59 protein-coding genes (2 of these 59 running past the window's edge) are annotated in these 56,452 nt (G+C 53.6%); 21 read left to right on the forward strand and 38 right to left on the reverse strand.

The window, feature by feature from the left end; translation table 11 throughout:
- From fliO to fliF, 10 genes are all read right to left on the reverse strand, one after another.
- Nucleotides 1-159, reverse strand: the 5' end (the start) of a protein-coding gene (fliO, locus tag Q5705_17250; GenBank protein WLI76308.1) for a flagellar biosynthetic protein FliO. Its footprint begins 246 nt before the window's first position; only the first 159 of its 405 coding nucleotides appear in the window; it begins with the start codon at nt 157-159; the stop codon falls past the left edge of the window.
- Nucleotides 159-560 (reverse strand): flagellar motor switch protein FliN, encoded by a 402-nt coding sequence (gene fliN / locus Q5705_17255; GenBank protein WLI76309.1) that lies wholly within the window; start codon nt 558-560, stop codon nt 159-161. Before fliN ends, fliO begins: the two co-directional genes overlap by 1 nt.
- A 7-nt stretch (nt 561-567) precedes the next feature.
- On the reverse strand, nt 568-1,572 hold the full coding sequence (gene fliM, locus Q5705_17260) for a flagellar motor switch protein FliM (protein WLI76310.1): 1,005 nt from the start codon (nt 1,570-1,572) through the stop codon (nt 568-570).
- Between the two features lie 5 nt (nt 1,573-1,577).
- Entirely contained in the window at nt 1,578-2,081 is a 504-nt protein-coding gene (gene fliL / locus Q5705_17265) for a flagellar basal body-associated protein FliL (protein ID WLI76311.1), read from the reverse strand.
- 154 nt (nt 2,082-2,235) lie between these two features.
- Complete coding sequence (locus Q5705_17270) at nt 2,236-3,474, reverse strand: flagellar hook-length control protein FliK (GenBank protein WLI76312.1); 1,239 nt, start codon at nt 3,472-3,474, stop codon at nt 2,236-2,238.
- Nucleotide 3,475: 1 nt separating this feature from the next.
- Entirely contained in the window at nt 3,476-3,919 is a 444-nt protein-coding gene (fliJ, locus tag Q5705_17275; protein WLI76313.1) for a flagellar export protein FliJ, read from the reverse strand.
- A 15-nt stretch (nt 3,920-3,934) separates the two neighbouring features.
- Nucleotides 3,935-5,302, reverse strand: coding sequence for a flagellar protein export ATPase FliI (gene fliI / locus Q5705_17280; protein WLI76314.1), 1,368 nt, complete (start codon nt 5,300-5,302; stop codon nt 3,935-3,937).
- Nucleotides 5,299-6,012, reverse strand: coding sequence for a flagellar assembly protein FliH (locus Q5705_17285; GenBank protein WLI76315.1), 714 nt, complete (start codon nt 6,010-6,012; stop codon nt 5,299-5,301). Before Q5705_17285 ends, fliI begins: the two co-directional genes overlap by 4 nt.
- A complete protein-coding gene (gene fliG / locus Q5705_17290; protein ID WLI76316.1) occupies nt 5,999-6,985 on the reverse strand; it encodes a flagellar motor switch protein FliG in 987 nt (328 codons plus the stop codon). Before fliG ends, Q5705_17285 begins: the two co-directional genes overlap by 14 nt.
- Complete coding sequence (fliF, locus tag Q5705_17295) at nt 6,982-8,679, reverse strand: flagellar basal-body MS-ring/collar protein FliF (protein WLI76317.1); 1,698 nt, start codon at nt 8,677-8,679, stop codon at nt 6,982-6,984. Before fliF ends, fliG begins: the two co-directional genes overlap by 4 nt.
- Before the next feature lie 242 nt (nt 8,680-8,921).
- On the opposite strand from fliF, the gene fliE reads away from it, so the two are divergent.
- From fliE to Q5705_17335, 8 genes are all read left to right on the forward strand, one after another.
- Complete coding sequence (gene fliE, locus Q5705_17300) at nt 8,922-9,257, forward strand: flagellar hook-basal body complex protein FliE (GenBank protein ID WLI76318.1); 336 nt, start codon at nt 8,922-8,924, stop codon at nt 9,255-9,257.
- 197 nt (nt 9,258-9,454) lie between these two features.
- Nucleotides 9,455-10,291: a CheR family methyltransferase gene (locus Q5705_17305; GenBank protein WLI76319.1), complete on the forward strand. Its 837-nt coding sequence runs from the start codon at nt 9,455-9,457 to the stop codon at nt 10,289-10,291.
- Between the two features lie 5 nt (nt 10,292-10,296).
- On the forward strand, nt 10,297-11,343 hold the full coding sequence (locus Q5705_17310; GenBank protein ID WLI76320.1) for a chemotaxis response regulator protein-glutamate methylesterase: 1,047 nt from the start codon (nt 10,297-10,299) through the stop codon (nt 11,341-11,343).
- A gap of 42 nt (nt 11,344-11,385) precedes the next feature.
- Complete coding sequence (gene cheY / locus Q5705_17315) at nt 11,386-11,775, forward strand: chemotaxis response regulator CheY (GenBank protein ID WLI76321.1); 390 nt, start codon at nt 11,386-11,388, stop codon at nt 11,773-11,775.
- Nucleotides 11,776-11,778: 3 nt separating this feature from the next.
- A complete protein-coding gene (gene cheZ / locus Q5705_17320; protein ID WLI76322.1) occupies nt 11,779-12,426 on the forward strand; it encodes a protein phosphatase CheZ in 648 nt (215 codons plus the stop codon).
- Nucleotides 12,427-12,459: 33 nt separating this feature from the next.
- Entirely contained in the window at nt 12,460-13,605 is a 1,146-nt protein-coding gene (gene flhB, locus Q5705_17325; GenBank protein WLI76323.1) for a flagellar biosynthesis protein FlhB, read from the forward strand.
- Nucleotides 13,605-15,707, forward strand: a complete 2,103-nt coding sequence (gene flhA, locus Q5705_17330) for a flagellar biosynthesis protein FlhA (GenBank protein ID WLI76324.1) — start codon at nt 13,605-13,607, stop codon at nt 15,705-15,707. The genes flhB and flhA overlap by 1 nt, the downstream gene beginning before the upstream one ends.
- Nucleotides 15,708-15,710: 3 nt before the next feature.
- Nucleotides 15,711-16,115 carry a flagellar protein FlhE gene (locus Q5705_17335; GenBank protein ID WLI76325.1) on the forward strand — a complete coding sequence of 135 codons (405 nt, stop codon included), beginning with the start codon at nt 15,711-15,713 and terminating at the stop codon, nt 16,113-16,115.
- Between the two features lie 53 nt (nt 16,116-16,168).
- Here the strand turns inward: Q5705_17335 and fliT are convergent, their stop codons facing one another.
- Genes fliT through fliD form a run of 3 tightly spaced genes read right to left on the reverse strand, consistent with a single transcriptional unit; the run spans nt 16,169 to nt 18,432 of the window.
- Nucleotides 16,169-16,507 carry a flagellar protein FliT gene (fliT, locus tag Q5705_17340; GenBank protein ID WLI76326.1) on the reverse strand — a complete coding sequence of 113 codons (339 nt, stop codon included), beginning with the start codon at nt 16,505-16,507 and terminating at the stop codon, nt 16,169-16,171.
- Complete coding sequence (gene fliS / locus Q5705_17345) at nt 16,500-16,907, reverse strand: flagellar export chaperone FliS (protein WLI76327.1); 408 nt, start codon at nt 16,905-16,907, stop codon at nt 16,500-16,502. Before fliS ends, fliT begins: the two co-directional genes overlap by 8 nt.
- A 46-nt stretch (nt 16,908-16,953) precedes the next feature.
- Nucleotides 16,954-18,432, reverse strand: a complete 1,479-nt coding sequence (gene fliD / locus Q5705_17350) for a flagellar filament capping protein FliD (protein ID WLI76328.1) — start codon at nt 18,430-18,432, stop codon at nt 16,954-16,956.
- A gap of 515 nt (nt 18,433-18,947) precedes the next feature.
- Here fliD and Q5705_17355 point away from each other — a divergent pair.
- Nucleotides 18,948-20,198 (forward strand): FliC/FljB family flagellin, encoded by a 1,251-nt coding sequence (locus tag Q5705_17355; GenBank protein WLI76329.1) that lies wholly within the window; start codon nt 18,948-18,950, stop codon nt 20,196-20,198.
- 743 nt (nt 20,199-20,941) lie between these two features.
- On the opposite strand, the gene cheW is transcribed toward Q5705_17355, so the two are convergent.
- From cheW to flgB, 19 genes are all read right to left on the reverse strand, one after another.
- Nucleotides 20,942-21,448 carry a chemotaxis protein CheW gene (cheW, locus tag Q5705_17360; GenBank protein ID WLI76330.1) on the reverse strand — a complete coding sequence of 169 codons (507 nt, stop codon included), beginning with the start codon at nt 21,446-21,448 and terminating at the stop codon, nt 20,942-20,944.
- A 38-nt stretch (nt 21,449-21,486) separates the two neighbouring features.
- Nucleotides 21,487-23,463, reverse strand: coding sequence for a chemotaxis protein CheA (cheA, locus tag Q5705_17365; GenBank protein WLI76331.1), 1,977 nt, complete (start codon nt 23,461-23,463; stop codon nt 21,487-21,489).
- Nucleotides 23,463-24,422 carry a flagellar motor protein MotB gene (gene motB, locus Q5705_17370; protein ID WLI76332.1) on the reverse strand — a complete coding sequence of 320 codons (960 nt, stop codon included), beginning with the start codon at nt 24,420-24,422 and terminating at the stop codon, nt 23,463-23,465. Before motB ends, cheA begins: the two co-directional genes overlap by 1 nt.
- Nucleotides 24,419-25,312: a flagellar motor stator protein MotA gene (gene motA / locus Q5705_17375; GenBank protein ID WLI76333.1), complete on the reverse strand. Its 894-nt coding sequence runs from the start codon at nt 25,310-25,312 to the stop codon at nt 24,419-24,421. The genes motB and motA overlap by 4 nt, the downstream gene beginning before the upstream one ends.
- Before the next feature lie 72 nt (nt 25,313-25,384).
- Nucleotides 25,385-25,933, reverse strand: a complete 549-nt coding sequence (gene flhC / locus Q5705_17380; protein WLI76334.1) for a flagellar transcriptional regulator FlhC — start codon at nt 25,931-25,933, stop codon at nt 25,385-25,387.
- A gap of 14 nt (nt 25,934-25,947) precedes the next feature.
- Complete coding sequence (flhD, locus tag Q5705_17385; GenBank protein WLI76335.1) at nt 25,948-26,295, reverse strand: flagellar transcriptional regulator FlhD; 348 nt, start codon at nt 26,293-26,295, stop codon at nt 25,948-25,950.
- A gap of 91 nt (nt 26,296-26,386) precedes the next feature.
- On the reverse strand, nt 26,387-27,115 hold the full coding sequence (locus Q5705_17390; protein ID WLI76336.1) for an RNA polymerase sigma factor FliA: 729 nt from the start codon (nt 27,113-27,115) through the stop codon (nt 26,387-26,389).
- 128 nt (nt 27,116-27,243) lie between these two features.
- The gene (locus Q5705_17395; GenBank protein ID WLI76337.1) at nt 27,244-28,905 is read right to left on the reverse strand and encodes a methyl-accepting chemotaxis protein; all 1,662 of its coding nucleotides are present in this window, start codon (nt 28,903-28,905) and stop codon (nt 27,244-27,246) included.
- A gap of 121 nt (nt 28,906-29,026) precedes the next feature.
- Nucleotides 29,027-29,950 (reverse strand): flagellar hook-associated protein FlgL, encoded by a 924-nt coding sequence (gene flgL / locus Q5705_17400; GenBank protein WLI76338.1) that lies wholly within the window; start codon nt 29,948-29,950, stop codon nt 29,027-29,029.
- A 48-nt stretch (nt 29,951-29,998) separates the two neighbouring features.
- A complete protein-coding gene (gene flgK, locus Q5705_17405; GenBank protein WLI76339.1) occupies nt 29,999-31,639 on the reverse strand; it encodes a flagellar hook-associated protein FlgK in 1,641 nt (546 codons plus the stop codon).
- Between the two features lie 103 nt (nt 31,640-31,742).
- A complete protein-coding gene (gene flgJ, locus Q5705_17410; GenBank protein ID WLI76340.1) occupies nt 31,743-32,702 on the reverse strand; it encodes a flagellar assembly peptidoglycan hydrolase FlgJ in 960 nt (319 codons plus the stop codon).
- Nucleotides 32,702-33,820 carry a flagellar basal body P-ring protein FlgI gene (locus Q5705_17415; GenBank protein WLI76341.1) on the reverse strand — a complete coding sequence of 373 codons (1,119 nt, stop codon included), beginning with the start codon at nt 33,818-33,820 and terminating at the stop codon, nt 32,702-32,704. Before Q5705_17415 ends, flgJ begins: the two co-directional genes overlap by 1 nt.
- Nucleotides 33,821-33,827: 7 nt before the next feature.
- Nucleotides 33,828-34,487 (reverse strand): flagellar basal body L-ring protein FlgH, encoded by a 660-nt coding sequence (locus Q5705_17420; protein ID WLI79056.1) that lies wholly within the window; start codon nt 34,485-34,487, stop codon nt 33,828-33,830.
- A gap of 103 nt (nt 34,488-34,590) precedes the next feature.
- Nucleotides 34,591-35,373, reverse strand: coding sequence for a flagellar basal-body rod protein FlgG (gene flgG / locus Q5705_17425; GenBank protein ID WLI76342.1), 783 nt, complete (start codon nt 35,371-35,373; stop codon nt 34,591-34,593).
- A gap of 23 nt (nt 35,374-35,396) precedes the next feature.
- Nucleotides 35,397-36,143, reverse strand: coding sequence for a flagellar basal body rod protein FlgF (locus Q5705_17430; GenBank protein ID WLI76343.1), 747 nt, complete (start codon nt 36,141-36,143; stop codon nt 35,397-35,399).
- Nucleotides 36,144-36,149: 6 nt separating this feature from the next.
- A complete protein-coding gene (gene flgE / locus Q5705_17435; protein ID WLI76344.1) occupies nt 36,150-37,349 on the reverse strand; it encodes a flagellar hook protein FlgE in 1,200 nt (399 codons plus the stop codon).
- 44 nt (nt 37,350-37,393) lie between these two features.
- Nucleotides 37,394-38,110 carry a flagellar hook capping FlgD N-terminal domain-containing protein gene (locus Q5705_17440; protein WLI76345.1) on the reverse strand — a complete coding sequence of 239 codons (717 nt, stop codon included), beginning with the start codon at nt 38,108-38,110 and terminating at the stop codon, nt 37,394-37,396.
- Nucleotides 38,111-38,120: 10 nt separating this feature from the next.
- Nucleotides 38,121-38,525 (reverse strand): flagellar basal body rod protein FlgC, encoded by a 405-nt coding sequence (gene flgC / locus Q5705_17445; protein ID WLI76346.1) that lies wholly within the window; start codon nt 38,523-38,525, stop codon nt 38,121-38,123.
- Between the two features lie 8 nt (nt 38,526-38,533).
- On the reverse strand, nt 38,534-38,947 hold the full coding sequence (flgB, locus tag Q5705_17450) for a flagellar basal body rod protein FlgB (protein ID WLI76347.1): 414 nt from the start codon (nt 38,945-38,947) through the stop codon (nt 38,534-38,536).
- A gap of 283 nt (nt 38,948-39,230) precedes the next feature.
- On the opposite strand from flgB, the gene flgA reads away from it, so the two are divergent.
- From flgA to Q5705_17470, 4 genes are all read left to right on the forward strand, one after another.
- On the forward strand, nt 39,231-39,935 hold the full coding sequence (gene flgA / locus Q5705_17455) for a flagellar basal body P-ring formation chaperone FlgA (GenBank protein ID WLI76348.1): 705 nt from the start codon (nt 39,231-39,233) through the stop codon (nt 39,933-39,935).
- 72 nt (nt 39,936-40,007) lie between these two features.
- Nucleotides 40,008-40,301 carry a flagellar biosynthesis anti-sigma factor FlgM gene (flgM, locus tag Q5705_17460; protein ID WLI76349.1) on the forward strand — a complete coding sequence of 98 codons (294 nt, stop codon included), beginning with the start codon at nt 40,008-40,010 and terminating at the stop codon, nt 40,299-40,301.
- 19 nt (nt 40,302-40,320) lie between these two features.
- Complete coding sequence (flgN, locus tag Q5705_17465) at nt 40,321-40,764, forward strand: flagellar export chaperone FlgN (protein WLI76350.1); 444 nt, start codon at nt 40,321-40,323, stop codon at nt 40,762-40,764.
- Nucleotides 40,765-41,009: 245 nt separating this feature from the next.
- Nucleotides 41,010-41,231, forward strand: coding sequence for a hypothetical protein (locus Q5705_17470; GenBank protein WLI76351.1), 222 nt, complete (start codon nt 41,010-41,012; stop codon nt 41,229-41,231).
- Between the two features lie 373 nt (nt 41,232-41,604).
- On the opposite strand, the gene Q5705_17475 is transcribed toward Q5705_17470, so the two are convergent.
- Complete coding sequence (locus tag Q5705_17475; protein ID WLI76352.1) at nt 41,605-43,254, reverse strand: SgrR family transcriptional regulator; 1,650 nt, start codon at nt 43,252-43,254, stop codon at nt 41,605-41,607.
- 218 nt (nt 43,255-43,472) lie between these two features.
- On the opposite strand from Q5705_17475, the gene Q5705_17480 reads away from it, so the two are divergent.
- Genes Q5705_17480 through Q5705_17495 form a run of 4 tightly spaced genes read left to right on the forward strand, consistent with a single transcriptional unit; the run spans nt 43,473 to nt 46,452 of the window.
- Nucleotides 43,473-44,024: a peroxiredoxin gene (locus tag Q5705_17480; protein ID WLI76353.1), complete on the forward strand. Its 552-nt coding sequence runs from the start codon at nt 43,473-43,475 to the stop codon at nt 44,022-44,024.
- Nucleotides 44,025-44,051: 27 nt separating this feature from the next.
- Entirely contained in the window at nt 44,052-45,272 is a 1,221-nt protein-coding gene (locus tag Q5705_17485) for a cytochrome c biogenesis protein CcdA (GenBank protein WLI76354.1), read from the forward strand.
- 9 nt (nt 45,273-45,281) lie between these two features.
- Entirely contained in the window at nt 45,282-45,833 is a 552-nt protein-coding gene (locus tag Q5705_17490) for a sigma-70 family RNA polymerase sigma factor (protein ID WLI76355.1), read from the forward strand.
- Nucleotides 45,820-46,452 (forward strand): NrsF family protein, encoded by a 633-nt coding sequence (locus Q5705_17495; protein ID WLI76356.1) that lies wholly within the window; start codon nt 45,820-45,822, stop codon nt 46,450-46,452. Before Q5705_17490 ends, Q5705_17495 begins: the two co-directional genes overlap by 14 nt.
- On the opposite strand, the gene Q5705_17500 is transcribed toward Q5705_17495, so the two are convergent.
- From Q5705_17500 to tssI, 5 genes are all read right to left on the reverse strand, one after another.
- The gene (locus Q5705_17500) at nt 46,453-47,526 is read right to left on the reverse strand and encodes an ABC transporter ATP-binding protein (GenBank protein ID WLI76357.1); all 1,074 of its coding nucleotides are present in this window, start codon (nt 47,524-47,526) and stop codon (nt 46,453-46,455) included.
- Nucleotides 47,519-49,288, reverse strand: coding sequence for an iron ABC transporter permease (locus tag Q5705_17505; GenBank protein WLI76358.1), 1,770 nt, complete (start codon nt 49,286-49,288; stop codon nt 47,519-47,521). Before Q5705_17505 ends, Q5705_17500 begins: the two co-directional genes overlap by 8 nt.
- Before the next feature lie 83 nt (nt 49,289-49,371).
- Nucleotides 49,372-50,460 (reverse strand): ABC transporter substrate-binding protein, encoded by a 1,089-nt coding sequence (locus tag Q5705_17510; protein WLI76359.1) that lies wholly within the window; start codon nt 50,458-50,460, stop codon nt 49,372-49,374.
- 246 nt (nt 50,461-50,706) lie between these two features.
- On the reverse strand, nt 50,707-51,090 hold the full coding sequence (locus tag Q5705_17515; GenBank protein ID WLI76360.1) for a DUF3592 domain-containing protein: 384 nt from the start codon (nt 51,088-51,090) through the stop codon (nt 50,707-50,709).
- Nucleotides 51,091-51,105: 15 nt separating this feature from the next.
- On the reverse strand, nt 51,106-53,367 hold the full coding sequence (gene tssI, locus Q5705_17520; GenBank protein WLI76361.1) for a type VI secretion system tip protein TssI/VgrG: 2,262 nt from the start codon (nt 53,365-53,367) through the stop codon (nt 51,106-51,108).
- Nucleotides 53,368-53,574: 207 nt separating this feature from the next.
- Here tssI and phnC point away from each other — a divergent pair, with 207 nt between their 5' ends.
- The 4 genes from phnC to phnE (Q5705_17540) all read left to right on the forward strand — a co-directional run.
- A complete protein-coding gene (phnC, locus tag Q5705_17525; protein ID WLI76362.1) occupies nt 53,575-54,417 on the forward strand; it encodes a phosphonate ABC transporter ATP-binding protein in 843 nt (280 codons plus the stop codon).
- A 32-nt stretch (nt 54,418-54,449) separates the two neighbouring features.
- Complete coding sequence (gene phnD, locus Q5705_17530; GenBank protein WLI76363.1) at nt 54,450-55,391, forward strand: phosphonate ABC transporter substrate-binding protein; 942 nt, start codon at nt 54,450-54,452, stop codon at nt 55,389-55,391.
- A gap of 66 nt (nt 55,392-55,457) precedes the next feature.
- The gene (phnE, locus tag Q5705_17535) at nt 55,458-56,330 is read left to right on the forward strand and encodes a phosphonate ABC transporter, permease protein PhnE (GenBank protein ID WLI76364.1); all 873 of its coding nucleotides are present in this window, start codon (nt 55,458-55,460) and stop codon (nt 56,328-56,330) included.
- Nucleotides 56,327-56,452, forward strand: partial view of a phosphonate ABC transporter, permease protein PhnE gene (gene phnE, locus Q5705_17540; GenBank protein WLI76365.1) — the beginning only. The gene runs 756 nt beyond the window's last position; the window shows 126 of its 882 coding nt (coding positions 1-126); it begins with the start codon at nt 56,327-56,329; its stop codon lies beyond the right edge, outside the window. Before phnE (Q5705_17535) ends, phnE (Q5705_17540) begins: the two co-directional genes overlap by 4 nt.

Here is a 56,452-nt window from a genome sequence, read left to right on the forward strand (position 1 = left end):
CATTCGTGTAGCAACACCAGTACGGCGGAAAACCCACGCGACGGCCACAATCATCAGGAGCACCAGCGCCAGTGCGCCGACAATATTGCTCATTGAGACTGGGGCCATCGCTGGCCCGCCGGATACTGGTTGAACAGTATTAAGCGACTGCGTATTCATTATCTGCTCAGGCGATGCATGCGCTCAGACGGCGTAATAATATCGGTAATTCGAATGCCGAATTTATCGGAAACGACCACCACTTCGCCCTGCGCAATTAAATAACCGTTGATCAAAATATCGAGCGGCTCACCCGCCAGGCCATCAAGAGAAACAATGGAGCCTGGGCTAAGTCTTAACAGCTCTTTGATCGTCATTTTGGTGCGACCTAATTCCACGGTCATTTTGACCGGGATATCAAGCACCAGATTTAAATCTTCAGACAAATTAACCATCACATCTTCCGCCGTAGATTGCATCTCGGCATTACTATCACTGGACAACTGTTCACTCATTGCGTCGCCCCAAAGGTCGCCGAGCGAAGACTTATTTGAGCCTGAATCCTGTTCCATATCGCTCATACGACAGTTACTCCTTCTTTAAACCTAATAATGTTGAGTTCTTTAAATCATCTACCTGGATGGCATATTGATTATTCGCGCTACCGTATTTACCTGTCATAACAGGCACATCGTTGACAAAGCCACCGATCTGGTCGGGCCTATCCAGCGGAATCACATCATCCGGTTTCAAATTCATAATTCTGGAAAGACGGGTAGAAATTTCTGCAAATTTAACCACCAGCTCCAGTTCGGTATCGCGCATCTGTGTCGCCAACGAATTGCGCCACTGATTATTTTCATGCTGGGAATTTTCCAGCGGCGGATTCGTCAGCAGTTCACGAATCGGTTCGATAATGCTAAACGGAATACAGATCTGTAATTCACCGCTGTGCGAACCAATATCCACCTGAAAAGGGGTGGTGATCACAATGTCATTCGGTGACGAGGTGATATTGGTAAATTTCACCTGTAATTCAGAGCGCACAAATTCCGTTCTGATCTTATAAATTGTTGTCCAGGCATAATCGTAAGCCTCACGGGCCATTGATAACATGCGCTGGATAATGCGCTGTTCTGTTGGCGTAAACTCGCGCCCGTCGGCTTTGGTCGGGAATCGACCATCGCCACCAAACAGGTTATCCACTGCGGTAAACACCAGGTTCGGCGAAAAAACAAATAACGCCGTGCCGCGCAGCGGATTCATGTTGATCAGGTTCAGTCTGGTCATCACCGGCAGATTGCGGGCAAATTCGTGATACGGCTGAATTTTAATATTTCCCGCAGTCACATCCGGGCTACGGCGCAAAATATTAAATAAGCCGATTCGAAACTGGCGCGCAAAACGCTCGTTAATCATTTCTAACGAATATAAACGTTCACGGACAACCCGACGCTGCGTATTAGGATCGTAAGGCTTAATATTATCTTCTGCCGAAGCGGGTATTACCGTTGCAGAACTTTCGCTACTGCTATTGGAGCCACCATTAAGAAGATTATCAATCTCATCCTGGGATAAAATGCTGTCCGACATTATGATTACCGTAAGATAAATGCATTAAACAGGACGTTTGTCACCATCGGTTTACGCTGACCAGGCAGTGATGCATTAACATCATCTTTAATTTTCGCGGCAAGCATGGCCTTCGCATCATCGCCGGTTAATGCCGCTGCCGTTTGCTGAGAAAAAAGCACTAATAAATGGCTACGGACTTCCGGGAGATGTTCTTCCAGCAACGTTTTCGTTGCCGCGTCCTGCACTTTTAAAGTCAGGCCAATATAAAGAATGCGATCGCTGTCGTGTTCATCCGGCTTCAGGCTGACAGTAAACGTATCGAGATCTAAATATACCGGCACCGCATTAACAACCGGTGCGGAAACAGGTTTGCCATCACTAATATGCGTAACCTGATTCTTCAGTTTGCTGATTTCCACATAGGCATATGCGCCAATTGCGCAGACGCCAAGAACCATTAACAGGATAAGTAAAACCAACAGCGGGCTTTTTTTCCCGCTTTGCGCTGCTTGTTTCTTCTTCGGCATTTGATGAATAACTCTGTAATAAAAATTAAATCATGAATCATGCGTTTTGCGGATGACCTGATGGAATGCCGTTATTTTAATACAGCACCCATCCAGGACAATTCATTGATAAACTGAAATTACTGTCAGCACCTTGCCAGTTCGCCCTTTGTCATCAGGCGAACGTGTTGATTCCGCGTGAATAATGCATAACGCGGGTCAATGTCGGGCGCGCTTCCTCTGCCGAAATAGTGCCTTCACCGTGTGCATTATCAGACTTTCCTTGTCCGGAGGCGTTGCCAGATTGCGTATCGCCCGCCGAAGAGGAGGTGTCTGCGCCTACGCTGCTCTGCCCCAGTTCAATCCCGGACTCCTGCAACATGGTGCGCAAGTTCGGCAGCGCCGATTCCAGCGCCGCGCGTACCTGATGGCTCTCTGCGACAAAGTGCACCTGCGCCTGATCGTTATTCACACGCAGGCTAACCTGCAATGCGCCTAAATCTTCAGGGTGCAGGTGCAGCTCCGCATGGTGAACCCCATTACGGGTAAAGACGGCGATCTGCTGGCCCAGTGACTGCTGCCATGCAGGCGTGCCCACTTCCGCCTGCAAGGTGGCCGTTGCCATTGCTGGCGTTGAAACGACCGGCGTAGTTGCCGCCGCCGTCACTGGCGCAGCCTGGGCAACACCGTTCGGCGTGACAACCGGCTCGGCGGCTTTCAGCGTGTGCAACGCGTTGGTGAAACTTTCACTGACCGGCGCGGTTTGCGCGTTTGCCGTTAGCGTCGCGGCATCACTGGCCGGTAACGGAGATTGTGTCCCGCTAACGGTTTTATCCGCTAAAGGTGCGGCGGCGGTCGCCGTCTGGAATTTCACGCCATCCGTCGCGCCCTCTTTAGTGGCTGTTGCCGGGGTGACTTCCTTGTCATTATTCAGCACGGCGGCGAAAGACGCCTGCGTTAAGGGATCGACACCCTGTGCAGCCACTGGCAATGCGCTGGTCGGCAGCCCGTTAGCCGGCGCGGCGGCGAGAGCCGGATCCGTCGTTACCTGCGGCAGTGCCGCCAGTTCAGCCACGCCTGGCTGCGCGGTCTGTATGCCCTGCGCCAGCAGCGCATCTGCGGTGGTGACATCCGTTGGCATCACCAGCGTTTTGGCGAGGTCGGCCAGCGGATCGGCGGGTAACGGCGTGGCGGCAACCTGGGTGGTGGCGTCAGCCGGTTCTTCTTTCTTGTCGGCAGGTTTCTTCGGTTTTTCCTGCGGCGCAAGGCTCTCTTCTGCTTTCTGCGTTTGTCCTGATGACATCTGCTTTTTCAGTTCGGAAGAAAATTGCCCCTCTTCCTGCGCGGACGACGTCGAGGCCGTCTGGCGTCCAGCATCACTGGTGGCTGCCGGGATTGAATGTCTGATAATCATCTTATGTATTCCTTTGACTGGCGCGACGGGCAAATTCATCCATCAACTTTTGTTCCAGCCGGTTCTCTTTTAACAATCGCTGTACGTCGGCACGGTTTTTCAGTGCTTCGAAAGCATTCAGCCTCTGCTTGTCTTTTTTCCATGCTTCCTGCACGTCATCCACCGTGTACTGACTGGCAGATACTCTCCTGACTTGTTGTGCCACGACGCCATCCAGCGAGGTAAGAAAATGCTGGTGCGTCTGTAAGGCCATAATTGATACGCCGCTGTCCATAATGGTTGACTGGAGCTGCTGGCGGTACTCTTGCGCATAGGTCTTGAGCTGATCCAGGCGCGTGGTTTCGTGAGCATGTACCTGACGGGCCGAACCGAGACGGGTAGTGGTGTCGTTGAGTTTCTTTTCTGCCAACTCGCGCAGCACATCCATGGGGTTTTGGCTGGCCATCAGTACATGCTCACATTAGTTCGCTTCGGTTGCCGGGAACAGCGCCGACAGCGCGGTGTAGGAGTCGTTATATTCACAGGACTCATGTATGCCCTGATGCAGATAACCCTCCATTTTGGGGTACAGCACAATCGCCTGATCCAACAGCGGATCGCTGCCTGCGGCATAGGCACCCACGCTGACCAGATCGCGGTTACGCTGGTAAGACGAGAGCATCTGCTTAAAGCGCTGCACCTTCTTGTAATGCGCAGGATCGATAAGCTCGGTCATGGCACGGCTGATCGACGCTTCAATATCAATTGCCGGATAGTGGCCCGATTCCGCCAGACGACGGGAAAGCACCACGTGACCATCGAGGATCGCGCGCGCCGAGTCGGCGATCGGATCCTGCTGATCGTCACCTTCCGTCAGCACGGTATAGAACGCGGTGATCGAACCGCCGCCTTTCATGCCGTTACCGGCACGTTCCACCAGCGCAGGCAGTTTCGCAAACACCGACGGCGGATAGCCTTTGGTTGCGGGCGGCTCGCCGATGGCAAGGGCAATCTCACGCTGCGCCATTGCGTAGCGGGTTAACGAATCCATAATCAGCAGCACATTCATCCCGCGATCGCGGAAATCTTCCGCCAGACGGGTGGCGTACACCGCCCCTTGCATACGCAAAATAGGCGAAACATCGGCTGGCGCGGCAATGACCACGGAGCGCTTCAGGCCGTCTTTACCGAGAATGTTTTCAATAAAGTCTTTTACTTCGCGGCCACGTTCACCAATCAGCCCGACGACAATCACGTCTGCTTTGGTGAAACGCGCCATCATCCCCAGCAGCACACTTTTACCGACGCCGGAACCGGCAAACAGCCCCATACGCTGCCCGCGACCGACAGTCAGCAAACCGTTGATGGCGCGAACGCCAACATCCAGCACGTTTTTAATCGGGTCACGCTGTAAGGGGTTAAACGGCGCGGTAAAGAGCGGCCCACGATCGGCGGTCGTCGGCGGCGGCAGACCGTCCAGCGGACGCGCGCTGGCATCCAGCACGCGCCCCAGCAGCTCCGGCCCAAGCGGCAGCAGTTTGCCTTTGGTGTTATTGCCGAGGGCATAAACGCGCGCGCCTGGCAGCACGCCTTCGACGTTCTCAAGGGGCATCAGGTAGAGAATTTCACCGTTGAAACCGACCACTTCACTCTCGACCCGCTGAATGCCCTCGTCGCTTTCGCGCTCGACAATACAGAGCGTACCGATGGGCAACTTCAGGCCGACGGCTTCCATTACCAGCCCGGTGGCGCGCGTCAGGCGGCCGTAGCGGCGGAACAGCGGCAGTGCCGCTATTCTTTTTTCGCGCACATCAACACCATCAAGCCACTTTTTCAGCCGGGCGGTCATAACGTGAAGTCCTCACGACTCAGGATACAAAGTTCGTTCCAGCGGGTTTCGGTGGTCGCGTCCAGTTCACCGCCATCGGTGGTTAAACGGCAGCCGCCCGGTAACATTTGCGCATCGGTGCACAGTTCCCAACCGCGGGTATGCAGCACTTCGCCGAGTTGCTCCTGCACCGCCTCGGACTCTTCCGGACTGACCCACAGTTTCACCTGACCCAGTTGCTTCGTATCTTCCTGCAAGAGTTGCTGGATACGCGTCAGCAGCCAGGCGTTAGTCGCCGTTGAGACCACGCTTTCGCCCAGCAAGCTGCGCGCCGCCATCAGGGCGACCTGCACCAGACGGGCAGGCATCACGCTGTCGAGGCTATCAAGGGTGATTTTGACGTTATCAATCAGTTGCGCGAAATCTTCGGCCTGCTTCTGCTGTAACTGGCGGTACTCGGCCACCCCTTTCTCGATGCCCTCTTCACGCCCCTCTTCAAAACCTTTCGCGTAGCCGAGCTTTTTGCCCTCTTCGACGCCACGCGTCTGGCCCTGAGCGAAGCCTTTTTGCTCCGCTTGCTGGCGAAGACGAGAGAGTTCGACCTGCAACGCGGCTTCGCTTGCCGGGTCGCTTGCCGGCACGGCAGCACGAATTTCTCGCTCCGTGCTGAACGTATCATCAAGCAGATTTTCAGGCCGCCAGGACTGCCACCGGGAATTAGACGTAGGCATCGTCGCCTCCACCAATCACAATCTCGCCAGTTTCCGCCAGACGACGGACTATCAGCAGAATTGCTTTCTGTTCGTTTTCGACCTGCGACATACGCACAGGGCCGCGGGAGTTCAAATCGTCGCGCATAATATCGGCCTGACGTTTGGACATATTGCGGAAGAACTTATCGCGCAGCGCTTCATCAACGCCTTTCAGGGCGACAATCAACGATTCGTTGTCGATATCCTGCAAGATGCGCTGGATGCTGCGATCTTCCATCTCGACAAGGTTTTCGAACAGGAACATCTCGTCGATAATTTTCTGTGCCAGCTCCTGGTCGTATTCGCGTACGGCTTCGATAGCCGCGTCTTCCTGGTGAGATTTCATCAGGTTGAGGATCTCCGCCGCAGGACGAACACCGCCCATCTTGTTGCGTTTGATGTTCTGGCCGTGCAGCAGGTTGTTCAGTACTTCGGTCAGTTCCTGCAATGCAACCGGCTGGACACCGCCGAAGGTGGCGATACGCAGCATGATGTCGTTACGTTCACGCTCTTCGAATTTCGCCAGCAGATCGGCAGCCTGGCTGCGTTTCAGATGCACAAGGATGGTGGCAATAATCTGCGGATGCTCATCACGGATGAGATCGAAGACCATCTGCGGTTCCATAAAGTTGAGCGTTTCGATACCGTTGCGCTCATCGTTGGCATCCAGCAGATCTTCCAGCAACGTGTTGGCGCGCTCTTCGCCCAACGCTTTCACCAGCACACTGCGCAGGTATTCGTTGGTATTGACGTCCAGTACCGCAAACTCACCGGAGTCACGGCGGAACTCTTTCATCACCACGGACAACTGGTCGTGGGTGTAAGTCCCGATATGAACCATCGCGCTACTGATCTTCGTCACTTCATGGGTATTCAAATGTTTAAAGACTTCGGCTGCACGCTCGTCACCGAGCGTCAGCATGACTATGGCGCTTTTCTCGGCGGCGTTCATGACGACTTCTGCTCCTTATTTAACCATTGACGAATAACCAGAGCGATAACCTGCGGCTCCTGATCGGCCATTTCACGCAGGTGCTGGGCCTCTTGTTCCGTCTCGACACGCTGCTGCGCTTTGGCGGTTTCCGCGCTCTGCCGCTTACGAATTTGCTCATCAAGCTCTGCCTGACGCGCCTCTTTTTCCATCTCCATACGCTGGATAATCATTTCCTGATGGCGCGTCCAGAACGGTTGCACCGCTTTACGCCACAAGATCCAGGCAACCAGCAAGACGAACAGATAACGCGCGGCGGACATCCCCAACTTGATAACTTCAGGCTGCTTCCACAGCGGAATCGGCGCCTCTTCTTCCTGATCGGTAAACGGCGTGTTCACGACATTCAGCGTATCGCCGCGTGTGTCGGAATAGCCCATCACCTCTTTCACCAGCGCATTAATCTGGTCGAGTTGCGCTTTGCTCAGTGCCGCCGTTTTGCCGTCTTTACCCGGTACGTAATTCACTACCACCGCAACGGACAGGCGTTCGAGCGTGCCGGTATTGCGCTTGATATGGGTCAGCGTTTTATCCACTTCGTAGTTCGTGGTTTCTTCGCTTTGTTTGTTATACGGCGTCAGCGTTTGGGTTGCGGTTTGCGTCGGCGCCTGGGTTGCGTTCGCATTGGCTGTACCACGGGCATTCGCCTGCTGGGCAGCCGGATCCTCAATCGGCGTGGAAACCGCTGCTGGCGGCTGGTTGCTTAACGCACCCGGTACGCCACCCACTGCATTCTTACCGCCCTGCTCATTGTTGCTGCTCTGGCGGCTACGAATAGCCCGATTTTCCGGACGGTTATTAGGCTGATACTGCTCCGCCGTCTGCTCGTGCTGCGTGAAGTCAACCTGCGCGGTGACCTGCGTTCTGACGTTCTGCGTACCAACAATCGGGGCCAGAATGGCCTGAATACGGCTCTGGTAATCGGACTCCACTTTGCGGACATATTGCAGTTGCGTTGTCTGCGTCGCCTGCGCGCCGTTTTGCGAAATCATATGGCCGCTCTGATCGACGATAGTCACGCGATCGGCGCTCAAACCCGGTACTGCGCTGGAGATCATAAAAGCGATAGCGCTCACCTGGCCGGAATCCAGCGTTCTGCCGCTGATCAGATTCAACGTCACCGAGGCAGAAGGCTCTTTGCGATCCTGCAAAAAGAGCGACGGTTTTGGCATCGCCAGATGGACACGTGCGGAGCGCACCGGCCCCAGCGTTTCGATAGTGCGCGACAGTTCGCCTTCCAGCGCACGCTGGAAGTTCACCTGCTCATTGAACTGGCTGATACCAAACTTTTCCTGGTCCAGCAGTTCAAAGCCTACCGCGCCACCTTTCGGCAGCCCCTGCTGGGCCAGCTTGAGGCGCACTTCATACACCTGCTCGGCAGGGATCTCGATAGAACCGTCATGCTCGGCAAAACGGTACGGGACCTGCATCTGTTTGAGCTGGGTAACAACGGCTCCGCCATCCTCTTCGCTAATATTGCTGTACAGCACGCGGTAGTCTGGTTCTTTCGCCCAGAACAACAACGCGATAACAATGGAAATAACTGCCGCTGCGGCGACAAAAAATATTATACGGGGGTTAGTCCGAATATTTTCGAGCACTGCCTTTACATCGACAATGCCTTTCTTTTTACTACCGGTGTTTGTGGCAGTCATGCCAATGTCCTGTAAAAGTGAACGCCGCAATTAAAAGTAAAAGCGATTACGGCTCGGCTCATCTGGTATCGAATTAATAAACTCAAATGTATTTCTCAGGGGAAATCCCGGTTGCGTATTATCTACATAAAGCCCGTTTTTCTAAGTGGTAAAAAGGTGAAATTTGTGTCAGCTATTCACGTTATGCTGTTTTTCGCGCCACATGTTAAGCTTGCGGCCAATAACTATTAAGGTCATTTTTTATGTCTATGAATACAGTAGGCGGGGTTCTGGATCAGATTCAGTCCCAGGCCAGACAAGTCTCAGATGTGTCGGCGCTGAATCCCTTCACCGCGACACGTAAAACAGAAAGCAATTCACAATTCTCTAATATATTGCTTAATAGCATTAACAATATTAGCGATATGCAAACACACGCAAAGAATCAGTCACAAGCGTATCTTTCCGGTGTTGAAGGCATTGGCTTAAATGATGTGATGGTTTCCCTACAGAAATCCTCAGTGGCATTAAATCTTGGTGTACAAGTGCGGAATAAATTAGTTAGCGCTTACCAGGAAATTATGAATATGCCGGTATAACACCTAAGCATTATCTTATTATCGCTCTGAACAGCAATTTGGCTGCTATTTTTCACGGCTGGTTACGTCGGGTGTTTTATTTTCATTAATAAAACACCCGGTATAACGCCGGTGATTCATTCCAGCATCACCTGCAATATGCGTTCAAAAAAACCTGTAGGTTTAAGTCAACCTTTATGACGAATAGCCAGAAAAATATGTTTTCAGTTACCGAACAGCCTCAGCCAGTTCAGGGTGCACTGACCGCAAATGAATTAGAAAAAATCAGCGAATTGATTTATCAGCGCGCGGGTATTGTGCTCACGCCGCAGAAAAAAGACATGGTTTATAACCGTTTATCCCGCCGCCTGCGTGAACTTAACCTGCGCCGGTTCGATGAGTATATCGCCCTGCTGATCAACAACCCGACCAGTAAAGAGTGGCAGGAGTTTATTAACGCGCTGACCACTAACCTGACCTCCTTTTTCCGCGAAGCGTATCACTTCCCGACGCTTGCGAAACATGCTCAGTCCAGAGGGGGGATGTACAACGTCTGGTGCGCGGCAGCCTCTACCGGCGAAGAGCCCTGGTCGATTGCCATGACGCTGGAAGCGGCGCTGGGCCGCAGTATTACCGGCCCGCGGGTGATAGCGACCGATATCGATACCGATGTGCTGGAAAAAGCCACCCAGGGCGTTTACCGCCTGGCGGATCTCGACACTCTGACCGAGCAGCAAAAGAAAACCTGGTTTTTGCGCGGCACCGGCGAGCAGGCGAGCATGGTGAAAATCAAAAGTGAATACCGCAACACCGTGCAGTTTCGCCAGCTGAATCTCATCGAATCCCAGTGGGATATTCCCGCCCCTTTCGATGCCATTTTTTGCCGTAACGTCATGATTTATTTCGATCAGAACACCCAGGAGAAGCTGCTAAAGCGTTTTGCGAAGATGCTCAAGCCCGGCGGGATATTGTTCGTTGGCCACTCGGAGCATTTTCAAAATATGAACAGTCCATTTCGTTTGCTCGGACAGTCTGTCTACCGCCTCGCGGAGTAAAAACGATGAAAAAGATTAAGGTGCTGTGCATTGATGACTCGTCGCTGATTCGCAAAATCATGACGCATATCGTCAACGAACAACCAGATATGGAAATGGTGGCAACGGCACTCGATCCCATCATCGCCCGCGATCTCATCAAGCAGCACAATCCGGATGTGTTGACTCTTGATGTAGAAATGCCGCGGATGGATGGGCTGCAATTCCTTGAACACCTGATGCGCCTGCGCCCGATGCCGGTGGTGATGCTTTCGTCGCTCACCAAAAGAGGCTCAGACATCACGCTCAGCGCGCTGGAACTGGGTGCGGTGGACTTTATCACCAAACCCGAAACGGGATTGCAGGAAGGTATGTCGCACTATAGCGAGATGATCGTCGACAAAATCCGCATGGCGGCAAAAGCGAGGGTGCGTCGCCATGAACGCCAGCCGGTAGTGCCACGCGTGACCCATTTTCCGCTTATCGGCAGCGAAAAAATTATTGCTATTGGTTCCTCTACGGGAGGAACCGAGGCGCTGCGCCAGTTGCTGGTGCCGATGCCGCCCACCAGCCCCGGCATCGTGATTGCTCAACATATGCCGCCGGGTTTTACCAACTCGTTCGCGAAACGCCTGGATCATCTGTGTCAGATGTCCGTCAAAGAGGCCGAAGAAGGTGACCGGGTTTTGCCCGGTCATGTCTATATCGCACCGGGCGGTTTTCATATGGAGCTGACGCGCAGCGGGGCGAACTATCACGTCAAACTGAGTGATGAGTCGCCGATTAACCGCCACCGCCCGTCGGTGGATGCGCTGTTTCATTCCGTCGCGCGCTACGCCGGGAAAAACGCTGTTGGTGCCATTTTAACGGGCATGGGCAGCGACGGTGCCGCCGGCATGCTGGCGATGCGACAAGCAGGAGCCTGGACGATTGCGCAAAGCGAACGTAGCTGCGTGGTCTTCGGTATGCCGCGTGAAGCAATTGCGCTCGGGGGAGCCTGTGAAACGGTCGACCTTGAGCACATCAGCCAGCACATACTCACCCATTCTGCCGGACAGGCCCGCAGGATTTAAACATTACCCAATACACCGTTACCACTGATTTAGGAAATAACCATGGCCGATAAGAATTTACGTTTTTTAGTTGTCGATGACTTCGCCACCATGCGACGCATCGTACGCAATCTGTTGAAAGACCTGGGCTTTAACCGTGTGGAAGAAGCTGAAGATGGTCAGGATGCGCTGAATAAACTGCGCTCTGACGCCTTCGATTTCGTTATCAGTGACTGGAATATGCCCAACATGGATGGCCTGCAACTGCTGACGGAAATCCGCAACGATATCAATCTGAAAACCATGCCGGTGCTGATGGTTACGGCCGAAGCGAAGAAAGAGAACATTATTGCCGCCGCGCAGGCGGGTGCCAGCGGTTATGTAGTGAAGCCGTTCACCGCCGCCACGCTTGAAGAGAAGCTGAATAAAATCTTTGAAAAAATCGGCTGGTAACCCATGACGACCCCGGAAAATACGCAACCTGAAGAAGACTTTAAAGGCATTTTTTCCCGCGTTGGGCACCTGACTCGCCTGCTGCGCGATAGCCTGGTCGACTTAGGTCTGGATCGCACCATCGTTGAAGCGGCGGATGCCATCCCTGACACGCGCGAACGGTTGAACTACGTGGTCGGGAAAACCGCGCAGGCTGCCGAGCGGGTGCTGACCTGTGTAGAAGAAGCGCGTCCGATGCAGGAATCCGTCGTCACTCAGGGTGAAAGCTTAGCAACCCGCTGGGATGCATGGTTTGCCGCGCCTGTTGAATTAGCCGACGCCCGCGAGCTGGTCACAGATACCCGTCAGTACCTGACGCAAGCCCCGAAAATGGCGCGCCAGACCGACGAACATCTGATGGAAATCATGATGGCGCAGGACTTCCAGGATCTGACCGGGCAGGTGATTCGCCGCATGATGTCGCTGATTGAAACGGTCGAGAAAGAGCTGATTCAGGTGCTGCTGGCTTACGTCCCGGACGACGTCCAGGAGCCGGAGCCTAAAGAGCCTGAAGTGGCGCTGATGAATGGCCCGCAAGTGGATAGCAGCAAAGCCGGCGTGGTCGCAACGCAAGACCAGGTCGATGACCTGCTCGACAGCCTGGGTTTTTAATGTGGCGCGCATTGCCGTACCGCCGAGCCAATCATGTCTGAAGAAAGTGATGTAGAGAAAACAGAAGAACCCACACCCCACCGAAAGCAAAAAGCACGTGAAGAGGGGCAGATCCCCCGATCCAAAGAGCTTAGCTCCATGTTGATGCTGCTGGCTGGCTGGGCTCTGCTGCTCTCGGGCGGTAACCAGTTCGCGCACAACCTGATGCAACTGCTGCAAACCGGGCTGGTGTTAAACCGGCTTTCGGTGATGGATCCGCAGTCGATGTTCCATCAGGCGAGCTATTTGCTGGACATGATGGGTTCAGCGCTGCTGCCCATTTTGCTGGGTCTTTTCGTAACGGGGATTGCCTCGCCCATGTTACTGGGCGGTGTGAATTTAAGCGGCAAGTCGCTGAAAGTCGATCTGAAGCGACTGTCGCTGCTACAAGGGCTGAAAAAGCTGTTTTCCGCCCAGGTTTTATCAGAAATGCTCAAAGGCTGCCTGAAGGTAGCGCTGGTAGCGTGCGCCTTCGCCGTCTACCTCTACAACAATAAAGCGCATTTCATTCAACTGGTTAACGAAGCACTGCCGATGGCCGTCGCCCACGCGATGAGCATGATTTTTGATTGCCTGCTGATGGTCATCTTTTTCCTGCTGCCGGTTGTCGGCTACGACGTGTTTTACCAGATAACGAGCAACCTGAAAAAGCTGCGCATGAGCCGTCAGGAAATTCGTGATGAATTTAAACAACAAGAAGGCGATCCGCACATTAAGAGCCGCATTAAGCAGATGCAACGCGCGGCGGCTCGTAGCCGGATGATGGCCGATATTCCGCAAGCGGATGTCATCGTCAACAACCCGACGCACTACTCCGTGGCCCTCTCTTATAAAGAAGGCGGCATGGGTGCGCCGACGGTCGTGGCAAAAGGTGCCGGAGATATCGCCTTAAAAATTCGTGAGCTGGGGGCACTGCATCGCATCCCGATGCTCGAAGCACCTCCGCTTGCCCGCGCGCTCTATCGCCACTGCGACATTGGCGAACAGATCCCGGGTGAGCTTTATAGCGCCGTCGCAGAAGTTCTGGCCTGGGTTTATGGCCTGCGACGCTGGCGCAATAGTGGCGGCGTTCCGCCTACAAAGCCCAGGGATCTCGCGGTTCCTGAGTCGATGGATTTCGTACATGAGAGTTCAAACTGATGGCTAATCTCGCCAGCAAACTACGCTTACCGGCGTTTAAAGATACACAGTGGCAAATTATGGCAGGCCCGGTGCTGATCATGCTGATTCTGGCCATGATGGTGCTGCCGCTGCCGGCATTTTTGCTCGATACCCTGTTCACCTTCAATATCGTGCTGTCATTGATGATATTGCTGGTGGCGATGTTCACGCAGAAGACCCTTGAGTTTTCCGCCTTCCCGACGGTGCTGCTGTTCTCCACCCTGTTGCGACTGGCACTGAACATTGCCTCCACGCGTATTATTTTAATGGAAGGCCACACAGGTGCCGCTGCGGCGGGCAAGGTGGTTGAAGCGTTCGGTCACTTCCTGGTGGGCGGCAACTTCGCAATTGGTATTGTGGTGTTCGCCATTCTTATCATCATTAACTTTATGGTCATCACCAAAGGTGCGGGGCGTATCGCCGAAGTGGGCGCTCGCTTTGTGCTGGACGGGATGCCCGGTAAGCAGATGGCGATCGATGCCGATCTGAATGCCGGGATCATTGGCGAAGCCGAAGCCAAACGCCGCCGTAGCGAAGTGACCCAGGAGTCGGATTTTTACGGCTCGATGGACGGTGCCAGTAAATTCGTGCGCGGGGATGCCATCGCCGGTCTGTTGATCATGGCGATCAACGTTCTCGGCGGCCTGGCGATCGGCGTAATGCAGCATGGTCTGAGCGTTGGCGAAGCGGGCGAGACCTACACCCTGCTGACCATCGGTGATGGCCTTGTCGCGCAGATCCCGGCGTTGATTATCTCCACCGCTGCCGGTGTTATCGTGACCCGCGTCTCCAACGATGAAGATATCGGCGAGCAGATGGTCGGCCAGCTCTTCAATAACCCACGGGTGATGCTGCTCTCTGCGCTGGTGATTGGTTTGCTGGGGCTTATCCCAGGCATGCCGAACTTTGTGTTCCTGATGTTCACCGCGATTTTGCTGGGACTTGCCTGGTGGATGCGCGGCCGTGAACTGAAGAACCCCGGCGGGCGCACCGCTGTGCGTGAAGATAAAGACAGCGCCAACGCGCAGGCGGCAAACGATCAGGCCTCGGCGGAAGCCTCCTGGTCTGATGTCGAGATGGAAGATGTGCTGGGTCTGGAAGTGGGCTACCGCTTAATTCCGCTGGTGGACAGCACCCAGGATGGGCAGTTGCTGGTGCGCGTGCGCGGTATTCGTAAGAAATTCGCCCAGGAGATGGGCTTCCTGCCGCCCGCCATTCACATTCGTGACAACCTTGATTTGGCTCCCGGCCACTACCGTATTCTGCTGAAAGGCGTGGAAATTGGCAGCGGTGAAATCGAACCTGAACGCTGGATGGCGATTAACCCCGGCTACGCCGAAGGCGATCTGCCCGGCACGCCGTGTGTCGATCCGGCCTTTGGCCTGCCGGCCTGCTGGATCGATGAAGTGTTCCGTGAACAGGCGCAGATCCAGGGCTTTACCGTGGTCGATCCGAGTTCGGTTATCGCCACCCACCTGAACCACCTGATTACGCTGCATACGGAAGAGTTGTTCAGCCGCCAGGAAACACAGCAGTTGCTCGATCGCATCACTAAAGAGATGCCGAAGCTGGTGGAGGATTTAATTCCAGGCGTCATTTCAATCACGCTGTTCCACAAAGTGTTGCAGAACCTGTTGTCCGAGCGCGTGTCGATTCGCGATATGCGTACCATCATTGATACGCTGGCAGAATATGCGCCAGTACAAAGTGACCCGGATGAGCTGACCGCGCAGGTTCGCGTCCGCTTAGGCCGCGCGATCACCGCGCAGTGGTTCCGCAATGATAGCGACATCAAGGTAATTGGCCTGGATAGTTCGCTGGAGAAATTGCTGATCCAGTCCCTGCAAAGCGGCAGCGCCATTGAGCCGGGCATCGCTGAAAACCTGATGCGCCAGGCCGATCGGGCGATTACCGAACAGCAGGCGCTGGGCGTTTCGCCGGTGGTGCTGGTGAACCCGGCGCTGCGCACCATGGTGTCACGCTTCCTGCGTCGCGCCTTCCCGCAGTTGGCGGTGCTCTCAACGATGGAAATCACCAACAACAAAACGGTGCAGATGACCGCCGTGATTGGTGCGAATTAATTAATGAAACGTGCGTTGTTACTCTGTACGCTGCTGGCGCTGCCAGCAGCGGCATTCGCGAAAGACGGCGCCTGGAGCGACACGGCCGCAGGCGGCAGTGTCAGCATCGGCAAACAACTGTTACGTGGCCGTCCACTGCACTCCCCTTCTGAGATCCCCGCGTCTGCGCGTATCGTGCGTTTTTCCTGGCGCGTTACGTTGCTGTCACCGCCCCCGCCGGGGCTGCAAATCAAGCTCTGTCGCAGTGATAAATGTTTTCTGCTGCCCGCCCTTGCGGGTACGCGTAGCGTGACTGTGCCGCTCTCTGCCGTCGGTGAGTTTCGTTTTATTTATTCTGTTAATAGCCTGGGTCAACTACAGCCGCCACTGAATGTGGTGCGTAATCAATTAACCGTGAATTATCGATGAGCAAAAAAGAAAGGCTATGGGTTGAGAATTTACCGATAGCCTTTTTAATAGGGTCAATGTAACGAAGGGGCTTGATGACGAGTATAAAGTTGGCTGCACCGGGCACCACGATGTATGGAAGATAAATTCTGCTTTAACGTATCAAGACGTGCCCGTAAATTGCGGGTTATTTCTGCTTCGTTGTCGAGCAACTGTTTTAACAGAACTTTCAGCTCCTCTTTTTCGCTGGCCGAAAGCGCATCCGTACTGTTATTTAAAATATCCTGCTTCTGAATAACATAACGCGATGCGATTTCCACGAAGTCATCCCAGCGCTCTTGCCTGGCCATGTCCAGCATCGCCTGGTTCATCTCTAACAACTCGCGATAATACAAAGGAATTGTTTCAGCCATAGCGCACCCGTTTTTGTACTGGTTCAATTTCCTTCCAGGTTGTCGCCAGCTTCACTAATAAATCATCAACGACTTTTAACGGTTCCGGATCATTGCGTAAATTGGCTTCTAATAAGGTACGCGACATATATTCGTACATCTGTTCCAGATCGGCGGCAATGCCTTTACCCGTTTCATGATCAAGGGCGGCGCGTAACCCGTTATCGATAATATTGATAGCTTTGGAGATCATCTTTCCGCGCTGCGCAACGTTGCCTTTCTCGAAATGGATAGCAGCTTGCAGAATGGCACTGTGCGCACCGTCAAACAGCATGGTGATTAACTGGTGCGGTGTCGCGCCCGCGAGTTTGCTTTGCAGCGAAACCTGCGCATAGGCGTGAGAACCTTGTGATGCATACATATGCGGCTCCTGAAAGCAGGCCGGTTAAGGCCTGCTGAAATAAAAATTAGAGTGAAGAGAGCAGTGACGTCAGCTGAGTACTCATGCTGTTCAGGTTCGACATCAGGGAATCCAGGTTCTGGAACTGCACACGGTAAGTTTCAACCTGTGCGTCAATCAGTTTCTGGGTTTTGTCGATCTGCGCTTGTGCAACTTCAGACTGCGTTTCCAGGCTTTCGGTCGCGGTATCAATGATGCCATCGGTCTTCGTTTTCGAATCACCGAGGTAATTGGTCAAAATCGAACCGAGCGACGTCGCCAGACCTTCGTTTTCGCCACGCCCGGTGAACATATTGGAGATTTGTTCCGGGTTATCGGCAATCGCTTCATCCAGCGTGTCTTCGTTGAGCGTCATCTGGCCGGTTGCGGCATCAATAGTGATACCCAAATCAGCCAGTGAGCCGTAAGTGGCATCTGAATCACCGTAAACACCGTTGACCGTGGAGCGGATTTCGCTAACCAGCCCGCGCAGGGTGGAATCGCCCATCAACGCGCCGCTTTCAGAGCTTTCGGTCGCCACTTCTTCATCATCGAGACCCGACGTATCTGCCGCAACATACTTACTGGAAGAGGACGTCTGGCTCAGCAATGCGTTGTATTGCTTAACAAAATCTTGCAGGCTGGTTTTGATAGCCGAAGTATCGTTGGTCAGCGTTAACTGCTCTGCTTCGCCGTTTTCAGAAACGGTTTTCAGGTTCAGCGTCACACCTTCGATGATATCGGTGATGTTGTTAGTCGAACGCGTATAGTCAGAGCCGTCGACGCGCAATTTGGCGTCCTGCGCATCGGATACAGAGATCATGGCATCAGTCTGACCCGGGTCGTTAATAAGCTGACCCTGGTCGTCATAATGCTGACCACCGTTTGAGGTATCCAGCACAGCGGCAAGCGATGCGTCGCCGTCAACTTTAACGCTCATCTGCCCGTCAGTACCGGTGGTTTTCGAGCTCAGTACCAGCTGGTAGCCATCATCGGTACGCTGTACCGAGGCGGTCACGTTGCCTTTCTCTTTGTTGATGGCTTTCGCCACCTGGTTCAGCGACGTTTCATCATCACCCAGCTCAACTTCCATTGTTTTGCCGTCGTTCTGCGTGATGGTGATAGTACGCGTGCCACCGGACGTATCAGTACCCAATGCAGTATCTGCGCTGGCCTGCGGTTGCGTTTTCAGCTTGTGCGCCGCCGCTAACTGCGAAATCGTTACCGAGTGGCTGTCTGCCTGCGCGCCGCTGGTGGCAAGGGCGGTAAAGGCATCGTTCGAGCTGACGTTCATTTTGCTGAACGCATCACCGCCCATGGTGGTGACGCTTTTTTGCAGAGACGACATCAGGCTGGAGATTTTGCCCCAGGCTGAGATTTGCGACTCATATTTACTTTTGAGGTTGGTGTATGGCGTCAGGCGAGTTTGCTCTGCTGCCTTGATCTGTTCCAGCATGGATGCTGTATCAATCCCGCCGGTACCGACGCCTAATGATGATATACCCATTTCTTCTCCTGTCGGAAATGTCTATTTGCGGTGGTTTACTATTAAATAATCGGCGCAGAAAAATAAAAGATGAATTTTTTACCGGTGCCGTAATATGGTGAATTGACCAGGATTTCGCGGCTTATTTATAGCAATAACAAGCAATCAGCGCGGGTAAAAACCCTTCCCTTTAAATGACGTCAGAAATGATGGTAATTCACCCCTTTGCTACCAGGAAGATTATCTCTTCTATATATAAAGGAAGAGAGCTAAAAATTTATCGACGGATCCAGATTAATCAACAATGCGATATAACAGCAGTTCCGCTGTCAATTCATAAAATAAAGTAAAAACCCGCGCAAAATATCAACGAAATAGCCACAAAAACCCGTTTTAAATCAAAAAATCGCCGGGGCAGAAAAAAGTTTTCGCTGCAAAAAACTTTAGTCATTTTTTAAAAGGCCGATTTATTTAGTATGCGAACGAAATGACGCATAACCATACTCTGTATAGTAAATTGTGTATAAGGAAACCCCATGTCCCAGGTTATTAATACCAACGCCCTTAGCCTCGTCGCTCAGAACAACCTGAATAAATCTCAGGGCTCTCTGGGTACCGCAATTCAGCGTCTGTCTTCTGGTCTGCGTATTAACAGCGCAAAAGACGATGCAGCAGGTCAGGCGATCTCTAACCGTTTCACCGCTAACATCAACGGCCTGAGCCAGGCTTCCCGTAACGCCAACGATGGTATCTCCATTGCGCAGACCACTGAAGGCGCGTTGAACGAAATCAACGACAACCTGCAAAACATCCGTCGTCTGTCTGTACAGGCGCAGAACGGTACTAACTCTGATTCTGACCGTCAGTCCATCCAGGACGAAATCGACGCGCGTCTGTCTGAGATCAACCGTATCTCTGAACAAACTGAATTCAACGGCGTGAAAGTTCTGAGCAAAGACCAGAGCCTGTCTATTCAGGTTGGTTCTAACGATGGCCAGACTATCGATATCGAACTGAGCAAAATGGATTCCAGCACTCTGAGCATGGACGGTTTCACCGTTGCCAGCGGTGTTGATACCACCAAACTGACTGCTTCAACTGACATCAATGTTAAAGTTGCCGTTGCCGATGACCTGAGCAACGTGGTTGAAGGTAGTGGCGGTACCGTTACTGCAACTGAAGTGGTATCTGGCTCTGACGGTAAAGCTTACGTTGTTGGTGACGACGGTCAATACTACGAAGCACGCGCTAACGCCCAGGGTGACGGTCTTGAGTGGAATTCCACGGCTCCGGCAACCATTGGCGCTGATGTCACCATGAGCGCTGATAAAACGGGTTCTTCTGTTGAAGCTGCTCAGACCGCTCAAATGGGTACTGTTACTGAAGACCTGATGACCGATGGCGCAGGTAACTTCTACCTGCAAGACGCTACCAGCGGCAATGTGTACGCAGTTACTTCGGACGAAACGGGTGTTATTACCAAAGGTGAAAAACTGTCTACCGCTCAGGCAACTGACGATCCGCTGACCAAAATCGATGACGCGCTGGCGCAGGTTGATGAAATGCGTTCTGGTCTGGGTGCGGTACAGAACCGTTTCGCTTCTGTAATCAGCAACCTGAACAACACCGTTAACAACCTGTCTGAATCTCGCTCCCGTATCCTGGATGCTGACTTCGCTTCTGAAGTTTCTGAAATGAGCCGCGCGAACATTCTCCAGTCTGCTGGTACTACCGTACTGGCTCAGGCTAACCAGGTTCCGCAGAACGTACTGTCTCTGCTGCGTTAATTTCTGGTGCTTAAGGCAGGTTTCCCTGCCTTATCATTCAACCGCCCACGCTATTGGGCGGTTTTTTTGTATCTGCGGTTTGTGCATTCCCTCCCTTTCCTTTCATCCACCACAACGCTGCCTGGAGTATTGCGTAGCCTTGTAGGTCGGATAAGGCGTTAGCCGCCATCCGGCGAAATGCCCGGAGCACTGATGCCTGATGGCGCTTCGCTTATCAGGCCTACGGACCATTCAGCCATACAGCCGTTATTTATTAGCGCGAATCTTACAGCGATGGGGTTGAGTCCCCGCCGAAATCGGCGAACCGAAGCGTGAATGACAAGGTCTGGACGCCAGGGATGGCGGCCAGAGGCGAACCGAGACAGGAGCGAGTCCCGGTACGGGGCGAGTAAGTCGAGTCGAGCCGACCGCAGGCAGACACGCGGGAGGTGAGCGCAGTGCGAAGCACCGATTTCCCTGCGGGGCCGCGGGGATTGACAAGGGGAGCGCGGTGCTCCCCTTGTCCCGTTCACCGTATGTAGCGCTTCTGAAACTACTGAACGCCTGGTGAACGGAACCATTCCACAGCCGTTACATACATGCGTATGTAGCGCTTCTGAAACTACTGAACGCCTGGTGAACGGAACCATTCCACAGCCGTTACATACATGCCGGATGGCGCCCCCCCAACCCCAAACAACAGGCAACAAAAAAGCCCTTCCCGTTGCCGGGAAAGGCTTTTTCACACTAAAAGGAGGAGTGACTTAGAAAGAGGCTTCGGTCACGCGCTCAATCAATTCCATCTCTTCGCTGTTCAGCAGCTTCTCGATATCAACCAGAATCAGCATACGTTCATCCAGCGAGCCGAGGCCCAGCAGATACTGCGTGGAGAGGGTTACGGTATATTCCGGTGCAGGTTTGATCTGCGCGGCGTTCAGCGCCAGCACATCAGACACGCCGTCAACCACGATACCCACCACGCGGCCGCTATCGAGGCTCAGCACAATCACCACGGTATTGTGATCAAACTCAGCGGAACCCAGGATAAACTTCACGCGCAAATCGACAATCGGCACAATCACGCCGCGCAGGTTGGTCACACCGGCGATAAAATCCGGCGTATTCGCAATGCGCGTCACGCGATCGTAACCGCGGATCTCTTGCACTTTCAGGATCTCAATCCCGTACTCTTCATTGCCGAGGGTGAAAACCAGGAATTCATTCCCGGTATTGTCGCCGGTAAGCTGTTTGTCTGTGTCAGATAAATTCATCTCATCACCTATTCAAAAATTCTTTTCGCACGTTGCTGTCAGCGGGCTTTCGCGCTTTTTGCCAACGTCGTTAACACGGCCACATCCAGAATCAGTGCCACACTGCCGTCGCCAAGAATGGTCGCTGCGGAAATACCCGGAATTTTGCGGTAGTTCTGCTCAAGGTTTTTCACCACCACCTGGTGTTGACCAATCAACTGATCGACCAGCAAGGCATAGCGGCTACCGGCGCTCTGGACGATCACGGCAATCCCTTCGCTGATGTCGTAATCCGCTTCGTGAACGCCAAACAGCGTGCCCAACTCAACCAACGGCAGATACTCTTCACGCACCTGCAACATGCGTTCGCCACCGGTCATGCGGTGCAGCGTATTTTCAGAGAGCATCAGGGATTCCATCATGCTGCCCAGCGGCAGAACGTAGATTTCAGAACCGACACGCACTGACATGCCATCAAGAATGGCCAGCGTTAACGGCAGAATGATGCGGATCTTCGAACCGCGTCCGTGGTCAGAGTGGATCGTCACATGGCCGCCCATCTCCTGGATATTACGGCGCACCACGTCCATGCCGACGCCACGACCTGAAACATCGGTCACTTTTTCGGCGGTGGAGAAGCCCGGGGCGAAAATCAGCATCCAGACATCTTCATCACTCATGTTGTCGCTGATGGCCATCCCCTGCTGCTGTGCGCGGGCGAGGATCTTCTCGCGGTTCAGGCCTGCGCCATCATCGGTAACTTCAATGATGATATTGCCGCCATGATGTTCCGCCGAGAGCACCAGGTTCCCTTTGTCGGCTTTGCCGTTTGCCCGGCGAACTTCCACCGGTTCAATCCCATGATCGAGGCTGTTTCGCACCAGGTGCGTCAGCGGATCGACAATCTGTTCAATCAGGCGCTTATCCAGCTCAGCGGAACCGCCGACCAGCGTCAGCTCCACTTCTTTATTCAGCTTACCGGCGAGATCGTGCACCAGGCGCGGGAAGCGGCTAAAGACATAATCCATAGGCATCATGCGAATGGACATGACCGATTCCTGCAAATCGCGGGCATTACGTTCTAACTGGCCGATGGTGCTCAGCAACGTGTCGTGGGTCGAGGAATCCAGCACGCCGGAAAGCTGAGAAAGCATCGCCTGGGTGATGATAAGCTCGCCGACCTGGTTGATTATCTGGTCGACCTTCTCCACCGCCACACGGATGCTGCTGGCTTCCGCCTGCTGCGGTTTCGCGCGGTTATTCTCCGGGCGCGTGGTACGGGGCGCGGGCGCAGCGTTTGCTTGCGCGGGTGCTTGCGTTTCACTGGCGGGAACGGGCGCTTCTTCAGCGGGAGCCGGAGAAATCGCAATCTGATCGGGTTCCAGAATAAAACACAGCACGGCGAGGATATCGTCAGCCGTGGCGGTAGTTTCCAGGATCAGTTGCACGTTCTCTTTTTCGATCTGCACGGCGCTAACGCGGCCCAGGTTGCCGAGCTCATCAAGCAACGGCTGCTGATCGTCTTCTTTAATATTGTTCAGCACCACCAGTAAACGCCCGTCATCGGGCTTCGGCGCTGCCGCTACCGGTGCCGCAGCGGGTTCCGCCATCGCGGGCGTGACAACCTCTGCGGGCAAGCTCGACGGTTCTGCGCTATCAAGAGCAATCTGGCGCAGCGCTTCACAAATATAGAGGAAGGTTTCCTGATCGGGTTCTGCGGAGGCTTTATAGGCGTCCAGTTGGTCCTGCATAATATCTTTGCTCTCCAGAAACAGATCGCGGATCGGGTCGTTAATCTGCAATTTACCGCTACGCACATCATCCAGCAGGTTTTCCAGGATATGCATGGTTTGTTGTAAAACAGAGAAACCGAACGTGCCCGCCCCGCCTTTTATGGAGTGCGCGGCACGAAATATGGCATTCAGGACTTCTCTGTCCGGTGAGTCGAGATCGAGTTCCAGCAGATACTTTTCCATATCTGCCATCAGCTCATCCGCCTCATCGAAAAAGGCCTGATAAAAATCGCTAATATCCATCACTTGATCTCCTCAGGAGCGCTTTTTACGCGGGGTTCAGCCGCCACTGCGCCGCGGGTTGGCCGGGCAGCATTGGTCGCCGGGGCTTTCTGGCTCGCGGGAGACGAAACCAGGGTGTCACGTAAAAGCACGTCTTCTTGCATGATCTGTTTTTCTTTCTGCTGGCTTAACACCAGGATACTGATACGACGGTTGATAGGATCGGCCGCATCGGAGCCGGCCTGCATCATGGTGTCTGCCGTTCCTATCACCCGAATGAATTTTTTACTGGCAAGCCCGGCAGCGGCCAGAATGCGTCGCGACGCATTGGCACGATCGGAAGAGAGCTCCCAGTTGCTGTAGCCCTGTTCGCCATTGGCGTAGGGAAGTGAGTCCGTATGGCCGGTCAGAATGATGCGGTTAGACATATCGTTGAGCACCGGCACCAGCGCTTGCAGAATATTCACCATATAGCTTTCCGGCGTTGGACGACCAACCTTAAACATCGGCCGGTCGGCGCTGTCGGTGATTTGCAGTAACAGCCCATCATTGGTGAGGGAAAGCCGCAGGTTGGAGGTGAAGTTATTCAGCCGCGGGTCGACCTCAATCAGGCTTTCCAGCTTTTCTCTGGCCCGTTTCAGGTTGGCTTCGCTCTTTTTCGCATCCAGTTTCTGAAGGGTTTTCTTGAACACTTCGCCATCTTGCTTGAGCGCATCATCCCCGCCGCCGGGGATCAGGCTGTCGCTAAGACTTGCGTTGGGGCCATTTGCCAGCGTGTTTTTAAGCGGTACTTTGAAGTACTCGGCAATTTGCTGGCGCTGCTCCGGGCTGGAAGATGAGAGCAACCACATCACGAGGAAAAAGGCCATCATCGCGGTCATAAAGTCCGCGTAGGCAATTTTCCATGAGCCGCCGTGCGAACCATGCGCTTTTTTTATGGTCTTGCGAACGACGATGGTTTCGCCAGGCTTCTTTTTCATGCTGAATCACCCGCAGAGGCTGAGGCGTTAGATGAGGAGCGCACTTCACGCACATGGTCTTCCAGTTCGGCGAAGCTCGGGCGCTCGGTGGAGAAGAGCGTTTTGCGGCCAAATTCAACGGCGATTTGCGGCGCGTAGCCATTAATGCTGGAAAGCAGCGTGGTTTTGATGCACTCCATCATCTTCAGGTGTTCCGCGCTGCGTTGACGCAGCAAGGTTGCCAGGGGCAGAACCATGCCGTATGCCAACAGGATACCGAGGAAGGTTCCCACCATGGCGTGGGCAATCAAGGCACCCAGTTCCGCAGCCGGGCGATCCGCCGCCGCCAGGGCGTTTACCACCCCCATTACCGCTGCCACAATACCGAACGCTGGCAGACCATCGCCGACGGCGTTCAGGCTGTGCGCCGGGACTTCGTGCTCGTGCTCGCAGGTCTCGATCTCTTCATCCATCAACGCTTCCATTTCGAAGGCGTTCATGTTGCCGCTGACCATCAAACGCAGATAGTCGACGATAAAGTTCATGATATCGGCATCAGCCAATAGCCGCGGGTAGGCCGAGAAAATCGGGCTGTTCTGCGGATCTTCAATATCGTTTTCCAGCGCAACCAGCCCGCTCTGGCGGCTTTTTGCCAGCAACAGGTAGAGCATCGCCAACAAATCGAGATAGAGCGATTTGGTGAAATGGGAACCTTTAAACAAAGTGGGGAAGGCTTTTAAGGTTGCACGGATCGCTTTGCCGTTATTACCGACAATAAAAGCCCCGACCCCGGCACCACCGATAATTAAAAGTTCGGTAGGCTGAAATAATGACATGAGGTTACCGCCGCTCAGCATAAAACCGCCAAATACGGTGGCGAGAACGACGACATAGCCAATTATGACTAACACTTCAACTCCTTAATAATTGAGAAAATATCCTGCCACTCTGATTGCAAACAGCGCAGCATGTCAGGGCGGGTTTTACTGCCGCTGATTCATGAGCGATCGTTCCGGGCGAGCGCGTTTAATTGCCCGTGAAGGCGGAAAACATAAACTACAGGTAAAAATACTGTTGGTATTTTCCGGCGTGGTAATAAAGCGCCCGCCACAGGTGCAGCACTCCGTATGTTTAATCATGCCGCAGTCAATAAAGCGCAGCAGCGTCCATGCACGTGTTAACCCTAATACAGGTTTTGTCTCGGTACCGTTCAGGCTATTTTCCAGATACAGACGATAGCCTTTGAGCATAATTTCGACGGGACGGCCCGTTTCCGTCTTTTGCAAATAACAATAGATGTTATAAAAAATTGACGAGTGGATATTTTGTTCCCACGCCATATACCAGTCTGTGGAAAACGGCAACATGCCTTTCGGCGGCGAACAGCCTTTGAGTTCTTTATACAGTTTTAACAACCTTCTGCGACTCAAACTGGTTTCGCTTTCCAGAACCTGCATCCTTGCGCCAAAAGAAATTAATTCCATGGCAATCTGCGCATCCCTGATTTCCGACATTATGCTTTTTTCACACATCATAAACTCCGCTTTCAGGTTGTCGACGGCTCTTCCCCAGAAAGAGAATTAAGCAAATCAGTAGATAAGATGATTCCGGTATGGATACTCTGCAAAGCATCAATACGGGAATCCTTGGTTAAACAATCAAGGACCGTTTCATTGTCAATACGCAACTGGCAAATTAACTGGCCGGTCGATGAAAGCTTTATAAGCTGAGGAAACGTCAGTCCCTTCACGATATCAATCGTGGCTTCGCTTAAACCAAGTCGAAATTTTGCAGCAAATCTGTCTTCCAGAATCAAACGCTGTGCCAGCAGCAAATAAGAAAGATTCATATCCCGGATACACTGCATTGGCTCATCAAAATTTGCTACGTTCATTACAACTGCCCCTTGTATAGGTAACGCACAATGCAGCTACCGTCCTGTACTTCGTAATCAATGAGTAACAACTTAATGTTGTTTATTTTTATTATTCCCAGCCTCGCCCTTCCAGGCGCGCACGTAACCGTTTAATGGTTTGGCTGTGTAACTGGCTCACGCGTGTTTCCGTAATCCCCAGCAGTGAACCCACCTCCTTCATATTCAACTCTTGTTGATAATATAAATTCAGTAACATCTGTTCGCGCTCGGGAAGCTCCCTTATTTCCTGGCTAATCTGCCGGGTTAAATCACCCAGCACAGCATCGTTTAACGGATCCAGGTGGTCCTGCTCCATTTCCGCCAGTTCTACACCGTCTGCCAGTAATTCCTGCAATTCATCCAGTGAACAGAGCATGCTGGTATTGGTATCCGCCAGGATTTGCTGATATTCCTGTAAGGTCATTCCTAATTCTGCGGCAACATCAGATTCCGATGCCGCGCCACCGGAGCGTTGTTCAACGCGCATAATGGCAGAGGAGACTTCGCGGGTTTTACGACGAACGCGTCGGGGCACCCAATCATGTTCGCGTAATTCATCCATAAATGCCCAACGCAAACGTTGGGCAATATAGACACTGAGTTTGACCCCTTTTTTGGGGTCAAATTGTTCAATAGCATCAAGAAGAGCAATTGCACCGGCCTGAATAAGATCGTCGAGTTCAACACTTGCCGATAATCTTGATTGCAATTTCAGCGCTTCATAGCGAACTAAATAACCATACTTAGCCCACAACTGCTCTTTTTGAATTGTCCCCTCAGGGCTGTATAAACCATTCACTATTACAATTTCCGGGATGATAATAATAGAATGAAATTATTATTGATTATCGCCAAATCAAATAGCCTGATAAGAAACCGGAAAGTGAAACATATTGCGACTTTATTCAGCACGTCAGGCACCATCAATTAAAATGTTTCCCAATCCCCTTCGGATTTTTTTACGGGAGCATATTCTTTGCGGGTGGATGAAATAACCGGTCGCACCGTTTCCATTCCGTGTTTCTCACGAGCAACGGCTGAAACATGGTGTTCGTTAACGGTAAACTGCGCCACAATTTCATCGAGATCGCTGGCATGTTGCTCAACACTGGTCGCCGTTTTCGCGGCATTTTCCACCATTTGGGCGTTCTGCTGGGTCACCAGATCCATTTCGTTGACGGCCTGCGCAATCTGGTTAATGCCGGTGCTTTGCTCATCAGAGGCAGAGGTAATTTCCGCCATGATGTCGGTAACCTGCATCACAGATTTAACGATTTCCTGCATGGAAGAACCGGCCAGTTCCACTTCCTGCGAACCGGTGTTCATATTGGCAACACAGGTGTTAATCAGTTGGCGGATCTCTTTCGCCGCATCGGCACTGCGTTTCGCCAGGTTACGGACTTCACCCGCTACCACCGCAAAACCGCGACCCTGCTCACCGGCACGCGCCGCTTCAACCGCTGCGTTGAGCGCCAGGATGTTGGTCTGGTTAGCAATGCTATCAATTACGCTGTTGATGTCGGCAATTTGACGGGAGTTGACGGTAATTTCCGTCATGATTTTGTCAAGATTACTCATCACTTCGCCGCCCTTCTGCGCGCTCACGCTGGCGCTTTCAGCCAGTTGTTGCGCACTGTGGGCGTTGTCGGCGTTCTGACGAACGGTGATTTTCAGCTCTTCCATGCTGGCTGCGGTTTCTTGCAGCGCGGAAGCCTGCTGTTCAGTACGGGAAGAAAGATCGTTGTTGCTGGTCGCGATTTCCTGCGCATTGGTATAGATGTGCTTCACGCCATTGCGGATGCCATAAACCGTGTCGGTCAGGGATTGGCGCATACTTTCAACTTCAACGAGCATTTTGCCGATTTCGTTCTGTGCGCCCGCGTCAATTTTGGCACTCAGGTTGCCGCCCGCAATAGACTGGAATGAAGCGATAGCCTGATCCAGACGATCGAAAATGGTGCGCTTGAGCCAGATACGGGAAATCACTGCGCTGATCACCGCCAGAACCAGGGCAATCATGGCAAAGAGAGACATACGCTGAGTATCAGCGCGAGCAGTATCACTGAAACCTGTTATCAGCTGTTCAGCATAGGTTAAGTACTTATCAGCACTCTCTTTCAATGCTACACGTTGTTTAGCTTCACCAACCAAATCACCGGTGTACCCGGCTGGGTTAGCGATGTAATTCGCCTTTTTCAGTGAAAAAGCCAGAACACTTTCAAAGCGTTTCTGGATATCTGCGGCGATAATGCGCTCTTCGTCGGTTTTAAAAGGGGTGGACATAAATTCATCCATCTCTTTTTCCGCGATGGTGAACATTTTTTTCGCGTTATCAATATCGCCTTGATCAAGCGGCTGGTTAAGCAGGGTCGACGTCATGCCAGCATTGACCTGCGCCATTGCCCCTGTCAGGCCAGAAACGGCGTTATTCAGGGTATCAATATTGGTACTGGTCAGTACGGCATCGTCAAAGTTACTTGAGGATGATTTAGAGCTGGTCAACGCATAGGTCGACACAGCAATAATACAAACGATTAACAGACCAAGCAGGAGATTAACTCCTGTGGATATTTTTAAGTCTTTAAACATAACGAAACCTAAGTAATAGGGAACACAATGAAATACCCGCACGCGGATATTTCATTTACGTATGTGCGTCTAATAACGTTCCCGTAACTTCCTACGGGATTAAAAATCAGAAGCGGAAAACTTATCCAACAACTTTGAAAATAGAGAGCTGCTGCATTGACTGAAATACCGTCATTGATGAGTTAAGCGCAAATTCCGACATCTTTGATTGCGATAACAGCGTAATCATTGAATCCCAATCCGATCCTAATGTTTCCTGCAATCGACTTGTCACATTGATACTCTGCGTTTCAGCACTGAACCCCAGGGATTCAATCTGCTGCAAATTCGTCCCGACCGTGGCGCGGACTTTGCCCAGGTTATCAATGTTTTTCTTGATGCTGACGTTCGCATCATCCAGCACAGCCTGTAAGGCATCGCGGTCGGCGTCGTTGGTCACCGGCTGCTTTAACTGCGCAATTGCGCTGTCGAGCGCTTTGAACAGATCGTCCTGCGAGCCGCTCATAAACACATCGTCACCAGTATGGCCGACCTGCATTTCAGTACTGTCGGAAACCACCTGCGTCATCGGCGTATCGCCGCCGATATAGGTGCCATCGTCCTGGAACGGTGCGGTTCCGGTTTTATAGCCAGCGAAAATATAGCGGCCATCGCTGTTTTTGGTGTTGGCCAAATCGAGCAGGTTATCGCGAATACCCTGCAACTCCTGCGCCAGCGCTGCGCGGTCTTCATCGGAGTAGGCCCCGTTACCACCGGCAACGATTTTTTGCGACAGGTTATCCGTCAGCAGGTTGGAGATGGAATCCAGCGTGCCATCTTCCTGAGCCAGCGCATCTTGCGCGTAGGTACGCGCGGTGTCGTACTGGCTCATGCGGGATAACGCAGTTTGTAATGTGACAGCCTGCGAAGCGCCGGTCGGATCATCAGACGGCTTCAGCAGAGTCTGGCCTGCGGAGAGACGCGTAGACAGGTCGTTATAGCCCGTCATCGCATCGCCCAGGCTGTCTATGCGGTTTTGAAATATATAACTTGTGCTAAGACGCATCGTTTATTCCTGATCGTAATGTAGGCTGCCCGGCTAAACCGGGCGCGCTTAACGAATACTTAAAATGGTGTCAAAAAGGGTCGTTGCGGTCTGGAGTACCTGCGCATTCGCCTGGTAGTACTGCGAGAACATTTGCAAGTTGACGTACTCTTCGTTGATATCGACACCCGACACAGACTGCTGCTGAAGCGCCCACTCATCGTAGACATTCGCCGATGTGGTGATATCCGCTTTTAAGGCACTGACCGAAGAACCGACAGAGCTCACCAGGCTGGCATACGCGCCGGAGAGCGTCTTACCGTCAACCACTTCCTCGTCTTTAATACCAATCATGTCGAGGATGTTTTCGTTATCACTCTGATCGTCCGGATCCGGAGATTTTGCCGCCGCAATCTGGTCGCCATCGGTAATGGCAACGGTAAGATTGTCTGCCGCGCCGTCGGTCGGGTTGATGATAAAGCTGTCGCCCGGCGTCGGTGTGCCGCCTGGGGTAATCGAAATACCTTCGAATTCCAGTTCGCCATTGCCGCCAATGGTAGGCGTAATGGTGCGACCATCGCTGGTGGTGATCGTCCAGTCGGTGCTGCCCGGCCCGTTATAGACCAGTTCGTAATCTTCAGATTTGACCGACGGGATATCCGTAAAGTCGACATCCAGCGAACCGGTACCGGTGTTGTTGATGTTGCCAACTGCTTCCGGTTTGCCGATGTTAAAAATATCGCCACCGGCATTGCCGTCGAGATCGTAGCCCTGGGCGTTAACCTCGTTGAATTTGTTAGCCATCTGCAACGCCAGCTGGTTGAGCTGATCGCGCGCGGAAACCAAATCTTCGTTGCGGAATTTAAACAGCCCGCCCAGTGAACCGGTGGTTTTCTCTTCATCAAGCGGCAGGGCATTGCCCGACGCGTCAACGTAAGCCACCACGGTGGTATTCGGATCGCTTTCCGATGCGCTGGCTTGCAGGTTGTAGGATTTGCCGCCGCTAACCAGCGCCATGCCGTTTTGCATGGAGACGCTAACCGCGCCGGTATCGGTGTTTTCATTAACCTTGATACCAATCTTTTCGCTTAACTGGCTGAGCAACTGATCGCGCTGGTCAAGCAAGTCCGCTGGCATACCGCCCGTCTGGCCGTGAACCTTCTCGATTTGCTTATTCAGCGTCGCCAGTTGTTTGGTATAGGAGTTGATATCGTCAACGGTCTGGGAAATTTGCGTGTTGGTGCTCTTTTCCAGGCCGTTTAATGTTTTGCTGTTGCTGCGATACTGGTTGGCAATCGCATTAAATTCCGCCAGTACGCCCTGACGCGCCGCCGGGTCAACCGGATCTTTACTGACCGATTCCATGGCTTCAAATAAGTTGTCCATGGTGGCGGAAATATTGTTAGTGGTATCGCCGAGCATGTCGTCAATTTGGCTGACCTGCTCGTAACGGCTGTTGAGGGAATAAAACTCGGTTGCCGCACCGCGTACCTGGTTGGTCATAAAACCGTTATAGGCGCGCTGGACATCACCCACTTTTACGCCATAGCCGAAAAAGCCATAACTCGTGGATTTCCCACCTGCCTCGCCCAGAATAATATTCTGGCGGCTATAGCCTGCTGTAGTGGCATTTGACAAGTTGTTACCCACCACATTTAACGCATTTTGCGCAGCGTTAAGCCCGGACTGGGCCAGATTGATTAAATTCATGTGTTATCGATCCTTACCAGAGGAGGAGGAGATAAGAAGCCCCCGATAAAATGAGTGTTCTCTATATTTATCGGCCCTGTAAAATTTCGCTAAAGTCCACAGCCTAAAATAATGAAGAAAAATCCGAAGAATAAGCATCCGCGGCCTCGCTCACCTTATTTCGCACTTGCTGAATGATATTGATCAATTTTTTCGCATATGCCGGATCCGTTGCATATCCGGCGGATTGCAACGCTTTTGCCGCTATTTCCGGCGTTTCCGATTTCACAACATTTTTATAACGAGGATTACGACTAATTAACGATGTATAATCTTCGAGCGCTTCGGCATAAGAGGAATAAACTTTAAATTTGTCTTTTATTTTCTGCGCCACACCACCTTCATATTCCGTGGTGGTTATTTCTGTCGTTTCGCCTTGCCAATCCGCCGTGGCTTTCACGCCAAATAAGTTATGGCTTGGTTTACCGTCGCGGGTGAGAATTTCTCGTTTACCCCAGCCGGATTCCAGCGCCGCCTGCGCAATAATTAATTGATGCGGAATGCCGCTTAAACGCCCCACCGCCATCGCCGGTGCCATCATGCGGGCAATAAAACCGCCGCCCGGAATAGCCGGTATTTCCGCTTGCGCAGCCTGCTCTTGTTCCGCCCGCTGTTCATCCGGGTCTGCTGGCTGCAAACGCAGCGGCACGCCAATAAAGCGTGCCGGACTAATATGTAGCGGAACTTCGCGCGTGGCGGTGACATTTTCGGCCACCGCTTCAGATTTGCCGGTCATCTGTTTGACCATCAGATCGGCAAAGCCCATTTTTCCCTTCTCGGCAATGTTCTGCGAAATCTGCTGGTCGTACAGCGAGGTGAACATCTCCGACTGCTGCGAATTAAATAAACCATCTTTGAAAGAGGCCTGACGCATGCTTTTCAGCATCATCTGTACGAACAGGCCTTCCATCTGTTTGGCGACCGCTTTCAGCGCCTCCGGCGACTGGTTACGTGCCGCCAGCTTTAATTGATCGAGGCTGTGGGCGTCAAACGCCGCCCCTTGCGGCACTGAAGGACCAATCATCAGTTAATCTCCAGGCGAGCATGCAGACAGCCAGCGGTTTTCATGGATTGCAGGATTGCCATCAAATCGTTTGGCGTCGCACCCAGGCTGTTTAACGCACGCACCACATTGTTCAAATCGGTGCTGGTGTTAACACGTTGCAGGGAACCATTTTGTTCACGTACCGAAAGCTGGGTATTCTGCGTGACCACGGTTTGCCCGCCCGCCAGCGGCGCATTCGGCTGATTCACCTGCTCGGTTTGCGCTACTTCTACCGTCAGATCGCCCTGCGCAACCGCACAGGAATCAAGTGAAACGTGACGGTTCATGACGACTGAGCCGGTACGCGAGTTAATGATGATGCGCGCATCGCCCGCATCCACGCGCAGCGGCAGATCCTGCACCGCTGCAAGGAAGCGCACGCGCGCTGCGCTGTCGGCAGGCGCACGCAAACTGACGGTACGCGCATCTTCTGCCACAGCGGCGCCTGCATAACGGCGGTTAATCGCATCGCTAATCTGCTGAGCCACGGTGAAATCATCCTGGTTCAGGCTCAGCTTCAGCGTGCTCTGCCCGGCAAACTGGGAAGGCACTTCGCGCTCAACTGTGGCGCCGTCGCTAATGCGCGCGCCGTTCAACTGGTTGACCTGCACCCGGTTGCCGCCCGCCTGGGCGCCTGCGCCAGAGACCAACAGGTTCCCCTGCGCCAGGGCGTAAATCTGGCTGTCCGCGCCTTTCAGCGGCGTCATCAGCAGCGTGCCGCCGCGCAGGCTTTTGGCGTTACCCATCGAGGAAACGACCACGTCAATTTTCTCACCTGGGCGGGCAAACGGCGGTAACTCCGCCGTGACCATTACCGCCGCGACGTTTTTAAGCTGCATGTTGACGCCCGCCGGTACGGTAATACCAAGCTGAGAGAGCATGTTATTCAGGCTCTGGGTGGTAAACGGCGTCTGCATGGTCTGGTCGCCGGTGCCGTCAAGGCCCACCACCAGGCCATATCCCATCAGGGAGTTGCCGCGAACGCCCTGAATGGTGGTTAAATCCCGGATCCGCTCTGCGCTGGCTGTCCCGGCAAAGAGCGCGGACAGGCAGCAGAACAGCGCCAGATAGCGGGTTAAAGAAGCAATTTTCATCATCAATCAATCAAAAAGGAGAAAGGTTAAGGAACATGCGTTGCAACCAGCCCATTTGCTGCGCTTCATTGATATAGCCGTTGCCGACATATTCGATGCGCGCATCCGCAACCTGGGTGGAGATAACGGTATTGCTCGCACTGATGGTGCGCGGGTTCACGATGCCGGAGAACCGGATAAATTCCGTGCCCTGGTTAATGGCAATTTGTTTTTCACCCACGACCGCCAGGTTGCCGTTTTCCAGCACCTGTTTCACCGTCACGGTAATCGTGCCGCTAAAGGTATTCTTCGCTGCCGCGCCGCCTTTACCGGCGAAATCGTTGGTTCCGCTGATAGACGCATCGGCTTTGCCGCGCCCAACCAGACCGTCCAGGAAACCTGGAACCGCAGTCACACCAACATCGGTCGAGCCATCGCGGGACGCGCTTGCGGATGAACTCTTGCTGGCGCTGACGTTTTCTTGCAGCGCAATGGTCAGCGTATCGCCGACATTTCGCGGACGGCGGTCTTCAAACATCGGTTGATAACCATAATTCATCGCCTGCCCTGTCTGAAAAATCGCGCCGTTAACCGATGCGGCAGCGACCGGCGCAGGTGCGGCAGAGGTTTCCCCCCCTACCAGTGGTTTTTGTGGAATATAGGCGCAGCCGGTAACCACAGACATCAACATGAATGTCGTAGCCAAACGACGCAGCGTTCTTACAGAGCAAGGGAGATAAGTCATTTCATTCACTACAGATAATGCAGACGCGAGCAGCACCCGCGGCCAGGGATCAAAGTTGTGACAATCGTTGAAGCATCTGGTCAGATGCCGAAACCGCTTTACTGTTAATTTCGTAGGCGCGCTGAGTCTGGATCATATTAACCAGCTCTTCCGCCACGTTAACGTTGGACGTTTCGACATAGCCCTGCTTCAGGGTGCCCGCGCCGTTCAAACCCGGCGTGGATTCATTCGGTGCACCCGACGACTGCGTTTCGCGATACAAGTTCTCGCCAATGCTTTCCAGACCGGATTCATTGATAAACGAGCTCAGGGTGAGCTGCCCTACCTGCTGCGGTGCGGTCTGACCCGGTACCGTGACGCTTACCGTACCGTCATTACCAATGGTCAGGCTCTGCGCATCCTGCGGAATAGTAATCGCCGGCTGAACCTGATAACCGCTGGAGGTCACCAACTGACCGTTCTGGTCAAACTGGAAAGAACCATCGCGGGTATAAGCCGTTGTGCCGTCCGGCAACAGGACCTGGAAGAAACCGCCGCCTTCAATCGCCACATCCTTGCTGTTGTTGGTCTGCGTCAGGCTGCCCTGGCTGTGAATACGCTCGGTTGCCACCGGGCGAACACCGGTACCCAGCTGTAAACCAGAAGGGATGGTGGTCTGCTCGGAAGATTGCGCACCCGGCTGGCGTAAGGTCTGATAAAGCAGATCTTCAAACACGGCACGCTGGCGTTTAAAGCCGTTGGTGCTGACGTTCGCCAGGTTGTTGGAAATCACATCCATATTGGTTTGCTGGGCTTCGAGGCCGGTTTTCGCAATCCACAGAGAACGGATCATGTTGTTTTTCTCCTTACCGAGGCTTAACTGGCGCTCAGTAACTGGTTGGCTTTCTGTTCGTTGTCATCAACAGTGGTGATGACTTTCATGTTCATGTCGAAACCGCGGGAGGTGGCGATCATCTCGACCATCGACTTCACCGGGCTGACGTTGCTGCCTTCCAGCATGCCGGGCATCAGACGCAGATCCGCATCGGCGGGAAGCACGGCGGCGGCGGCCGGGTCAGCGACGTGAAACAGACCGTCGTCGCCATTTTTCAGCGTGCCGGCTGGCGCGTTGACCATCTTCAGACGGCCAATTTGCGCCAGTGCCGAAGGTTCATCCCCTGCGCCGAGCGCGGTAATGGTGCCGTCGGCGGCAATGGTCAATTCCGACTGCGGCGGTACCTGAACCGGGCCGCCATCGCCGAGCAGCGGCATACCGCGTACCCGCAACTGACCTTCCGCATCCACTTCGATGTTGCCGTCTTTGGTGTAGCCTTCACTGCCATCGGGCAGTTGCACCGCCAGCCAACCGTTCTGCGGCATCGCCACATCAAGGTTGCGACCGGTAGCCAGCACCGCGCCCATGGTGTTGTCACTCCACGGCGTGGATTCCGTCACCATGGTGCGGGTTTCCACCGAGGGCCCGTGCACCGGGATCGCGCGATGAGCGGCGATCTGCGCACGAAAACCGGTGGTCGATGCGTTCGCCAGGTTGTTAGAAGTCACCGACTGGCGGTTAAGCGCTGCGTTAGCAGCGCCCATAGCGGTATAAATCGCGCGATCCATAAGGCGTTAACCCAGGTTAACCAGCGTTTGCAGAAGCTCAGACTGGGTCTTGATGGTCTGAGAGTTGGACTGGTAGTTACGCTGGTAAACAATCATGTTCACCATCTCTTTACTCAGATCCACGTTGGAGGCTTCCAGCATGTTGCCGCGCAGCGTCCCCAGGTTGCCGGTGTCCGAAATACCAATAACCGGCTGACCGGATTCCGGCGTTTCAGTCCAGCAGTTGTTACCGGCTGACTGTAAACCGCCCGGGTTGGTGAAGTTGCTCAGCACAACCTGACCCAGGATCTGGTTTTCGCCGTTGCTGTAAGAAGCGATGATCTGGCCGTTATCACCCACGGTGTAGCCGTTCATCAGTCCCGGCGGGTAACCGGTGGTGCTCGGGCTGTCCATGGTGTTTTCAGACGCCTGCTGGCTCAGACCCGAGAGATCGAGGTTGAAGTTCAGCGCCGCGCCGCCCTGGTAAGCCGCACCGTCCACGGTCAATTCAGCCGGGTTGGTGGTCAGTTTGCCGGAGGTGTCAAAGGTCAGGTTGACGGAACTTGTTGCGCCCGGAGAGGTGGAGTCCACGGAGTATGCGGTCCACTGGTTATCCGCCGTCTTCACGTAGTAAACGTTGATGGCGTGCTCGTTACCGAGGCTGTCGTAAGCGTTGACCTGGGTAGAGTAGGTGTAAGAATCACCGTCTGCCGGATCGAAAGGCGTCACCGTGACAATATCGTTACCTGAATCCAGGTTACCGGAAATGGAACCGGCGTCAGACGCACGCGCAGGCATCTGCCCGGTCGGGATCTGAATCGGCCCTACCGGCGCGCCCTGCTGGATCGCAGGCGGGGTACCGGTTGCCATATAACCGGTCAGACGCATGCCCTGGTTGTTGACCACATAGCCATTTTCGTCGGTCTGGAACTGACCATTACGGCTGTAAAACACGCGGCCAGCTTCCGTCACCATGCGGAAGAAACCGTTGCCCTGAATACCCATATCCAGCGGGCTGCTACCTGCGCCGAGAACGCCATCGCTGAAGTTCTGGTTCACACCGGCAACCTGCACACCCATACCGACCTGCGAGCCGGCAAACACATCGGCGAACGCTACAGAACCGGATTTAAAACCTACCGTCTGGGAGTTCGCGATGTTGTTACCCACTACGTCCAGCGCCTGCGAGGAGGCGTTTAAGCCACTAAGGCCTTGAGAAAAACTCATTTGCTAACTTCCTGTGCGCGTACCGCGCAAATCTGAATGAAAAATTATTCGATGAGGTAAACTTCACCGAGCGTCGCTGTGCCATCTATGCCCAGTTGCAGTACCGCACCGGAATTGGTAAAGGAGACGCTCTGCACTTTCGCCGGTTTCAGCGCGGTGATCGTTGGCGTGCTGCCATCGGCGTTCGTTGCGGAGAACGACACGTTGAAGCTGGTATCAGCCTGCGCACGCGGATCGCTCGGCTGGAAATCTTCAAAATCATCCAGCGTGTATTGATGCACGCCTGCTTCCACGTCTTTCAGCTTCGCGGTGTAAGCATTCCCGGCGGGATCCGTCAGCGTGACGGTGACTTCATCCGCATCGCTATTCAGGGAAAGCCCCACTTTCTGGTTACCGTCCTGCGCGGTAGACACCGACGGTTCGCCTTCAATCATGATGTCGCGGCCAACCCAGTCAGCGGAGTTCATCTGCTGCATACTGGCGACCAACGATCCCATGCTGTTCATGGTGGTGTTGAGCTGCTCAACGCCCGCCGCGGTGTTGAACTGCGCCAGCTGAGCGGTCAGCTGGTTGTTGTCCATCGGGCTTGTGGGATCCTGGTTTTGCATCTGCGCAACCAGCAGCGTCATAAAGTTATTCAGCAAGTCGTCCGCGCTGGAACCTGTATCCACACTGGAAGAACTGGTGGTGTTGGTTTCCGACGTCGACCTGGTTTTTGCCGTCGTCGTGGCGCTTTGCGTCATTACCGGTGAAATTGCCATTTTTTAATCCTTACTGGCCCAGAGTCAGCGTTTTCAGCATCAGGCTTTTTGCCGAGTTCATCACTTCGACGTTGGCCTGATAGCTGCGCGATGCAGAAATGGTGTTGACCATTTCACCCACCACATCGACGTTCGGCATATGTACATAGCCTTTCGCGTCTGCCAGCGGGTTGCCAGGTTCATACACCAGACGATCGGGGTCTGTGGATTCAGTAATACCGCTTACTTTCACGCCGCCAATTTCCTGACCGGCTGCGTTATCGACATTGAATACCACCTGACGGGCGCGATAAGGCTGACCATCTGGCCCGGCAATACTGTCGGCGTTTGCCATATTACTTGCACTTACGTTAAGTCGTTTTGACTGGGCGGCCATTGCCGAACCTGAAATATCGAAAACACTAAACAGCGACATGAAAATTATTAACCCTGGTTAATGACGCCCATCAAACCTTTAATTTGAGCGCCGAGGATGGTTAAGCTCGTTTGATACTTAACGTTGTTATCTGCGAAATTAACGCGTTCACGATCCATATCCACCGTATTACCGTCAGCGCTTGGCTGATCCGGAATACGATAAAGTAATTGTTGATCGTCCATTTTTGGTACCACGCCGGGAATATGTTTCCCGGATGTTAGAGCTAATGTTAATGGATTATTGTTTCGCGTTTCCTGCGTCATCGCTTTTTTCAATTCTTTTGAAAAATCAATGTCTCGCGCCTGGTAACCCGGCGTGTCGGCATTCGCGATATTGGAGGCTAAAATATCCTGTCGCCGCGACATCAGGCTTAATGCCTGCTGCTGGAAACGCAATTCATTATCAAGTTTATCAAACATGAAATGACTCGCCTGGCTCATTAATTGATTACGGGACATAGTCTAAGAGACAACCTAATAAATCTATACCGTAAAAATCCGCCAGAAATAAGCTCATTTAATTAGTTCATCACTACTGACAATAACCAAACCCCTCTTTTTCACATACTCTGAAACACCAAAGCTGCAAATTGGCGTCAAAAGTGCGCGCATTTATCTGATAAACAAATTGCCCGTCTGAATTACAATTAAAGAAATCGCGATACCTGCTTTCCTTTATTTTATTAATAAGGTTGTTTAAGAAATGCCGCACTCTCTTTTCAGGCCGTTCTGTCTTTTCCTGGTGCTCTGCTGCGCGTTGCTTTCACTGGCGCAGGCCGCAGAGCCGGATAGCGCGCCGCTGCAAACCCGCATTGCGAATTTGCTGGCAGCGGATAACGACGCGCAGGAAAACCAACCGACATTGCATATCCGCATTGTGACACCGCAAGCAAAGCTCGCCGGGTTATGTCCCGCGCCGGATTTGCGCCTTTCCGGCCATCCGGTGCGCCTGACGGGAAACCGTAGCGTCATTGCCAAATGCGGGAACAAGCAGCAATTTATTCAAATCAAGGTGAGTGCGACTGGCCAGTACTGGATTGCGGCGCATACGCTTACGCCGGGGCAGGTTGTCCGCGAAGGGGATATTCAGGCGGTAACCGGCGAACTGGATAAACTCCCCGCCGGGCTGCTGCTCGATGTCAGGAAAATTATCGGCAGCACGCCAACGCGCATCATCCGCCCCGGCCAGCCGCTGTCAGACAATCAGCTTCGTCGCCGCTGGGCGGTGGTAGCCAACCGGGACGTTGAAATTGTCGCGCCGGGTGACGGTTTTTTAATTCATGCGAAGGGAAAAGCGCTGGATAACGCCGCGCAAGATGAGAGCGTCAGAATACGGACGCGAACCGGACGAGTGGTGACCGCGACGGTGGTGGCGGAAGGAACGGTGAGCATTAACCTGGACAACTGATTTCAGTTTTATTTGCCTGGGCCGATATCTTTATTACAGAGCCACCGTAATGCAGATATCACCAGGACAACTATGAACATTGAACGCACCAGTCAGGCACGAGCTATTCAGGCGACCACGCAGCAGCAGGGCGAGCCGCGCGCTAAAAATGATGATATGGGCAAAACCAGCGACATCGAAAGCAAAGATGCCGGAACCCAGGTCAAACTCAGCCAATTGACACAGCAATTCAAAACCGACGGCAGCCGTGATGTCGATACCGCACGGCTTGCTGAAATTAAAGCGAAGATGGATGCCGGCGAACTGACGCTGGATAGCGATTCAATCGCCAACGCGCTGGTTCGCGACATCTTTCGATTCTCATAATCCTGACGAATAGTTAAAGATGGAAAATTTACCCGTAATTTTGAACAAGCTGTACAGCTTGCTGGAAGAGCTTGAAGGCACGCTGGCGGAAGAGATTAGCCAGTTAAGCCGCGCGCAGATAAACCCGATTTCGCTGCAAATTATCTCGGATAATAAAAGCCGTTTACTGGCGGCCATTAACTTCTATGACGAGCAGCGTAAGCAAGAGGAGAAGCAGCACCGCATTGCTTCGCCCTATTCGCAAAAACCGAAACTCGCAGCACTATGGAACAACATCACGCGCGTAGTGAGAAAATCGGGCGAGCTGAACCAGAAGAGTTATCAACTGCTGGAGATGCATATGAAGAAGGTCAATGAGGTTAAGCAAGTTGTTAACCGGGCAACCTCCAGTGCGCAACTCTATGGGCAAAGCGGCAACCCCAGTAATGATGGTTCCGGTAATGTCTATCGCATCTCTGTGTAACATCGCCGCCTCACCCCTCACCCCGCAAGCAACGCGCCTGCACAAAACGGGAACCTGAGTAAGCTGGCCTTCTCACGTTCCCGGTTCGCTTCTCTCTTAGCATTTTCCTCTGCGCTCTTTTTGCACATTTCTTCTTCATACCTTTTAGTGCCGTTTTGCGCGCAAACCCGCACAGAATCATGCCTTCAGGATTTATCCTAACTAAAATGTTTCAAAGTATTTCAAAAAGCAGGCGAGGATTTGTGATGCATATCGCATTAAAACGCAAAAGCGCTGATTTTGATCCTTTTTTTCCGGTTAAAAATGCTGCGCCGTACGAAGTGGTCAGAGCAAATAATTGGCACACAATAAACAGCGAATTGATTGCGTCGGTTTGTATACATATTGCGCGAAAAATGGCTATTTACGGAGCAAAAGAAAACAGAGAGAATGCGCCCATGCACTACAGCAAGACGTATTACCGGTAATTCTGACTGATGTTGTGCTTTATATCCCTCTCGATTAAAGGCCTATTTTTTCAGTTGCCTTATGACGAGAAGGTCGGTGACTGAACTATATTACTGTGAAATCTAACAGTACGTTAGTTGTCATATGTGATGTAAAACCACTATTTCGATTGCCACCTTCGGGTGGCTTTTTTTTGCTTATTTTTCAGTCTATTGAAAACTAAAAACAAAAAAACACCGCCCTGATAATAAAACACGTTAAGAAAAAGATTATTTAAAAAAAACAGCCTGCGCCCCCTCCCTGATATAAACCTCGTTTCTTATGGCTTAAAGCACGCAGATAAAAGAACGCTAGCCGTTCTCTTTTTTACGCCACAAGACAAAACCCTCGGCATTATTCTGTGTTAAGGGTTGTTCCTCCCTCTTCCTGGCGTTCATCCGTCCAGATACGCGTAAAGTCCGGCCAGCTTTGCGGAAAGCAAAAAACGTTATGAATACAGGCTGGCGTCACCAGACGGTAACGCTGGGCAAACAACGGCACAATCCAGCGATGCGCGCTGACGTAGCGCATCATGCGCTTAACGCGCTGGCTGTATCTGGATGCCGGCCCCGCATTGATATGATCCAGCAGCCGCAAACCGCGCGACCAGGTTGGCTGCCCCCAAAACCAGGGCCACATCACGCTGTGGCGATAACGCTCTTCCAGGCTGAATGCTTCGTGTTGTTCAAGGCGCAAAAACCCCAGGCAGAGATCCTGCTCTTCCCAGCTCTCATCCGGCAGTAGCCAGTGCGTGACACTTATCGGCTTCATATTTACCGTACAGCCGCGATAACGCAGGCTTTTTGCCAGCTCATCGACCAGCTTTTTCATCTCGGTGGAACGAAAATAGGCAATATTCAGCGTGCCGGGCAGCAGTGCCTGGGTCGAGGGTTCTTTTTCGGGCTGTAGCCACTCCGGTAACGGCGCGAGCGTCTCTTCCCGTTCCGCCAGTGCACGGCTGAGTGAAAGAGTAATCAGGCGAATAACCGACTGCTGCGCCAGGTTGACCCGCCCGCGCAGATAATTAAAAGAGAGGTAATAAAACGCGTCGGCGTTATCGTGGGTGGTAACGGCTTCGGTGGTCAATAACGAACGCGGCGTATCCAGCCGTACCACTGCCGGGAGCGGGGCCGCTGCCAGAGGCGTCTCATAGACAATTTCACTGGCTTGTGGCGTTTCACCGTACCAGCCAGGCGCGCGCGTCAGGGTCATTTGCACATCAGAATGGCTACGGAGCTGAAAGGGTCCCAGGCCGATGATGCCATTTTCCGGGTGCGCAAGGGCATACACCGGGCTGGCAAGCCGGTAGCGCAGCATCACATCCGGCTGGCGCAGGTGCAGGATCAGGACATAATCTTGCTGGATGACATTCACCACATGCGGCAGGCCAGGGCCGCCCGCATGGCGCTGTAATACCACCTTTAATTGCGCAGGCTCCAGCGGTTCACCGTTATGCCAGACCAGACCACGGCGTAGCATAAAATGCCAGCTTAACCCATCATCACTGACGCGAATGGTATGCGCCAACCCTGGAATCGGTTCGACCTGTTCGGGAATATGGCGCGTCAACCCGGCGTGAACCATTTGCAGAATATGGCGTCCGGCCCGGTCGATATGAATAGAGGGAACCGGAGCCTGAAGCGGGCGATAGAAAGAGATAAAGTAGCGAAAACCATCGCTGGAATAAAAGGCTGACTCCTTCACGGGCGCATTTTTCACTTCTGTGGAGGGCGCGTCACCACTGCTAAGCAGATTTTCCAGCGCCGAAACGCTCATCTGGCATTGCAGAACCCCAAGCACGCCGCGACCAGGACGAGAGCGCCAGATTAACCATCCTTGCTCCTGCATCTCATGTAATAGCGATCGCGCGTAGCGCGAAGTGCAGGCTAACGTGTCGGCAATTTGTGCGAGCGATAGCTCATGCCGGTGCGTACTGTATCTGGAAAGCAGCCGATTATAACGGCGCAGCAGGCTCCCCTTTTGGACCGTAGAGTAATAAACCATTGGTTTTTACCATGATTAAAAAGCGTGGCCAGAGAGAAAAATAAACATCGGTGGGAATAAGATTAAATATAGCAGATAAGAAAAATCTTACGATTATCTGCATCTGACCTGGCGGCTATTGAGAATATTCATCTTTTTTTATGCCGGGCGAAACTTTTGCGCACTCAGCAACGAACTGTTGATGAGCGAGAAAAAACTTAACTCCACAGGAGCGCAACATGTCCCCGATAAAAAAACTGCTTTTGAGCTTCTCTGCCATCGCATTACTTAACATCGCCACGGCACAAGCCGCTCTGCCCACCGGTTCGCAGGCCCCCGATTTTCAGTTGCAGGGCGCGCTCGCCGGTAAACCGCTAACCTTCTCTTTACAGCAGGCGCTGCAAAAAGGCCCGGTGGTGCTCTACTTCTTCCCGGCAGCGTTCAGCAAAGGCTGCACTATTGAAGCCCATGCCTTTGCCGAAGCGACGGATGATTTCAAAAAACTGGGCGCGACGGTGGTTGGCGTCACCGCGGGTAACACCGATCAGGTGGATGAGTTTTCCAAACTGGAGTGCCGCGATAAATTCACCGTCACCGCCGATCCCGGTGCAAAAGTGGCGGCGCAGTACGACAGCATCATGCAGATGAACGGCAAAACCCTCTCTGACCGCACCTCTTACGTTATCGCGCCGGACGGTAAAATCCTGCTGAGCTACACTGACAGAAACCCGGAAACGCATATCCAGAAAACGATGGACGCGGTGAAACAGTATGCGAAATCCCATTCGTAACTCACCCCTTTCTGCCAGAGAATCGTTATGTTAACCGCCATGCTCGCCGCCTTCACAGGCGGCATTATTCTCAACTTTATGCCCTGCGTGTTTCCGATAGTTTCGTTAAAAGCGCTGGGTTTGCTGCGCCATACGCAAAACCCGGCGCAAACCCGCAAAGAGGGTCTCGGCTTTTTACTGGGCACCGTCGCGACCATGCTGGTTCTCGCCGGGATCTTACTGGCGCTACGCGCCGGAGGAACCGCTGTTGGCTGGGGGTTTCAGCTCCAGTCGCCCGTGGTTATCGCCGCGCTCGCGCTGGTGGTGCTGGCCGCCACGCTTAATTTGCTCGGCGTGTTTGAAGTCGGGCTTTCGGTGCAGCGGGCCGGTGAAATTACCGTGGAGCGCGGCGCATTTACCCGCGCGGCGCTGACCGGTGCGTTGTCGATTATTGTTGCCACGCCCTGCGCCGCCCCGTTTATGGCGGGCGCGATTGGCTACGCGCTGGTGCAGCCGCCCGCCGTGGCGCTGGCGATTTTCTTCGCCCTCGCGCTCGGCTTTGCCGCGCCGTTTAGCCTGATTTCGCTCTTTCCGGCGCTCGGTAAATGGCTGCCGCGTCCCGGCGCGTGGATGAACACGTTAAAACGCGGGCTGGCCTTCCCGATGTTTGGTGCATTCGGCTGGCTGGTGTGGGTACTGGCGCAGCAGGCGGGAACGACCGCGCTGGCGGCGATGCTTGCCGCGTCGGTGGTGGTGAGTTTTGCCGTCTGGCTGTACGGCATGGCGCAACAGCGCCGTTTCGCCGGACGCGGGTATAAAGCGCTGTTCGCCGTCACCGCGGCGCTGCTGCTCGCCGCCATTGTGCCGCTGCCCTCGGCGGTGAAAAGTTCATCCGCGCTGGCGTCAAACAATATTGAAGAGATGAAATGGTCGCCGCAAACGGTCGCCGACAATCGCGGCCACGGTAAAGCGATTTTTGTTAATTTCACCGCCTCCTGGTGCATCACCTGTCAGGTAAATGAGAAAACATCGCTCTCCACCCAGGCGGTGAAAACCGCGCTGGCGAAAACCGGCACGCTCTATATGGTGGCCGATTCGACAAAATTTAACGCCGATATTGATGATGCGCTCAGCGAACTGGGCCAGGGCAGCCTGCCGCTGTATGTGGTCTACCCGGCGGATGGCAGTGCGCCGAAAATTTTACCCCAGGTGCTCACGCCGTCGATTGTGGTTAACGCATTGACGCAGGCCAGTGGCAAAAAAACCTGAAGGCGGACGATGGCAAAACGAGAAACAGCGCGGGACGAATGGCCGCAACTGATGGCGCAAGCCCAGGCGGGCGACAGCCAGGCCTACACGCGGCTGCTTAAAGCGCTGGTGCCGGTCATTCGCTCGCTTGCGCGTAAGCAGATTGCCGATGACGTGCTGATAGAAGATGTCATTCAGGATGTGCTGCTTACGCTGCACCGGGTTCGCCACACCTACGATCCCGCCGCACCTTTTTTGCCGTGGTTAATGGCGATTACCCATGCCCGTGCGGTGGATGCCCTGCGCAAGCGCGGTCGCCACCAGCAGCGGGAAGTGGACGCTGTTCAGGGTGATGACCCCCTTTTCAGCGCTGGTGCAGAACCGCCGCAGGATGAGTTATCCCATCTGCTGAATCAGCTTCCGGCGCGCCAGCGCCAGGTTATCGAACATGTCCACCTGCGGGAAATGAGCCTTGCAGAGACCGCGACGCGCAACAATTTAACGGTTTCCGCCGTTAAGTCGCTGCTGCACCGCGCATTGAGTAATCTTCGTCGGTTAGGAGCGCATCATGGCCGATCATGAGTTGTTAATTGAAAAATTGAGCCGTTCTGTTGAACCGGTCAAACGCCCGTGGCAACCGGGCTGGCGTGTCGTAAGCTGGCTCGCCGTCGCGTTACCATGCGGGATCGTCGCCAGTTTATGGCTTAACAGAGCGCTGACCGACTGGTCGCAGTCCGGCGCGCCGTGGGTCATGGCTCAACTGCTGCTGACCTTTGCCACCGGCACGCTGGCGATTCGCAATGCGTTTTTGCTGAGCATTGCCGGGCGGCGTCCGCTCGGCTGGCGCTGGTTTATGCCGCTGGTGAGCGTCTGGCTCGCCAGCACGCTGGTCAATCTGCATTTGCATCACACATTTGCGGCGGGCGGCGTTGAAGGGCCAAACTGCTACCTGTTTATGCTGGTGGTCAGCGTACCGATGGCGGCGATTGTGGTGGGTTATCTGCGCCGCACACGCACGCTGTTTCCCGCCCGCAGCCTGGGCGCAGCGGGCGCGGGTGTCGCTTGTATGGCGCTGACGCTGTTGTCGCTATGCCATCCAACGCATATCAGCGTGGCGGATCTGTTAGGGCATCTCGCCGCCATCGGCACGATTGTGCTGCTGACTATTGTGCTCGGTTACCGCTGGGTTTCCCTGCCCTGATCACCCCTTTTTCGGGAAGATCCATAGCTGCTCGGCGGGCAGCACCACGCGGTAGTTCTGCTCGCCGCGCTGCTGCGTGCCGTAGACGCGCACCACATAGTCATCGACCGGCGTGCGAAACAGGTATTCCCAACGATCGCCCAGATACATGCTGGTAAGCATGGGCAATTCCAGCGAGTTGTCCTGTGGCGAATCCGCCAGGCGCAGGCTCTCAACGCGGATCACCGCGGTAGCTTCCTGCCCGACGCTCACGCCGGGACCGGCGATCCCCCACAGCGACCACTGCGCGCCTTCGATGCGCGCTTTGCCGTTAACCACCTCGCTCACCTTGCCATGCAGGCGGTTGTTGCTGCCCATAAACTCAGCGGTAAACAGCGTTGAAGGCTTGCTGTACATCTCCTGCGGCGTGCCCTGCTGTTCAATCACACCGTTATTGAGCAGCAGGATGCGATCGGAAATCGCCATCGCTTCGTTCTGGTCGTGGGTGACCATCAACGCCGACAAACCGAGTTTGACGATAAGCTCGCGCAGGAACACCCGCGCCTCTTCGCGCAGCTTGGCATCAAGGTTAGAGAGTGGTTCATCAAGCAGGATAACCGGCGGGTTGTAGACCAGCGCCCGGCCAATTGCCACGCGCTGTTGCTGGCCGCCGGAAAGCTGGTGCGGATGGCGCTTGCCGAGTGCCCCAAGGCCAAGCTGGTCGAGCACCGTTTGCACCCGTTGGGTGATTTCCGACGAAGAGACTTTGCGCAGCTTCAGCGGGTACGCGACGTTCTCGAACACGGTTTTATGCGGCCACAACGCATAGGACTGAAACACCAGCCCGAGGTTGCGCTCTTCTGCCGGGACTTCGCTGCGCGGTGTGCCGTCATAGACCACGTTGTTACCAATGGTAATGCGCCCCTGGGTCGGTTTTTCCAGCCCGGCGACTGCGCGCAGCAACGTGGTTTTGCCGCTGCCGGACGGGCCAAGCAGTGACACCACTTCGCCGCGCTTCAGATCCATGGATACGCCTTTTAACACCGGATTGTCGCCGTACGTCAGGTGCAGGTTCTCTACCGATAGCTCAATCATGTAATTTCACTCCAAAGCGCAGGGCCACACCAAGACCAATGACCACCAGCAGAATATTGATAAACGAGAGGGCCGCGACAATATCAATCGCCCCCGCCGCCCACAGCGACACCAGCATCGAGCCGATGGTTTCGGTCCCGGGCGAGAGCAGGTACACCCCGGTCGAGTACTCGCGCTCAAAAATCAAAAACATCAGCAGCCAGGAGCCAATCAGGCCATAGCGCGACAGCGGGATCGTCACGTGACGCGTGACCTGCCCGCCGGTTGCGCCCGTGCTGCGCGCCGCCTCTTCCAGCTCCGGCCCCACTTGTAACAAGGTGGAGGAAATCAGCCGCAGCCCATAGGCCATCCACACCACGGTGTAGGCCAGCCAGACGCTGAAAATGGTGTTACGCAGGGATCGCAGCCAGACAATCAGGTTTTCGCGCAGCCACTCCGCCACCGGTAATCCTGACAGCCAGCCGTTTTTCAGCGACTGGTCGAGCCACATCGGTAAAAACAGAAACACCCACAAAAACGCCAGACCCGCCAGCAGCCCCGGTACCGCGCGGGGAACCAGCACGCTGTAATCCAGAAAGCGCGTAACGTTATCGTGCTTGCGGTGCATGGCAATGCCAACAAACAGATAGCAGACCACCGCCAGCGCGCCGCCGAAAACGCCGATTGCCATTGAGTTGACGATGGCGCGCAGCAAGTTAGGCTGCTGCCAGATATTGCGGAAGGTATCGAGCGACACTTCATCCCACAGTGAAACGCCAACGCCCCAGTTCGAAATAAACGCCCGCAGCACAACGCCAATCAGCGGCACGCCAATGGTGACGGTCAACCAGGCGACCACCACCGCACCAGCCACCCAGCGCCATTTCCCCAGCGGCAGCGCCCGCGCCTGCGAGGCTTTGCCTTTCATGGTGACAAAGCGGTTGGCGGTGCGCATCAAGCGGCGTTGCAGCATCACCAGCGGAATAGTGATACAGATAAGCACCACCGCCACGGCGGCCATTAAGTGATAAGACGGCGTGCCGAGTTTGTTGGTCAGCTTATAGAGATAGGTCGCCAGCACCATGTTGCCTTCGGGATCGCCAAGCACCAGCATCAGGCCGAACACTTCCAGCCCGAGGAAAAAGAGCAGCACGCAGGCGTACAAAATGGAGGGGCGCACCATCGGCAGGCTAACCGCTGTCATCACCTGCAACGGCGACGCGCCGACGGTACGCGCGGCCTCTTCCACATCCGACCCGACACTGCGCAGCGCCGAGGAGATATAGAGATACGCGTGGGGAACGTGCGTCAGCCCGGCAATCACCACGATGCTGAACATCGAATAGATGTTCCACGGCACGAAGCCGATCAGTTGCTGCGCCCACTGCGACAAAAAGCCCACCGGCCCGGCGGACACCACATAGCCAAACCCCAGCACCATCGGCGAGACAAAGATGGGCACGAGGATCAACGGCTCAATAAACCGGCGGCCAGGTAAGTCGGTGCGCACCATCAAAAAGGCGAGAATACCGCCAAGCGGAATGGCGATAAACACCAGGCCAAACGCCAGAATAAAGCCGGATTTCAGCGCCAGATAAAAATCCGGGTCAGTAAAAATAAAGGCGAAGGATTCGAGACTCAGCTCTTTGGTGCGGGAGAAGAACGGGGCCGAAAGAAAACTCTGTACGACGATAAATAACAGCGGAACGTAAATCACCAGAGCAGTGATAAGGACAATGACGCCGCGCGGTAACCCCTGCCATTTTCTGCGCACGATATTCATAGCGATTCCCTGTGATCAGGTCGGTCTTAAAACATGAAAAGGTTGTGCGTTAAAAAGAAATTAGCGCACAACCGATAGGGATCTTATTTCGCGGCGGCCGTGCGCCACTGTTTAATAAATTCAAGACGTTTTTTCGGCTCCAGATACTCCAGCAGCGATTCATCAACCGGGATCGGTTTTAGCGCATCGCCGAGTAATTTGGTCATGCCGTCGATATCATTGTTGCCTTCAATATCATTGCGCAGCGAGGGAATATCCGCCTGGCTTGCGAGTATGCTTTGCCCTTTTTCCGACAGCACATAGTCGAACCACAATTTTGCTGCATTGCTGTGTTCGGCTTCGGCGCTAATAAAGGAGACGCGCGACAGCACCAGCACATAATCTTTCGGGTAGGAGATGCCGAGTGATTTATCCCCTTTCGCCCGTGCTTCGGCATAAGAGCCCAGGATGTTGTAACCAATCAGGTTTTCGCCAGAGGAGACGCGCTCCATCATGGTGCCAGTGGAAGATTGCACCGTCAGCCCGCCTTTGGCGATATCGGCCAGATGGGTGAAATAGTCTTTATCGTGTTTGCTGTCTTCAACGGCCAGCATAAAACCGAGCCCCGATTTTTCGATATCGTAAGTGGTGACTTTATTTTTGAATTTATCGGTCTGGCTGGCGATGAGTTTTGCCAGCGCGGTGTGGGAGTCCGGCACATCGCTTTGCGGGATCAGGCGTTTGTTATAGATAAAGACAACCGGTTCATAGGTGGTGCCATAGGCTTTGTTTTGCCACACCGCCCATTTGGGTAATTTGCTCTGCTCCGGCGAAGCGTATTCATCGGCATAGTCTGTTGCCAGCTTCAGCGCGGTATCCATCGACGAGCTCCAGACCACATCGCCGCTGCCGCCGCCGGAAGCCTGTTCGCTGAGATAACGGTTATACAGTTCGGTACTGTTCATATCGTTATATTCAACTTTGATGCCCGGATATTGCGCTTCAAAACCTTTAATCAGTGGGCCAGCAGCTTTAGTGTCGGTGGTGGAGTAGATAACTACTTTGCCCTCTTTGGTGCCGGCGTCGACGATTTTTTGATAATCCGCCGGGTAGCCCTGAGGGACTGCGGCCAGTGCGGCACTGGAAAAGAGCATCGCCAGCACACCGGCCAGAACTGTTATTTTCTTATCCATGAACAAACCCCTTGGTCTCATTTTTTAAACACAAATTTAACATATAGCGCTTCAGCCACCCGTTGCAACGCGGCGGGTTCTTTTTTGCGGGTTTTGTGACATGGGTGTGATTTAAAAAGAGAAACCTGCAATTTCCCTATGAAATCGCGGCATTTTATCCAATTCAGGCAAGAACCTGGGGAAGAGAAATAAACAAAAGCGCGGCGGGGTTTATTCCAGCCGCGCTAATGAGTCAGTAAGGTTAATCTAATCACCTAAAATTAATGGTTTGTCATACAAAGCAATTCGTTTGGGATCTTTAGGATCATATTTCAATGAAATCCCATTTCCGGGGGCATAGCGCATCACCTCTTCTGCATTCAATGGCAGATTGAGACTTGACTCAATTTGTCTTCCCTCTGGAATTGAAAATTTAAATGTCAGTCTATAAACCGGAAGATTTGCATCAAATTTATCAGTCTGGCTTCTGGCTACAATATCGGCATTTACACCAACCCCTTCTTTCATCACATCGTTTTCCATAAAGCTCTGCTTGATAACGGGGATTATTGAAGAGCCAGCACTTATCAGAAGCCTGACGCCAAATAATGCCATAACAATATAAGCTATGTATCTCCAGTTAAAATCCATGCTTTCATTTCCTCTTTAAACAAAAAGCGTCAATGCTTTGGAACTCCAATGCAGTCCACCTGAAGCAATTAAAGCACCTATCCTGCTAACCTTAGCGGGGGTATTTTTATCCTCAAAGGTCTTATGACTAATTGAGATGACGTTGCGAGAAACCGCAGTTTGTGCCCATCCAATCGATAACATCTTTGCATCGAACGCAGCCATAATCAGGCTCTGTGATACGCCAGTCATGCTAAGGCTGAGCCCCGTCACCGCTTCTTTATGACCAGCAACAGTATACGTTGACTTAGGCGCATTAAGATCAATCGCCACATCACTATGAAGTGTGATTGTCTGCGGGCTGGTGAGGGTAATCGTCCCTGCTTTGACATCCTGGATCCAGTTGCCGCTGTTCACGTTTATTGTCACACCCCCATCAATGGTCTCGGTTTTCCCGGCCTTAATGGTACTGACAAGCGCGTTGTCGAAATTCTGCGTCATCGTACCGGTAACGTGGTGCGATTCGTTGCCGGTCACATCTATAGTGCGGCCATCATGAATAATAACGTTATCGCCACCGCTGGTGATGTTAAGCGTACGACCATGCTGAATGGTCGTGGTTTCACTGTCGTTGAACGTTTTAGTTTCGGCTTTCGTAACTGTTGTGGTGCGCTTTGCGTGGTAATCAAATGTCGCATCTTCCGTCACGCTATCAGTCTGAGTCTTTTTGATGGTGCTATGACGATGTCCATCAATATTCACTGTCTGGTTGTTTTCCACTGAGACAGTCATATCCTTTTCAGAATGCAGATTAACTGCTTCGCTGCCGGGTTTATCCTCAAAAAATAGATAGCTTGAATTGTCTTTATTGCCATCTTTGCTGCGCGTCATAAAGCCCATCACCGTTGCGGCGGCAGGAAGCGCCCATGGCGGCATACTGGATTCGTTATACACGCGCCCGGTAATGATCGGGCGATCCGGGTCGCCGTTGATAAAATCGACCACCACTTCGTCACCAATACGGGGGATCTGCACCCCGCCAAATCCTTGCCCGGCCCAGGCGCTGGAAACACGCACCCAGCAGGAGCTGGTATCGTCACCTTTTGCCAGCCGATCCCAGTGAAACTTCACTTTCACCCTACCGTAGCGATCGGTCCAGATACTCTCACCTTGTGGCCCCACCACCTTTGCTGTTTGCGGGCCATAGGTGCGCGGCCACGGCGTTTTCACTTCGGGACGATATGGCGTTGAGGAGGGAATAACAGAGAATTCGATACGGTGCATAGCTTCACCCGCATTGCCTGAGACGTACTGATTTTCCCGGAAGTCATATTCAGTGGTAATCACCAGATATTCACCGTTATCCCCAGCAAAGGGCGCACGGCTTAACTGAAATACACAGCCTGGAGCAATACCGGTTGCAGTTGCCGACCCCGCGATATGTTGATGATCGACCTGCCAGCGTTCCTGCCGGATACGGGCATACTTTTCCCCGTAACTGTGGTCATTAAACCGACCGGGCCATTCGTAGACATCAATATCGCCCGGCTTCGGTGAGGAGGGGTTTTGCCGCGCCTGAAAAAGCCACGCATTAGGCTGACGAAAATCGTAATCTTCAAGGCTTAATTTGCCGGGAGTTACGCTGTCTTCCATCGCCCACTGACTAATACCCTCCTCACCGGTTACGCCACCCGATGTTGTTGCATGGTAAGGGATGGTTTCATAGCCCGGGAATGCCTGGCGTGTTGAGCCCGTGTCGGTCAATACCAACTGATGGCTGTCTGCCTGATGATGGAAGTGGTAAGCAATCCCTTCCAGCTCCAGCAGACGGCTGACAAAATCCAGGCTGCTTTCCTGATACTGAACACAGTAATCCCAGACGCGATAGCTTCCCGTCAGCCTGTCATCAACATTCACCTGATATTCACTGAACAGCGTTTTGACAATTTCCGGCACCGTCTGCCCCTGAAAAATCCGCATATTACGGTCACGTTTCATCGGCCAGAGATCGGACTCCACAGTCAGGGTATAGGCGACATAACGTGTACCGGAGAGTTCTACCGGGCGGACACCTGCTCTGGTTACCTTGCCGTTAAGGTAGCGTGGTGTTGTCAGATTTTGCACTGGTACAGTGACGGTCACGGATTGTCCGAGCAGCTTACTGCGATCAAGACGAGCATCATCACTAAGCAGCGTCAGGTTAAAAACAAAAGGTTCCGAGAGCGCTTCACGGCCTGTCAATTGCCAAAAAAGCAGGTTATCGGCTGCGGGAAAGTGTACAGAAATGCGTTCCTTCATCGTTATTCAGTCCTTTAATAATGCGGTCATCAGCCTCCTGCTGAGCACTGCATCATTCCATACCTTCCTTCCTGAAATAAATACGCACATGTTTATTCAGGAATTTAGCCCGACCCCGCGCGTTCATTATTTGTTCGTCTTACCGTCATAAAACGATCATCCCCGGTCCCCTTAATGGTCGCCAGTTAATGAAAAAACGGATGACTTATGAACCGCGCATTTGCAGAGCTTTCAGAAGACCGCTATTCGTCTCTGCCGCAATTAAACACCGTGACGGCGCAAAAAGTGCTGAGCGTGAAGAACCTGCGCAAAGCCTACAACGCCCATCAGACCGTGCTGCACGACATCAATTTTGACCTGCATCGCGGGGAAATGGTTGGCGTCATTGGCCGCTCGGGCGCAGGGAAATCGACCCTGCTGCATGTGCTGAACGGGACACACAGCGCCACGTCTGGCGAAATCTTAAGCTTCCCCGACGTCGGCTCGCCGCGCGATGTGTCGCGCCTGAAAGGCCGCGCGCTCAATCAGTGGCGCAGCCAGTGCGGGATGATTTTTCAGGACTTCTGCCTGGTGCCGCGCCTGGATGTGCTGACCAACGTGTTGCTCGGCAGGCTGAGCCAGACGTCGACGCTGAAATCCTTGTTTAACATCTTCACCGATGAAGACCGGGCGAAAGCCATTGCGCTGCTCGAGTGGCTGAACATGCTGCCTCATGCTTTGCAGCGCGCGGAAACCCTCTCCGGCGGGCAGATGCAGCGCGTGGCAATCTGCCGGGCGCTGATCCAGAACCCGGCGCTATTACTGGCAGACGAACCGGTCGCCTCGCTGGATCCGAAAAACACCTCGCGCATCATGGGCGTGCTGCGCGAAGTGAGCCAGCAGGGCATCAGCGTGATGGTGAATCTGCACTCTGTTGAGCTGGTCAAAGAGTACTGCACGCGGGTTATCGGCGTTTCTCAGGGACAGATTATTTTTGACGATCACCCTTCCCGCCTCACGCAGGACGTTTTACAGGCGCTGTATGGCGATGAGATTGGCCAGGTGCACTAAATCCTTCAAACAAGACGACACAGGCAATGACAATGAAAAAGCAACTTTCTGGCGCATTACGTTTATCGGCATTGATGGCAACACTTTTGCTGGCATGGCAGGCCGCTGCCGCAGAGCAACCGAAGGAGTTAAACCTGGGGATTTTGGGTGGGCAAAACGCCACGCAGCAAATTGGCGATAACCAGTGTGTGAAAGAGTTTCTCGATAAAGAACTGAGCGTTGATACCAAACTGCGTAACTCATCTGACTACTCGGGCGTTATTCAGGGTCTGTTGGGTGGCAAAGTGGACGTGGTGCTGAGCATGTCGCCTTCCTCGTACGCGTCGGTCTATATCAACAACCCAAAAGCGGTGGATGTTGTCGGCATCGCCGTGGATGACAAAGACCAGTCGCGCGGTTACCACTCGGTGGTGATTGTGAAAGCCGACAGCCCGTACAAAAAACTGGAAGATCTGAAAGGCAAAGCCTTTGGTTTCGCCGACCCGGACTCCACCTCCGGTTACCTGATCCCGAACTACGCCTTTAAAGAGAAGTTCGGCGGCAACGCGGACAACAAATACAATAACTTCTTCTCCAGCGTCACCTTCTCCGGTGGTCACGAGCAGGACATTCTCGGCGTGCTGAACGGTCAGTTCGCGGGCGCGGTGACCTGGGCCTCGATGGTCGGTGATTACAACACTGGCTACACCACGGGCGCATTTAACCGCCTGATTCGTATGGATCACCCGGATCTGATGAAGCAGATCCGCATTATCTGGGAATCGCCGCTGATCCCCAATGGCCCGATCCTGGTGAGCAATAATTTGCCCGCAGACTTTAAAGCCAAAGTGATAACGGCAGTGAAAAAGCTCGATACCGACAACCACGCCTGCTTCGTGAAAGCGATGGGCGGCACGCAGCATATCGGCCCCGGCAGCGTTGACGATTTCAAACAGATTATTGAGATGAAACGCGAACTGGTTACCGCCCGTTAATCCTCTCGCCCCCGGGAAACACCGGGGGCACTTATTCGCTTGTCATCCAGGATGCTTTTTCAACCCATGAGCATGTCGAATACGCAGTTTGAGCACTACTACCAACAGATCCGCCTGCGCCAGAAACGCGATACCGTCACCTGGTCGCTGGTGTTACTGGCACTCTATTTCGCCGCTGGAAACGCAGCGGAATTTAACCTTTTTACCATCTGGCATTCGCTGCCCAACTTCCTTGATTACATGCTGGAAACGGTGCCGACGCTGCACTGGGCGCAGTTATTTGCCGACAGCCACACCAAAGGTTCGCTGGCTTATTGGGGTTACCGCTTGCCTATTCAGTTGCCGCTGATTTGGGAAACCCTGCAACTGGCGCTCGCCGCCACCCTGTTCTCTTTTGGCATCGCCACGGTGCTGGCTTTTCTGGCGGCGGGCAATACCTGGTCACCACCTGCGCTGCGGTTTGCCATTCGCGCACTGGTGGCGTTTTTGCGCACCATGCCGGAGCTGGCCTGGGCGGTGATTTTTGTCATGGCGTTTGGCATTGGGGCTATTCCCGGTTTTCTGGCGCTGGCGCTGCACACCGTCGGCAGCCTGACCAAGCTGTTTTATGAAGCCGTCGAAAGTGCGCCAGACAGGCCGGTGCGCGGGCTGGCCGCCTGCGGAGCGACGCATCTGCAACGCATCCGTTTTGCACTCTGGCCGCAAGTGAAACCCATTTTTCTCTCCTACGGCTTTATGCGCCTTGAGATTAACTTTCGCTCCTCAACCATTCTCGGTCTGGTGGGCGCAGGCGGTATCGGCCAGGAGCTGATGACCAACATTAAACTCGACCGCTACGATCAGGTCAGCATCACGCTCCTGCTGATTATCATTGTGGTATCCGCGCTCGATACCCTGTCTGGCCGATTGCGCCAGTGGGTGGTGGAGGGGAAAAAATGAGCAACTGGCAAACCGTACCGAACGTCGCCCTGAGCCGTAAGCTCAACAAAAACCTGTTCCAGGCCCAGGGGCGCTATTTGCGCCGCGTGGCGCTGGTCGCGCTGGCGTTGGTGCTCTATTAC

The organism is Kosakonia sp. H02, from assembly GCA_030704225.1.
Lineage (GTDB): Bacteria > Pseudomonadota > Gammaproteobacteria > Enterobacterales > Enterobacteriaceae > Kosakonia.

Excerpts from the sequence above, each read along its gene's own strand:
- fliN (WLI76309.1), bottom strand. The coding sequence starts at position 560 with ATGAGCGATATGGAACAGGATTCAGGCTCAAATAAGTCTTCGCTCGGC.
- fliM (WLI76310.1), bottom strand. The coding sequence starts at position 1,572 with ATGTCGGACAGCATTTTATCCCAGGATGAGATTGATAATCTTCTTAAT.
- fliL (WLI76311.1), bottom strand. The coding sequence starts at position 2,081 with ATGCCGAAGAAGAAACAAGCAGCGCAAAGCGGGAAAAAAAGCCCGCTG.
- Q5705_17270 (WLI76312.1), bottom strand. The coding sequence starts at position 3,474 with ATGATTATCAGACATTCAATCCCGGCAGCCACCAGTGATGCTGGACGC.
- fliJ (WLI76313.1), bottom strand. The coding sequence starts at position 3,919 with ATGGCCAGCCAAAACCCCATGGATGTGCTGCGCGAGTTGGCAGAAAAG.
- fliI (WLI76314.1), bottom strand. The coding sequence starts at position 5,302 with ATGACCGCCCGGCTGAAAAAGTGGCTTGATGGTGTTGATGTGCGCGAA.
- Q5705_17285 (WLI76315.1), bottom strand. The coding sequence starts at position 6,012 with ATGCCTACGTCTAATTCCCGGTGGCAGTCCTGGCGGCCTGAAAATCTG.
- fliG (WLI76316.1), bottom strand. The coding sequence starts at position 6,985 with ATGAACGCCGCCGAGAAAAGCGCCATAGTCATGCTGACGCTCGGTGAC.
- fliF (WLI76317.1), bottom strand. The coding sequence starts at position 8,679 with ATGACTGCCACAAACACCGGTAGTAAAAAGAAAGGCATTGTCGATGTA.
- fliE (WLI76318.1), top strand. The coding sequence starts at position 8,922 with ATGTCTATGAATACAGTAGGCGGGGTTCTGGATCAGATTCAGTCCCAG.
- Q5705_17305 (WLI76319.1), top strand. The coding sequence starts at position 9,455 with ATGTTTTCAGTTACCGAACAGCCTCAGCCAGTTCAGGGTGCACTGACC.
- Q5705_17310 (WLI76320.1), top strand. The coding sequence starts at position 10,297 with ATGAAAAAGATTAAGGTGCTGTGCATTGATGACTCGTCGCTGATTCGC.
- cheY (WLI76321.1), top strand. The coding sequence starts at position 11,386 with ATGGCCGATAAGAATTTACGTTTTTTAGTTGTCGATGACTTCGCCACC.
- cheZ (WLI76322.1), top strand. The coding sequence starts at position 11,779 with ATGACGACCCCGGAAAATACGCAACCTGAAGAAGACTTTAAAGGCATT.
- flhB (WLI76323.1), top strand. The coding sequence starts at position 12,460 with ATGTCTGAAGAAAGTGATGTAGAGAAAACAGAAGAACCCACACCCCAC.
- flhA (WLI76324.1), top strand. The coding sequence starts at position 13,605 with ATGGCTAATCTCGCCAGCAAACTACGCTTACCGGCGTTTAAAGATACA.
- Q5705_17335 (WLI76325.1), top strand. The coding sequence starts at position 15,711 with ATGAAACGTGCGTTGTTACTCTGTACGCTGCTGGCGCTGCCAGCAGCG.
- fliT (WLI76326.1), bottom strand. The coding sequence starts at position 16,507 with ATGGCTGAAACAATTCCTTTGTATTATCGCGAGTTGTTAGAGATGAAC.
- fliS (WLI76327.1), bottom strand. The coding sequence starts at position 16,907 with ATGTATGCATCACAAGGTTCTCACGCCTATGCGCAGGTTTCGCTGCAA.
- fliD (WLI76328.1), bottom strand. The coding sequence starts at position 18,432 with ATGGGTATATCATCATTAGGCGTCGGTACCGGCGGGATTGATACAGCA.
- Q5705_17355 (WLI76329.1), top strand. The coding sequence starts at position 18,948 with ATGTCCCAGGTTATTAATACCAACGCCCTTAGCCTCGTCGCTCAGAAC.
- cheW (WLI76330.1), bottom strand. The coding sequence starts at position 21,448 with ATGAATTTATCTGACACAGACAAACAGCTTACCGGCGACAATACCGGG.
- cheA (WLI76331.1), bottom strand. The coding sequence starts at position 23,463 with ATGGATATTAGCGATTTTTATCAGGCCTTTTTCGATGAGGCGGATGAG.
- motB (WLI76332.1), bottom strand. The coding sequence starts at position 24,422 with ATGAAAAAGAAGCCTGGCGAAACCATCGTCGTTCGCAAGACCATAAAA.
- flhC (WLI76334.1), bottom strand. The coding sequence starts at position 25,933 with ATGTGTGAAAAAAGCATAATGTCGGAAATCAGGGATGCGCAGATTGCC.
- flhD (WLI76335.1), bottom strand. The coding sequence starts at position 26,295 with ATGAACGTAGCAAATTTTGATGAGCCAATGCAGTGTATCCGGGATATG.
- Q5705_17395 (WLI76337.1), bottom strand. The coding sequence starts at position 28,905 with ATGTTTAAAGACTTAAAAATATCCACAGGAGTTAATCTCCTGCTTGGT.
- flgL (WLI76338.1), bottom strand. The coding sequence starts at position 29,950 with ATGCGTCTTAGCACAAGTTATATATTTCAAAACCGCATAGACAGCCTG.
- flgK (WLI76339.1), bottom strand. The coding sequence starts at position 31,639 with ATGAATTTAATCAATCTGGCCCAGTCCGGGCTTAACGCTGCGCAAAAT.
- flgJ (WLI76340.1), bottom strand. The coding sequence starts at position 32,702 with ATGATTGGTCCTTCAGTGCCGCAAGGGGCGGCGTTTGACGCCCACAGC.
- Q5705_17415 (WLI76341.1), bottom strand. The coding sequence starts at position 33,820 with ATGATGAAAATTGCTTCTTTAACCCGCTATCTGGCGCTGTTCTGCTGC.
- Q5705_17420 (WLI79056.1), bottom strand. The coding sequence starts at position 34,487 with ATGTTGATGTCTGTGGTTACCGGCTGCGCCTATATTCCACAAAAACCA.
- flgG (WLI76342.1), bottom strand. The coding sequence starts at position 35,373 with ATGATCCGTTCTCTGTGGATTGCGAAAACCGGCCTCGAAGCCCAGCAA.
- Q5705_17430 (WLI76343.1), bottom strand. The coding sequence starts at position 36,143 with ATGGATCGCGCGATTTATACCGCTATGGGCGCTGCTAACGCAGCGCTT.
- flgE (WLI76344.1), bottom strand. The coding sequence starts at position 37,349 with ATGAGTTTTTCTCAAGGCCTTAGTGGCTTAAACGCCTCCTCGCAGGCG.
- Q5705_17440 (WLI76345.1), bottom strand. The coding sequence starts at position 38,110 with ATGGCAATTTCACCGGTAATGACGCAAAGCGCCACGACGACGGCAAAA.
- flgC (WLI76346.1), bottom strand. The coding sequence starts at position 38,525 with ATGTCGCTGTTTAGTGTTTTCGATATTTCAGGTTCGGCAATGGCCGCC.
- flgB (WLI76347.1), bottom strand. The coding sequence starts at position 38,947 with ATGTTTGATAAACTTGATAATGAATTGCGTTTCCAGCAGCAGGCATTA.
- flgA (WLI76348.1), top strand. The coding sequence starts at position 39,231 with ATGCCGCACTCTCTTTTCAGGCCGTTCTGTCTTTTCCTGGTGCTCTGC.
- flgM (WLI76349.1), top strand. The coding sequence starts at position 40,008 with ATGAACATTGAACGCACCAGTCAGGCACGAGCTATTCAGGCGACCACG.
- flgN (WLI76350.1), top strand. The coding sequence starts at position 40,321 with ATGGAAAATTTACCCGTAATTTTGAACAAGCTGTACAGCTTGCTGGAA.
- Q5705_17470 (WLI76351.1), top strand. The coding sequence starts at position 41,010 with ATGCATATCGCATTAAAACGCAAAAGCGCTGATTTTGATCCTTTTTTT.
- Q5705_17475 (WLI76352.1), bottom strand. The coding sequence starts at position 43,254 with ATGGTTTATTACTCTACGGTCCAAAAGGGGAGCCTGCTGCGCCGTTAT.
- Q5705_17480 (WLI76353.1), top strand. The coding sequence starts at position 43,473 with ATGTCCCCGATAAAAAAACTGCTTTTGAGCTTCTCTGCCATCGCATTA.
- Q5705_17485 (WLI76354.1), top strand. The coding sequence starts at position 44,052 with ATGTTAACCGCCATGCTCGCCGCCTTCACAGGCGGCATTATTCTCAAC.
- Q5705_17490 (WLI76355.1), top strand. The coding sequence starts at position 45,282 with ATGGCAAAACGAGAAACAGCGCGGGACGAATGGCCGCAACTGATGGCG.
- Q5705_17495 (WLI76356.1), top strand. The coding sequence starts at position 45,820 with ATGGCCGATCATGAGTTGTTAATTGAAAAATTGAGCCGTTCTGTTGAA.
- Q5705_17500 (WLI76357.1), bottom strand. The coding sequence starts at position 47,526 with ATGATTGAGCTATCGGTAGAGAACCTGCACCTGACGTACGGCGACAAT.
- Q5705_17505 (WLI76358.1), bottom strand. The coding sequence starts at position 49,288 with ATGAATATCGTGCGCAGAAAATGGCAGGGGTTACCGCGCGGCGTCATT.
- Q5705_17510 (WLI76359.1), bottom strand. The coding sequence starts at position 50,460 with ATGGATAAGAAAATAACAGTTCTGGCCGGTGTGCTGGCGATGCTCTTT.
- Q5705_17515 (WLI76360.1), bottom strand. The coding sequence starts at position 51,090 with ATGGATTTTAACTGGAGATACATAGCTTATATTGTTATGGCATTATTT.
- tssI (WLI76361.1), bottom strand. The coding sequence starts at position 53,367 with ATGAAGGAACGCATTTCTGTACACTTTCCCGCAGCCGATAACCTGCTT.
- phnC (WLI76362.1), top strand. The coding sequence starts at position 53,575 with ATGAACCGCGCATTTGCAGAGCTTTCAGAAGACCGCTATTCGTCTCTG.
- phnD (WLI76363.1), top strand. The coding sequence starts at position 54,450 with ATGAAAAAGCAACTTTCTGGCGCATTACGTTTATCGGCATTGATGGCA.
- phnE (WLI76364.1), top strand. The coding sequence starts at position 55,458 with ATGAGCATGTCGAATACGCAGTTTGAGCACTACTACCAACAGATCCGC.